Origin of the sequence: Acinetobacter sp. MF4640 (genome assembly GCF_002018895.1) — a bacterium.
Classification (GTDB): Bacteria; Pseudomonadota; Gammaproteobacteria; order Pseudomonadales; family Moraxellaceae; genus Acinetobacter; species Acinetobacter johnsonii.
This window is the reverse complement of sequence record NZ_MVOM01000006.1, coordinates 57672-106595: the sequence shown is the minus strand read 5'-3', so window position 1 is coordinate 106595 and position 48924 is coordinate 57672. Positions and strand designations below refer to the sequence as shown.

Here is a 48924-nt window from a genome sequence, read left to right as displayed (position 1 = left end):
TTCTATAAAGATTAGACGCGGCGGTCATTTTTTAGTTTTTCTAATAAAACACATCTTAAATAAAACTCATATTATTGTTTTTATTTAATTATTTATTTTAATAATAGTTAAAAAATATCAATTCACTACAATTATGATTTCCAAGAATGACATTTTTTGTTAAAAACACTAGTTCACAAATCCATTTTTTTCACTAAAATGAAACACGACCAGCATTGTTGTAAAAGTGGTCAATTACCCAAACCAAGGATGCGCGGATTGACAATCCGATCAAAGTAATCGAAGACAGGATTCATCGCTATGAACAATGAAAAAGCATTGACCTTCAATAAGACGTCAAAAATGCTTGCCAATACTAGCTATGAAGGCGCATATCTGCATTTAGACTCCTCATTTGATCAGCATCAAGTTAAAGTTGTGGTTTCGCATAATAACCAAAAGTTTGAAATGCACTTGCCTATCGTTCTACAGGACGGTGTTCCCATGGCTAAACTCTCTTTAGATTCTCACCAGAATGCTGAAGTCGAAGATGAAGTTGTACAATTTGCACAAAGCATTGTGAGCTTCCATCAAGATAAAGACGGCTATACCCTGTCTCTTCTAAACAGCCACGCTTAACTTTTCTTGATTACTGACAAAGGCTATCCTTTAACAGATTTCCTTTATGATGATAAATCCAGTAATTTTGTATTGATAAGTGTATGAGTGTTCACATAAAATGTGTTCAAATGATCTATAAAATAAAAATACGATTCACGGGGAATCCGTCACATGACCAAAAAGTACAGTAAGTTCCTACCAGGTTCTGAAGATTTTTCTTTAGAAAGTTTTCCATTTTACTGGGTAACGCAAGTACATGCACAGTATGTACTCAATGTCGATCACGCTTTAAAAAAGTATGGTTTAGATAACTCACGTCGTCGTATTTTACTAGCTCTAGATTCAAAGCCACATGCCAGTGTTTCTGATTTATCTGACATGGTGGTCTCTAAAATGTCGACAACCACCAAAATTGTCTATCGGTTAAAGGATGAAGGATTGGTTGAAACTTATTCTTGTGAAGACGATGCCCGTATTACCCGTGTCCTTCTCACCGAAAAAGGTGTTGAAATGACCAATAAGATTAATGATCTCACCAGTGTTGTGCTTGAGCAATCATTTGAAGGCTTAACACCTTTGCAAATTGAAAAAATGATGGAAAGCTTAAAACACGTGTTTAAAAATTTAGCTCGCTAAACCGTTTAAAAGTCGAAAAAGTTGAGTTGGGGACTCTCTTGTTTGACTTTTATTTTCGGAACATGTGAACATTCAAACTCTTCAACAGGAAAGCCTTGTACAAAGGATTGAATATTCGGTGATTTCCAGCTGAGCCACTCCTCTAAGCGTTCATGTGGAATCACGATCACTGAGCGTTTCACATTCCCCAGCTCATGAAACTCCCGCATCATTGGGTGGTCTATAGCATCCATTGTAAGCATGGTGGCTGAACGCACTACCTCGCCTGCTATACGACAGATTTCATAAAGTGCAGCAACAAATATCACTTGACCATCCTGTCGTCTAACACCCCATCTCTGCGGCTTTTGTTCTATATATTTTGACTCATAAAATTCAAAAACTGGGATCACCCCAAACTGATATTTGGAAGTGGCCTCAATAAAACTGGCCTTTTGCAGAAGTGTCTCACTTCGAGCATTATAGGTTTTGCTTGCAATACTCTTATCTTCTGCCCATTTTGGTATTAAGCCAAAATGTACCTTTCGCCACTCAAAACCTATATTTGATTTGAACAATAAAGGCAGCTCATAACCAGGATAGACTTCTTCGACATAATCAAACGGAATTTCAGGTAGACCAAACTGTTGTATTTGAGCAAGGGTTAGAGGTTTAAAATTAGCGCACATGGATTTTCATCCAACTTGATGGTTAACAATAGTATGACGAGCTTTATATAATGAATTGTATAAGGCTTTTATCTGCGGCGTCTAGTTGAGATACTTATTTAGCCCTACGCTTAAAACCATTCATAGCCTTGAATAAGTCCAATCTATAGATCACTGCTATTACCCAAAATTAAATCAGTCTTATTGATTTACTCTAAGGATACAGTACGACTTATTTCGTCCAATAAAAAAGCCTCCGAAGAGGCTTTTTTAGCTTTACAGATTAGTCACCTGTATAACCTTTTAACTTCAAACGTGCAGCATGCAGAAGTGGCTCTGTATAACCTGATGGCTGCTCACCGCCTTTAAACACTAGGTCATACGCTGCTTTGTATGCATAACCATCGAAGCTTGGCGCCATAGGTGTGTAAAGCGGATCGTTTGCATTTTGCTCATCAACGATTTTCGCCATACGCTGCATCACTTCTTCAACTTGCGCTGCAGATACGATGCCGTGACGCAACCAGTTTGCAACGTGTTGAGATGAAATACGTAAAGTTGCACGGTCTTCCATTAAACCCACGTTGTTGATGTCTGGAACTTTCGAACAACCTACACCCAAGTCAACCCAACGCACAACATAACCCAAGATCCCTTGAAGGTTATTTTCAAGCTCTTTGGTTTTCTCTTCTTCAGTCCAGTTGGTATCTGTCGCTAAAGGTGGTGTTAACAAATCATCTAATGATAAAGGCTCTGTATTCAATAATTCTTTTTGACGCTCAGACACGTTGCATTGGTGATAGTGAATCGCATGAATGACAGCACCAGATGGAGAAGGAACCCATGCACAGCTTGCGCCCGCTTCTGGATGTTCAATCTTGGTTTTGTACATGTCTAAAAGCATATCTGGTTTTGGCCACATGCCTTTACCAATTTGTGCTTTACCACGTAAGCCCGCTTGAAGACCGATCATCACGTTACGATTTTCATATGCTGGGAACCAAATTTGTGATTTCACTTCACCCTTACGAACAAATGGACCTGCTTCCATAAAGGTATGGATTTCATCTCCTGTACGGTCCATGAAACCAGTGTTAATGAAGATGGTACGGTCTTTTGCTTGCGCAATACAGTTTTTCAAGTTTACAGATGTACGACGTTCTTCATCCATAATACCGATTTTTAACGTTTTCTCAGGTAAACCTAATGCTTGCTCTGCACGTTCAAATAATTCAACTGCAAAAGCAACTTCTTCAGGACCATGCATTTTTGGCTTAACGATGTACATAGAACCTTTACGGGAGTTCTTGTTTTCGTTTTCACCTTTAATGTCTGCAAAAGACAAAAGCGGAGTGATTAATGCATCCATGATACCTTCGTAAATTTCAGCACCATCTACAAGAATCGCAGGGTTGGTCATGAGATGACCCACGTTACGAAGAAGCATCAATGAACGGCCATGAAGTTTCGTTTCACCACCGATCAAGTTTTTGTGCGTACGGTCTTTATTCAAAGTACGCGTAACAGTTTTACCATTTTTCTCGATAGACTCTGAAAGCGTACCCTTCATCAAACCTAACCAGTTACGGTAGCCTTCAACTTTCTCTTCTGCATCTACAGCAGCGATCGAATCTTCTAAATCCTGAATAGTCGTTACAGCAGCTTCAAGAACTAAATCTTTTACGCCAGCGGCATCTGTTTTACCAATTGGGCTGTTCGCATCAATTTCAATTACAACGTGTAGGCCGTTGTTTAAAAGTACGATTTCTGTTGGAGCCGATTCTTCGCCATTAAAACCAACAAATTGTGCTTCTTTAGCCAAAGTCGATGTCGAACCGTCTTTTAACGTCACAACTAACTTTTTGCCTTCAACTGCATATTTTGTCGCATCAGCATGCGAACCATTCGCTAATGGGAAGGTTTCATTTAAGAAGTTTTTAGCAAATGCAATAACTTTGTCGCCACGCACAGGGTTATAGCCTTTACCTTTTTCCGCGCCACCGTCTTCTGGGATCACGTCAAAACCGTAAAGTGCGTCGTATAAAGAGCCCCAACGCGCGTTTGCAGCATTTAAGCAGTAACGTGCATTACGCACAGGTACTACCAATTGCGCACCAGCCAATAATGCGATTTCTTCATCTACATTTTCTGTGCTGATTTGGAAATCTTCTACTTCTGGTACTAAGTAGCCAATTTCTGTAAGGAAAGCTTTGTAAGCTCCAAGTTCAAATTTGTTGTTGCGGTGCCATTCATCGATCTTCGCTTGAATATCGTCACGCTTAGCCAATAGTGCTTTGTTCTTTGGGCTAAGATCGACAACGACTTGTTCAAAGTTTTTCCAGTAAGTTTCACTGTCCAAACCTGAACCTGGAAGTGCTTCATTTTCGATGAAATCGTAAAGTTCTTTAGCAATCGCTAACTTGCCTTTTTGAATACGTGCAGTCATTGTCTTTCCTGATATTGCTACTTTTTATACAAGAGATTCTAGTATACCGATTTAAACTTGGCTGAATAGTAATATCACCGTGCGAAATAGTGATCATTTTTTATTTAATAAAGTATACAAACTACCAAATAAAATACTGCTCAAGGCACAAGCATTATCAATTTACAAAATGCTCTTTAGTAGTTTATTAAGTTTTTGAAATGCCGAAATTAGACTTAAGTGCAGTTTTGTATATTTTTTACACTTAAAACCAATATTCTCCCTATTTTCAATCCTGATTAAGCCATGATTATTCAAAAAAGTCGATAAATTAATCGATGAAAATGCACATAAAAAAAGCACCCTTTTGGGTGCTTATATTTTTAAATTTCTTCTTGTTGTTTACTTGCTTCAGCTTGTATTTGTCGATGCGCTTCATTCAAGTAATCATCTGATTGCATTTCCAATAAACGTGAACGCGTGCGTTCAATTTCAAAGGCTAATTTATCACCAGAGTACAAATCAATAATTGTATCTTCTGAGGTTAAAATCAGTTTTACCCCACGGTCATAAAACTCATCAACCAAATAAATAAAACGACGTGTCCCTTCAGAAAGATAATCGGTCAAATGCGGAACATTACTCACCAACACAGTATTATAAATATTTGCAATTTCGATAAAGTCAGCAGGACTACGTGGTTTTAAACACAGCTCTGAATACTCACACCATAAAACATCTTCAGTATGCCCGACCGTTTCTACAATACGATTATTAATAATAATCGGCTCATCTGAAATGCTTTGGGTCTGAGTCAATGCGCTAAAACGCTGTGCGATCCAGCGTTGGTGCTCATGTGTTAAAGGAGATTTAAAGAGTTGCGCTTGCTTTAAAACACGTAAACGATAGTCCACGCCTGCATCTACATTTAAAATCACACACTGCTGTTTCACCATTTCAATGGTTGGAATGAAACGATCGCGGTGAATGCCGTTTTTATATAAACCATCTGGCGCAATGTTTGAGGTTGCCACCAAGGTAATGCCACGTGCAAAAAGCTTTTGGAACAAATCACTAAGAATCATGGCATCCGTCACATTTGAGACGAAGAACTCATCGAAACAAATAACCACTGCTTCTTTATAAATTTGATCCGCAACCGCATCTAAAGGGTTACGCTGACCTGAAAGCTTGTTGAGCTCACGATGTACATGTTGCATAAAATGGTGAAAGTGCATCCGTGTTTTACGACGAAATGGAATTGAGTCATAAAACTGATCCATCAGCCATGTTTTACCACGGCCTACACCGCCCCACATATATACACCACGTGGAGAAGTTTGACGGCGGAAACGACGGAATGCTTTTTTAGATGCCTTAAAACGTTGAATTAATTCATGCCAAACGCGATCCAGTTCATGAACGGCCTGAGCTTGTGCCTCATCAGACATGAACTGCCCAGATGCTAAGGCTTGCGCATAGCGCTCTGCAGGAGATAAAGGACTGAATGCGGTAGGTGAATTAAAATCTGACATATCATTTAATACTGTTTTTAGGCTATATCAATTATAGCGGAGTGGAAAAGTTAATATATAACACTTTGGCATAATTATGCTTAGGCTATTTCCCATATTGTCGTGGACTGTAACCAAACCACCGTTTAAATGCATGATTAAAGGCTGCAGGCTCCGAGTAACCCAATAACTCTGCAATCATTTCAATGGAATATTCCTGATATTCCATCAAATGAAGTGCACGGTCTTTCATTAATTGCTCACGAATTTGTTTATAACTGCTATTTAACTGTTGCAACTGGTGTCTTAAGGTTCGCTCTGGCAAATTCAAAGCTTGCGCGGTTTCAGCCATGGTCGGCAGTAAACCTCGTTGCAACTCCAAATAATCCTGCACCCGCTGAATCAGACTCGGCTGTTCTGCCGTTTCTTCCAAACGCTGCAATTCCGCCTGACATTTGCCTGCATAAACGTTAAATGTCATCAAATCTGCTGAAGGAATTGGTACATTTAAAACCCATTCATCAAACCAAAATTCAGCTTGCTGCGTACCAAAACTCACTTGTTGACCATAAACCTGCTGATAGAGCGCCAGTTTTTTCGCATCTTCAGGTCGTGCAACAGGTAAAGTAATTCGAATCTCAGGCATCTCCAGCCCAATCATCTTATAAATATCTTGTAAAAACTTATAGGTTCCCGCTATTTCAGAATGTGCACGCAACTGACCCACAGGTGTTTGCAAGTCTCTCGGTAGATAACATAGTGCGACTTGATCATTTTGTTTTTTCAAACCCAATAAGCCACTCAAATGCGTCAAACTTTGATAGCGAATACCCTGTTCTAACGCGGTATGTGTCGTTGGACTGGTCATCAATAACATCAGTAAAGGGCCATATCCTGCCAAGACATAATGCTGACCAATGAACAAACCTTGCTCAGGCTCAATATCCTCTGCAATGATTTTCAAAATATCCCACTCTAGAGCAGGATGGATGATCGCATTCGGATCAAGCGACTCCACACGTAAGCCAATGCTTTGTAACTTTTGATCGACTGCGACTCCTGCTTTACGCATTCCTTGAATCAAATACATCAAGCCAAGTACAGAACGTTTCATAATCAATTAAAAGCAAAATATTGGCCTATGTTTTACTACAGCCACCTAGCGTACAACAATTGCCGAATCTATCAATTTTCTTGTCAGGGCTATCATAGACCTTCTGGATAGTTGCTCTACAATAAAGTAAAACAAAAAGGAAAAACAAATGCAGGCAGCAAATTCAACAACCCCTCAGGTAAAAATCGCCATTATTGGTGCAGGCTTTGGTGGCTTAGCGATGGCTATTCGTCTTTTACAAAACAATATTCGTGATTTTGTCATTTTGGAAAAAGCCAGTGTAATAGGTGGCACATGGCGTGAAAACCAATATCCGGGCGCTGCTTGTGATGTACAGTCACATCTCTATTCCTTGTCTTTTTCACCCAAGACCGACTGGTCTAAACGTTATGCTGAAGCACCTGAAATTTATCAATACATCCAAACACTTACCGCTGAACATCAATTGCAGCCTTATATCCGCTTTAATACTGAAGTCAGTGCTGCACATTACTTAGAAAATCTGTGTTTATGGCAACTTACTCTCAATCAAAATGAAACACTAACCGCTCAATTTGTTATTTTCGCATCTGGTCCGCTGCATGTACCACAAATTCCGCGTATTGCGGGTATCGAGAAGTTTAAAGGCAAAGTTTTCCATTCATCACAGTGGCATCATAACTATGACCTCAGCAATAAAAATGTTGCCTCTATTGGCACTGGGGGAAGCGCGATTCAATATATTCCTGAAATTGCAGAAAAAGTGAAGCAACTCTACGTACTACAAAGGACAGCTGCATGGGTTATTCCTCGGGATGAACGTCGTTACTTACCCATTGAAAAAGCACTGTTTAATCGATTTGATTGGTTTCGAAAACTTCATCGAGCTCGTCTGTATTGGACAAATGAATCTCGTGTAGTTCCCATTATGAAACCACAGGTTATGAAATACGCACAAAAACTAGCAGAAGCCTATATTCGCCATCAAGTCAAAGACCCTGTAACCGCAGATAAGTTAATTCCCAACTATATTATGGGTTGTAAACGCATCTTGGTCTCCAACAAATATTATCCAAGCTTTAACCGTAAAAATGTTGAGTTGGTTACCAATGATATTTTGGAATTAACTGAGGACAGTATCATCACCAAAGATGGGAAGAAGCGTGCAATTGACTGCCTCATCTATGGCACAGGTTTTGTGACTGACCCACGTATTTATCTTAAATCCTTTAGCTGTACAGGGCTGAATCATGTTGAGCTTACAGACGCATGGCAAGATGGGGCCGAAAGTTACTATGGAATTAGCACCAAAGGTTTCCCAAACTTATTTCAGCTTTTAGGGCCCAATACAGTCTTAGGTCATAACTCAGTTATTTTTATGATTGAGTCACAAGTAAATTACATTCTACAGCTCATCGAGATGGCAGAAAAAACCCAATCTCAAGCAATCGTTGTGAAAGCAGATATTCAAGACCAATTTAATCACCATTTACAAAGTCAATTTACAGATACCATTTGGCAATCTGGCTGCGTCAGCTGGTATCAACAAGCGGACGGGAAAAATTTCTCTTTATGGCCCAGCTATACATGGAAGTATTGGCTAAAAACACAAAAAGCCAATCCTGCAGACTATCGTTTTTTAAATTCTAAGCAAGATAGTCAAGCAATAAATTAAGATCGCGGTCATAATAAGTTAGTATTTATTCACACTTTATTTGACATGCAATCGTTTTGGTTGATTTTTCAGCTTCTTATTTGTTTAGCACTTGGATTTGTTTTGGCGCGTCGTTTACCCAAATGGCTTGAGCGACTTGCCTTTCAAATCCTGCCCTATTTTACTTATATTCTCTTAATCGCAATTGCGATTGAATTTTCAACGACTTTGCATAGCATTGCCGAACCCTGGCAGATACTCAATCATGCAGCGCTTTTAGCAGTTATGACCAGTATCGGTGCTTTCGTCTGTTGTTACATATTATTTAAACTTTTGGGCTACCAACCGAGTCATGGCAAAGTATCCATGAGCCTTGTGAGCAAATCATTAATCAATATCAGTTATGCATTTATCGCACTGGCGTTAGGTTATGGTTTGGCAGAACTATCTTCAGGTTTCGGCTATACCCTTCATATCAGTACATGGAACTTGTTACTGATTTTCATGTTCCTGATCGGGCTTGATTTAGCCTATTCGCCACTAGATCGCTCATGGTTGAACTGGCAAATACTGCTCGTTCCACTTGGTTGTATTCTGGGTTCAATTATCGGGGCGTTTGTAACGGCCTATTTTGTGCCGAGCATTCAACTAAAAGACTTGATTATGTTATCTCAAGGTTATGGTTTCTACTCCATGACTGGCATTGTGGTCACGGAGTTAAAGAATGCACATTTAGGCAGTATTGCACTGATGAACGATTTATTCAGAGAAATCTTTGCGATTGTGTTTATGTACATCATTGGCTGGCGTTACCCTCGCTCCGCAATTTCATCTGCAGGAGCTACAGCAATGGATGTCACACTACCAATGGTCAAACAAGCCTGTGGGAATGACTTTATTCCACATGCCATGGTGAGCGGCTTCATCCTGTCAGTTTTGGCACCAATTGTCGTCAGCGTATTGGCTGCACTATAAAGCGTAGCGCTCTATTCGATACCGTCTTTTTATTTTGCTATTGCCACTTCGCTCACCAACAATTCTTTTTAAAATTTAATCCATAAAAAAGCCTTTCGAATGAAAGGCTTTTTAGATTTCTAGTCGCTTAAAGCGTCGCTAAAATATCTTTGAGCATCTGACACGGGTTTGCAGACTGTGTAATTGGTCGACCAATCACTAGATGTGTTGCACCGTCTAACATTGCTTGTTTTGGCGTTACGATACGCTTTTGGTCATCCGCACTTGAGCCCTCAGGGCGAATGCCCGGTGTTACCAATGCAAACTCTGAACCCAAAGTCTCACGCAGCATTTTTGCTTCTTGCGCTGAACATACCACACCATCTAAACCACTGTCTTTAGTCAGTTTTGCTAAACGTTTGACTTGTTCAAAAGGTTCAATATCCAGACCAATATCAGCTAAGTCTTCACGTCCCATCGAGGTTAACACCGTTACTGCAATCAGTTGAGTGTTATAGTTACCCGCCTTCAAGCGCTCAACGCAGGTTTCCATCATTTTACGGCCACCTGAAGCATGGACGTTTACCATCCAAACCCCCATATCTGCAGCAGCACATACCGCTTGCGCAGTCGTATTTGGAATATCGTGAAATTTTAGATCTAGAAAGACTTCAAAGCCTTCACCATGTAAAGCTTTAACAATAGATGAGCCTTCATGGGTAAATAATTCTTTACCGACTTTTACACGGCATAATTGAGGGTCTAATTGCCCAGCAATCGTCATTGCGTCATAATGACTTTTTGCATCTAAGGCAACAATAATACTCATGGGGAGACCCTTCAAACTCACAAAATTATGGCATTATACGGATTAAGCCTAAAACGACCAAGACTATTTTTCTAAAAACTATTTAAAATTCAAACTAAGTTCTTTATTCATATACTTTTTATATAGTTATCAATATTTTAAATCACAATAAAAAACGCCTTTGGCTATATAACCAAAGGCGTTTAAATCAAACTTGCTTCAATACTTCTAAGATAGAAATCTTACTTCATATTGTGGCTTAAAGCGGTGTAGATGGACGATCATTAGGATTGATATCTAACACCGTTTTTTCATGTCTTGTATGTGCTGCAGCTTCAGCAGCAGCCAGCTGAGCGGATTGAATCTGCTCTTTACGAAGGTGATCAATGTCTTTACGTAGTCGCTTAATTTCCCAACCTTTCTGGAATACACGAAATACCTGAACACCAATTAACAAACCCAACACAATCCCTAAAGCCATTGTTAATAATAACAATAGACCTAAACGCATTGCTGGAACCTGTATAAACAACAGATCAACGGTTAGCTCAGTTCCGTTTTGTAGTACCAAAGCTAGGCTGTAGCCAAACAGTACAATTAATAATGCGAATAATACGTAACGCATAAGCACCCCAATAAATTTTATTCGCCTGCAGTCTCGTTTACTGCATCACGTAATGCTTTACCTGGTTTGAAGTGTGGAACAGCTTTAGCAGCCACTTCTACCGACTTACCCGTTTTAGGATTACGCCCAACACGAGGCTCACGGTGATGGAGTGCAAAACTACCAAAACCACGAATTTCAATACGATTATCTGAAGACAAAGATGCAATCATTTGATCAATCATAATCTTAACAGCTTCTTCCACTAATGGCTCTGCTAAGTGCGGGTTTTTAAGAGAAATACGCTCTATTAAGTCAGACTTATTAAGTGCTTCAGTAGTCATCTGCGACCTCTTTAATTATCAAGCTACCTTGTAGATAGATTGATAATAACCTGTTTAAATACAAAACGGTAGCGTAATAAGTGAATACTACGCTACCGTTTATTGTATTTGTGTAAAAAGTATTAGTTAACTTACATTAACAATACAATTCAAACATCTACTTAGTTGCCCATTTGAGCTTTGATCAAATCACCAATAGTCTTAGGACCATTGTCTTGACCAGTAGTTGCTGTCTTCAAGTTAGCAACTGCTTCTTTCTCTTCAGCTTCGTCTTTCGCTTTGATAGACAAGTTGATAGAGCGAGATTTACGATCTACGTTGATGATTTTCGCTTCAACTTCTTGACCAACTTCAAGGAACTTAGTTGCATCTTCAACGCGGTCGCGGTTGATTTCAGATGCTTTAAGAGTCGCTTCAACTTCGTCAGCTAACTTAAGTGTTGCGCCACGAGCGTCAACAGCAGTTACAGTACCTTTTACAAGCGCACCGCGTTCGTTAGCAGCTAAGAAATCGTTGAACGGATCGCTGTTCATTTGCTTGATGCCAAGGCTGATACGGTTGCCTTCAGCGTCTACAGACAAGATAACCGCTTCAACTGTGTCACCTTTCTTGTAACGACGGATAGCTTCTTCGCCTTGTTCGTTCCAAGAAATATCAGACAAGTGAACTAGACCATCGATACCGCCTGGTAAACCGATGAAGATACCGAAGTCAGTGATTGACTTGATCGTACCTGAAACTTTTTCACCTTTGTCGTGGTTCTTAGCAAACTCTTCCCATGGGTTAGCACGAGTTTGTTTGATACCAAGAGAAATACGACGACGCTCTTCGTCAACTTCAAGAACCATAACATCAACTTCATCACCAATCTGAACAACTTTAGATGGGTGGATGTTTTTGTTAGTGTGATCCATTTCAGAAACGTGTACTAAACCTTCAACGCCTTCAGCGATTTCTGCGAAACAGCCGTAGTCAGTTAAGTTAGTTACGCGAGCTTTAACGATTGAACCTTTAGGGTAACGGTTCATGATCGCTAACCATGGATCTTCGCCTAATTGCTTAAGACCTAAAGATACGCGGTTACGTTCTTTGTCAAACTTAAGTACTTTAACAGTAACTTCTTGACCAACTTCAACAACTTCTGATGGGTGCTTGATACGTTTCCAAGCCATGTCAGTGATGTGAAGAAGACCATCAATACCGCCAAGGTCAACGAATGCGCCGTAGTCAGTAAGATTTTTGATAGTACCAGTAACTGTTTGACCTTCTTCAAGCTGAGCAAGAAGAGCTTCACGGTCAGCTGAAGATTCAGCTTCCATAACAGCACGACGAGATACAACAACGTTGTTACGTTTAGCATCAAGTTTGATTACTTTAAATTCTAACTCTTTACCTTCTAAGTGAGTAGTATCACGAATAGGACGAGTATCAACTAAAGAACCTGGAAGGAACGCACGAACTGGACCGATGTCAACAGTGAAACCGCCTTTAACTTTACCAGAGATAACACCAGTAACGATTTCGCCGTCTTCAAAGATTTTTTCAAGTTTAGTCCAAGTTTCAGCACGTTTCGCTTTTTCACGTGATAAAACTGTTTGACCCATGCCGTTGTCAAGCGCTTCAACAACAACATCAACAGTGTCGCCAACTTGAACTTCAAGTTCGCGTTGTTCATTTAAGAATTCAGCGCGGTCAACAATACCTTCTGATTTAAGGCCAGTGTCAACTGTTACCCAATCAGAATCGATGTTTACTACAACGCCTTGGATGACAGCACCCTTTTCAACGTTGAGGTTTAATTCGCTTTCTTCAAAGAGGGCTGCAAAAGATTCGGTCATGATATACCTGATAAAGTCAGCGGTCTTGGATCAGACAAGGCCGGTTTAGTTAAGCGTCTACATAGTCCATTTTGAACTGATCAAGCTATGCTTCTGCTGAATATAAAAATTCGTTAGTTTGCTAATTGCTTATCGATATAAGCCGTCATAAGCTGAAATACCTCATCAATGTTCAATTCAGAACTATCAATGATGTAGGCATCAGTTGCTGGTTTGAGTGGAGCAACTTCGCGCTCCATGTCACGTTTATCACGCGCCTCAATATTAGCTAAAATATCGTTTATTTTAGCATCCAGCCCCATACCCTGCAACTGCTTTACTCTACGTTCAGCACGAGATTGGGCTGAAGCGGTTAAATAAATCTTGGCTTGAGCCTCTGGAAAGATGGATGTGGCCATGTCTCGGCCATCTGCAACCAATCCTGGTGCTTGTGCAAAAGCATGCTGGCGATCGACCAGCGCAGCTCTAAGCTCAGGAATTGTTGCAACTTTTGATGCAAACTCACCAACCCGTTCAGTTCGAATGGTTTGACTAACATCTTCACCATTAAGCAAGACTTGTGTGCCGTGTGCAGAGCTTAAAAATTGTATGTCTAAATGTTTAGCGATTTCGACACATTGACTCAGTTCGCTTGACAAAGCATCTAACAAATCCTGTTGATGCAATGACAGGCCCAACAAGCGATATAACGCTCCCGAATCAAGTAAATGAAATTGATAATGGGCTGCTATTTTTGCAGCCAGTGTGCCCTTACCCGAACCACTTGGACCATCAATTGTGATTATTTGAACTGTCATTGCTTACCCAAAGTTTGTTATACAGATTTAGCGAGTTTTGAAAAACCTAGTTTAATCGCAGATTTAAGCTGTGCAAGGATTAATTTACTTACAAAAGGTGCACGTGCCTGTAATTCAATCGTATAGGTCACTAACGTTTTATTCGAGTCAATCGGCTCAAACTCAATAATACCCAAATGATGTTTGATGAGTGGATTTTTAATAATCTTGTATTCAATACGTTCATTCACATTCATTAATGTGATTTGCTCTTGCAAAGGTTTAATTGGACCAAAACCCATACGACGCACAGAACCAAGCCCATCCGGACGTTCTGGATCTGCTGAATCTTTCACTCGCACCACTTGAACTGGTGCAAAAGCGACGTTATAGGTTGAGTGTTTAGAAAGTAGATCAAACACCTGCTCTATGGGTGCATTAAATTCTTTTTTAATCTGAATATTGTTCATGGTGGTTCCAGCGCTTTATTTGACAATAATTATTGTCATTTCATTTTACATGAAATTATTATTTTACGAATTCATTCATCCCTTTTCTTGTAGACGGGATAGTCGCTTTTGTTCGCGGCGCATTTTAAAAAAGTGACTGAGCTGCTGTGAGCATTGCTCATGTAAACAACCCGACTCAACCAAGAACTGATGATTATAATAACCCGTTTCAAATAATTTACGTGCACTTATAAGAGAACCCGCTTTCGGCTCTGTCGCACCAAATACCACTTTTGAAACGCGTGCATGCACCAAAGCACCTACACACATGGTACAAGGCTCAAGCGTCACATACATGACCGCATCATCAGGTAAACGATAATTTTGTGTATTTTGGCAAGCATCGCGAAGTGCTTGAACCTCAGCATGCGCGGTAGGGTCATTTAGCGTAATAGGCGCATTAAAGCCCGAACCAATAATTTTATTTTGACTCACAATGACTGCCCCGACCGGGACTTCACCTTTTGACGCTGCAATAGCAGCCTGCTCTAAAGCAAGCTGCATCCATTCACTATCTATTTTTAAAACATCAGTCATAAAGATTAGATTACATCGTAATGTTTAAGGAGTTCATTCCAGCTTTCAATGCTCGTTGTTGGTGGATTACCAGCGAAAATACCCTTTAAGCTATTACTAGCCCCTTGTTTCCATGCTGGTGACAAGTCTTTATCCACTAAACGCGCACGCACACCCTCAACAAAGTCTGCATGACGAATTTTCCAGTCCGAAATTTGGGTTTCAAGCTCGAACACTTCATTCCAAGAATGAACCTGCTTGCCCCACTGCCATAGCAACCATGTTAATGCAGCAGTTGTTGGTGAGCCTTTTTGTAAGTTCTCACTGGCTTGACGAAGCCAATCGCTACGCGCATCACTTAAACCAACAATAGCATCATAATCATGCTCGAAGTTCACACCACGACACACACTATGAATGACATCCAAAGAATTCTGTAATGGACCTGGGCCTACCGGACGATGCATACTGTTTAATGTATCATCAATGGCTCTAAAATCACCTGCTGGATAATGACTCCAGTCTATATTGATGACTTTCTCAAGCACCGTATTACGCTGCGCATCACAGATATGTGTTGCCCAACCAATACCATATGCGCCCGCAGCCGTCATGATCGAACCCGTTAAGCCCGTGAACAAACCAATTGCCCCACGGTCCGCCAAGAAACGCGTTGCACCCACATCTGGGTACAAACCAATATTAATTTCAGGCATCGCTAAACGTGAATGCGGTGTCACCAAACGGAATGGCGCTGCCATAAACAGACCTAAACCACCGCCCATGACATAACCTTCACCCCACACCAAGACAGGCTTAGCATAGTTGTGTAGTAACAAATCTAAAGCATATTCTTGCTCAAAGAACTGATTGGCTGTTTCAACTTCATCGTTAATCACCAATTGACGAAGTTTACGTACATCACCACCCGCACAGAATGCTTTTGGTGTGGTTGAATCCAACCAAATGGCTTTTACTGCGTCATCGCTATGAAAATCTTGAAACACTTCAAATAAAGCTGAAACAATCGTTTCATCTAAAGCGTGAAGTGATTTTGGTCTATTCAGACGAACAATGCGCCAACCATTTTTTGCTTCTTCTACAATCAAATCTGGATGGTAGTTTTTAGAAACGGGAGAATATGTCATGCGTCCAGCTGCCAATCTATAGGCTCAATGCCATGTTGTTTAAGATAATTATTGGATTTTGAAAAAACTTTACAACCGAAGAATCCACCACGGTTTGCTGCCAAAGGTGACGGATGTGCCGCCTTTAACACCAAATGCTTTTCTTGATCAATCCGTTGTCCTTTCCGCTGCGCATATGCTCCCCAAAGAATAAAAACAATATGCTCACGCTGTTCATTTAAAACATCAATCACATGATCGGTAAAGTCTTCCCAACCTTGTTTTTGATGTGATGTAGGTTGACCAGCTTCAACGGTTAATACACTGTTCAACAGCAAAACGCCTTGCTGCGCCCAACGAGTTAAATCCCCATGTTTAGGAATATCAATTCCTAAATCTTTATTTAACTCATGGAAAATATTACGTAAAGATGGTGGTAAAGCAAGCCCCTTTTGCACAGAGAAACTGAGCCCATGTGCTTGATTAGGCCCATGATATGGGTCTTGTCCGAGTATTACCACTTTTACATTCGCCAAAGGCGTCGTATTAAATGCATTAAAAATCAGCGCATTTGGCGGATAAATCACTTTATTCGCTTTTATTTCTGTAACAAGAAACTGCTTTAACGCATCCATCTTTGTACTAAGCAAAAAGTCACTTAATCCATGTTTCCAACTGGCATCCAGCTGAATTTTATCAAGCTTGGTTTGCTGTTGTTCTGTTAAAGACATACTTGCGCCTTATTCCCTTACTGTATATTCCGTGACAAATTTCACAGTTTGACTTGCAATTCTACATTCGGATTGTGAAATTGGATACCTTCTTTTAATTTGGTATACATTTCAGTGTCCGCCCATTCCGCTTGGATTTGTTCTGAAAACTCGATCTGGCTTAAATCTAAAAGCCCCATCTGTGTATTTTCAATATCTTCAATAAAACTCTGCGCATAGCCCGTATCAGTCTCATGCACAATCACCGAGTACACTTCCACATCGCCTTCACCGTTTTGAGTCACGGTAGACGCAAGTACTTGCTGTGCAAGATAAAAGAAAATACGTGAAAATTGTTCAGCCGATGGCGAAACAGGTAGCGACACCCAACGTGCACTAAATGTTTTACATGCTTGAATATATTCTGGATCATCGTTTTGCCAAAAACAAATCGCATGATCAAAAGAGTCATAAAGGTCTTTAATCACCCCTTTCAGCAAGCCAAAGTCATAAACCATTTGACCATGATCTAATTTCGATGCTTTGAGGAGTAATTCAACTTTATAACTATGACCATGAATGGAGCGTTTACAACGATCCGATGTACAGTTGCGTACAATATGGGCATTTTCAAACTTAAATAACTTACGAATTAACATATGCCGTAATGCAATCAAACTTTCTGAGAATTGACTTTAATTATAAAGCAAAAGTTAACCTATGCTCATTTATTTTATTGTTCAATCCAATTGGTAAATCATATCAGTCTTATATTTACCCCTTAAAACGGTGACATGCTCCGATAAGCCACATATACCGCTTGATCTTTTCGCACCAAATCACTACTAAACTGACGCTTACGCTCATTCAGCAACACTTCAATTCTGGCTTTAAAATAGTTCGATTGAACTCCGAGAAAATCATTAACAGCAGCCCGCTGAGCCTCGTCTACTTGTTTAAATGGATCAACCTCCCACAGTTCATTAACATTGGAAAAATGCTCCAAATTGGCCTGTCTTTGCCTTTGTAAATTTTGAATAGCAGATACATCCAACTTAGGATCAATGCTGGCCAACACCAGCGCAGGTGCAGTATTTATATTTACCCTTAATTCGTTATTCGGTAAAGCACTCACATAAGGTGCAATCAGTTGATAGTTACGCCCCTCAAACCCACGCACCAACTTCAACTGTTCAACATTATAAAAAGCACGATTTGATGTCAGATAACCCTGAGCTAAACTTTGATAATAAGCAGATTCAGCACCCATCGGCCCACTGACTTCATCATCTTCATCTTGCCAATCAATCACTGCTTCTGAAAGTTGCGCAGGCAACCCCACACGTACCAACAGCTTTTCAAACCAAAGTTTTGCAGCCTCATTCGGCTTTTTATCCGATTTAACTAAAGCATTTAAATTAAATTTTCCTGACTCATCTTCTAAACGCCCAGAAACAAAACCATCTTCCACTGGAAAAGCAGGCATGGGCTTCGCCCACGTTTCTTGTAGATGATCGACCTCTGCTGCATTTTGAGCATCATCCACCAACAACTCAGAAAAAAAAGCTTCTGCACTTTTTGCGTATAACAGAGCTTGGTTTTGTCGCATTAAATAAGCCGTACTCTCTGCGGTATTGCGCTGATGTTTCGCAATCGTAGCAGCAAGGATAGTTGCTAAAGCCACCATCACCAAAATGGTGATCAATGCAATGCCATGCTGAGAGCGCTTCAAAACATCCACCTATTTACAACGAATACATTTAAGGAAAAATGGTTTTGCATAGAGTCCGTGAGTTCCATATCCTGCAACTTAATTTTTTTGTTTTAAAAAGTCTGTATTTAATAAACTAAATACCCATACATAACTCACTTCATTGACAGTGAGGTTTATTTTTAAACCGCGCGGTAGTATTTTTGCCTGAGTCACATCATTTTCACTCAATGCCACCTCAGGCCATTGTGCCATTTCATTGGGGTTGAGTAACATAATTTGAAATTGATCAACTGAATCAAGTAAAACACTGGTTTCAGGTTGATCATTACCTGTTTGATTTAAATTTTTATATTTATAACGGTACAGTTTTTTTTCATCTGCTTTATAAATATATTCAACTCGCTCTTCAGGCGGTATGCCTTGCATTAAAGGATCAGTCACGCCAGCTTTACTAAAGGTTAACTGACCATTTTGCAACATGACTGCGGGTTGAACCTGCCCCGCAACATTGGCAGTAATTGGTACAATTTGCACCGTGTCACGTAACACTTGTTGATATGCTTCTTGTAGTTGACCTAAGCGCTGTTCATGTTGGGTATTACGCTCTTTAATCTTGATCAGATAATCAAAAACCTTCCAACCCAAAGCTGAAAGCACAGCAAAAATCGCGATTGCCACCAATAACTCAACCAAAGTAAAGCCTGAGCGTTTTGTCATGGTTGGCTTCCATCACGATGGTTAAAAAAAACTAAACTCGTAACACCCGAATCTACTTTTCCAGTTTCAGTATTCACCAAGCTCACCTGTACATTGACGCGTTGCACATTAGTACTAATCGTTGCTTGCGCTGATTTATCAATTTGCCAAGTTTCACCTTGTTGGGTGATTTGTTTAGAGGCCGTGCCTTGTAGCCAATCACGATTGATTTCCATCATCGAAATTTCATTCAAGGCAACAAATTGTGCCTTGGTACGCAAGATGGCATGGGCTGTAGACTGAGTATATTGCATACCCACTTTGGTTAAAGCGACCGCTGCCGTAGCAAAAATAGCCAGCGCCACCATCACTTCCAGTAACGTAAATCCTGAGACACGGTTAACTCGAGCAAGGCCAAAAGCTATGCTTGAGGTACGAGAATTAATGAAATAGCATTTCATTCGAGCGCAAGCCGGCAGACTATTCTTTAAATCTTTAGCTCGCATTTATTTTACCCAAATGATCAATTTCAATTTCTGCACCCACGGGCTCATTGGCATAATAAAATTGAATACGAACAGGTTTGGCTTCGCCATTCCCCAACCAAATCAGTTTAGGTGCATTCTCTTGGGTTAAATCATCGTTTTGGGCTTGGGAAACATCATAGTCTAAGGATTGCACAGCAAAAGAAACATTTTTAGCTAACATTTGCTGCGGGAACTCATTATATTTTTGCCATTTTTGATGATTCAACATTACATTATTTTGTTGTTCTGCTTGCATGATGAGTTGTGGGTTTTTATATTCAACGACAGCATAAGAAAAATCAGCCACATCAGTCGCAGGATAGATTTCTAATGCCAAAACACGTGCTTGATCATTTGCCTCACGTGCAATTTTCTGTACATCCATGATAAAAAAATCACGGGCTTGCGCAGCTTTACGTTGGTCAACTCCATTGATATTTAACATCACCAATGATGCCAGAATGGCCATAATAACAATAACCACCATCAATTCAACCAGTGTAAATCCTTGAATCCTTGAAGGTGGTTTCTGTTTCATACATCCTATCCGCTAAGCAAGATATCCCGCTGCGCCCGTTTGTTTAGGCATCGCCAGAGCTTGGTCGATGTAGGCCACGCGCAAAGTATCGCGCGACCCCAAATATCGTTGATAAAAACTAGAGTTCAAAATCGCTGCGGCACCATGCGTCAAAGACCAAATCGATGCCAAATAATCACGAACTGTCATTTGACTTTCTATCGACTCCAAATACCGCTCGGTCATACGAATAATTAAACGTAGACGTTGCTTTCGAATTTGATAAAGTTCAGTAAATAAATGATAGATCCCAACACCCGTGGTCGATAATCGCTCTTCTATTTGATGAAACAACACGGTGCGTTCAGGATGATGCAAATGATGTAACATAAAAAATGCTAGATGTTCAGGGAATTGTTTATCTGTATCTTTAATCATTTCAAGCAACATTTGCTCATTACGAATAATGAGCAACATGTAGAGTTCATCTTTACTTTGAAAATGTTTATAAAGCGTACCTTTTGCTAGATCTAATTCTGCAGCCAATGCATCAAGGGTCATCCCTGCTTCGCCATTCTCTAAAAGCAACTGTTCAGCCACTTGGAAAATTAACGCTTCTCTTGCTCGAAACTGAGCCTGACGATCCATTTTCACCCTAGTACTCTCTTATACGCTTTTATCGTTTCAATTTATTTACTTCATGTTGAGAAGGTTTTCAAAGTTCTGTGTTGTGATGAAAGCCATCTCTTCCAAGGACTTATCATATACATCTGCCAAGGCTTTGGCTACATAAGGAACGTACTTTGGCTCATTAGACTTTCCTCTATATGGCATCGGTGCCAAATAAGGACTATCTGTCTCAATTAATAGGCGATCTAAAGGAACTTGCTTCGCCACATCACGCAGGTCTTGCGCATTTTTAAAAGATACAATCCCTGAAAATGACACATAGTAACCGCAGTCTAAAACAGCTTTGGCCGTTTCCCAGTCTTCGGTAAAACAATGCAAAATCCCATGGGTCGATTTTTCGGCGCGAATAATATCGACAGTATCGTGCTTGGCAGAACGGGTATGCACAACAACTGGTTTTTTTACAGCTCGTGAAGCATGAATATGTCGTGCAAAACAGTCTTTTTGCTCAGCGATGAAATCTGTACTATGAAAATAATCGAGCCCAGTCTCACCAATTGCCCAAACTTTTTCAGGCTGCGCCAACTCAATTAAATAGTCTGTGGTCGCACGAGCCATGGTTTCAGGATCTTCACAAGGATGTACCCCGACGCTATAGCCCACATCGTCATGCCGTGACGCAATTTTTGCTAGCTCAATATAATCATCAAGATCAACCGAGATACTCATAAAGCGATGAACGCCCGCTGCACGTGCTTGCGCTAATGCTAAATCCAAATCCCCATCATAAGGGGTTAAATCTAGCATGGTTAAATGGCAATGTGTATCTACAAACACAGGCGTTTCCTACTTGATATACTTAATTACATAGTGTAACTAGTTCGCCCTTCAGACTTAAGACCTGCTAGCAACTTTTCCGCTTCTGATTTGTAATAAACCCCCTTCTCCCCAGAAAGTTGAATACCAAATCCTTGGAGTTTGATTCCATTTTGCTTTTGCGAAATCCAAATCACTTTACCGGTGAGAGGAATTTTCTGTGCTTGCTCTGGCAATGTTGCCAAAACAAAGACCTCCTCTCCCATTTTTACGGATTGTTTGGATGGAATAAATAAACCTCCACCAACCACAAAAGGCATATAGCTTGCATATAATGTTGCTTTATCTGGAATATTGGCTTGAATGATTCCGCCCATACGTGGTTGCATAAAATTCCCCCTGTTTTAAACATCCATCAACCGAATACACAATTGGTCGAGCACTAAATTAGTTTGTACGTTTTGTTCAATATATTGTTTTGACTGTTGCAACTCGGTATAAATTGAAAACAAAGTTTCAAGTGAATACCGTTCTGCCAGCACCCTGAAATCCAAATCAGTGTTTTTTAATTGCTGATTTAGCTTGACACAAATCAAATCTGACAACAAGTACTCAAACATTTGACTAAAATCACTAAATGTCAGCGCTTTATTCCACTTGGTCGCAATTGCCATCGGCATATTTTTATCCATCACCAACTTTTGCCAATCTTTTAAAAATTCAGCACGTTGAGGAATCCATTCACTCTCGAACAATGTAATTGCCTGCAGCGGCATATGATTGGACAAATTCATCAACAAATGTTGCTGTGCCAAATCGCTATGGGACAAATACTGATTTAAAAATTGCTCTGCTTGCTGTTCATTTATGCGATCCAAAGCAAAATGTTGCAAACGACTGCGAATGGTTGCAGGCAGTTTTAAATAATGATCTGCCAATAAAATGATAACAACACGATCACCGGGTTCTTCAAGCGTTTTCAATAAAGCATTGGCTGAAGCTGTATTTAAAGCTTCGGCTGGTTCAATAATGATGACGCGCCAACCATCTACCGTTTGCTGTACAAAAGGCAGCAGATCACGAATTTTCTCAATTTTGATCTTGGCATTTTGTTTCTTATTGTCTTCATCGGTAGTGATGTGCACATAATTGGGGTGTGTACCCGCCTTTAACCACTGACAACTTCCACACTCCCCACAGGCCAAATGATTTGGCTGCCGCTTCGCACATAAGACCCAAGCAAGAAACTGCTCAGCAAAAATCTCTTTACCACAACCTTTTTTGCCATAAAACAATAAGCCATGACCAATATTGGGAAAGCGTGTGGTTAAAGTTTCCCAAACATTTTGATGCCACGGATACATCTGCTCAGGCAGCGTTTGTTTCATGTAGACGACCTAAGTTCTATTATACAAAATAAGCCACATCCATGGCATTTAAACGATCTAAATCTTCTTGTGTATCCACACCCGGTGGTAAGTTTGCTTCAGCGATATCAATGGCAATACGATGTCCATTCTCCAAAACACGTAGCTGCTCTAAGCTTTCGAGCTTTTCAAGTATACCCATATCCCATGTCACATACTCTTGGAGTAATTTCACGCGGTAAGCATACAAGCCCAAATGACGGAAGGCTTGGTTATGCAACGTTTGCTCCACTTGCTTTGCAGCATCACGGTCATATGGAATAGTGGCACGACTAAAGTAAAGTGCTTGTTTGTACTTCGACATCACTACTTTAACAATACTGTCACGTTTAAATTCATCTAAATGCTGAATTGGTTCACACAAGGTCGACATTGAACAATCGGTTTGTGACTCTAAAAGTTGCGCGACTTGCTTGACCAAAGCTGCTGGCAATAAAGGCTCATCACCTTGAACATTGACAATGATATCTTCACTGGCCCAGCCCTTAATTTTTGCCACTTCACTTAGGCGGTCTGTTCCCGAAGGATGATCCGCTGAGGTCAACACCACATCCACGCCTTCAGCCATGCAAAGGTCATAAATTCGCTGATCATCCGTTGCGACGCAGAGATCATCAAAACCTTCCACTTTCTTCGCCTGATCAACGACCCGTAAAATCATTTCACGGCCATGAATTTTAAGGAGTGGTTTTCCAGATAAACGTGTGCTTGCGAAACGCGCAGGAATAACAATATGCTTCATAAAAGACCTTAAGAAATTTCAATACCTACAGCGGCGAGCTGTTGATGTAAGGTGTCATAACACGCCGTCGATAACACTGCATCGACAGGAACAACCCAAATATCACGGGCAAAACTAGGATTTTGTTTGAGCAACGCTAAAATTTTCACTGCATCTTTTTCAGTGGTAATAATGGGATTGGCATCGTCAAAAACCAAATCCTCTAACTCATATTCATAATGATCGGCAAACTCATGACACTGGAACTGCTGCACCCCCATACGCTCTAAAGTACGATAAAAGCGCTGCGGAAACCCAATCCCCACGACCGCATAAAAATCATCTTGCGGATTGAAAGCTTTTGCTTCAGTACTGTTCAACAAATAAGGCTCTGCAACTTCTAAGTGCATGTGCATAGTACGAGTAGGATGATCTGCATGCTCGATCACTATGCCTTGATCCAACCTAGACTTTGGCTCTCGTAAATAACCTTCGGGCAATAACTTTTCATTGCCTAGTCCACGATTATTATCTAGGACAATCCATTCAATTTGGCGACTCAATGCCCAATGTTGAAGCCCATCATCACTAATGATCAGATCAATGGGATAGTGAGATAAAAGCAGTTCAATACTTTCTTGGCGATTTGGACCCACCGCCATCGGCACATCAGTGGATTGCACGATGAGAGTTGGCTCATCACCTACATTTTCAGGCAATGAGTTGAGATCCACCATAGTCGGAAATGGGCCTTTGGCACCATAACCACGACTGATCACACCCACTCGAATATTCTTACTTTGCAGATAACTCACCAAGTGAATGAGCAGAGGGGTTTTACCACTCCCACCCACGGTAATATTACCAATCACCATGACAGGTACAGGAGCCGTATAGGCTTTTTTAATATTGCACCGATACAACTTACGGTTTAGAAGAAAACCGCCTCGATATAACCAAGACAACGGACGAAGCACAATTAACCACTTTGCCTGTGAGTTCCAAGCATCCTGAATAAACTGTGCACCTGACATGACTTAGTTTTCCTCAAAATTACGCTGATGGAGCTGATAGTAAGCACCCTGCTTCGCAATCAGTTCAGCGTGTGTACCTTGCTCTACTATACGCCCTTTATCCATCACCACAATACGGTCTGCATTTTCAATAGTGGATAAACGATGCGCAATGACAATCGTGGTACGATCCCGCATTGCAGCATCGAAGGCACGCTGAATAAAATACTCTGATTCATTATCAAGCGCGCTGGTGGCTTCATCTAAGATCAATACAGGCGCATTTTTCAAAATCGCACGAGCAATGGCTATACGTTGACGTTGGCCACCCGATAAATTAAGGCCTTGCGCCCCCAACTTAGTGTTGTAGCCTTGTGGTAAAGCCATAATAAAGTCATGTGCATAGGCCGCTTTTGCTGCTGCAATTACCTCTTCATCAGAGGCATTTTCAAGCTGACCATAGGCAATATTGTCACGCACAGTGCGGTTAAATAAAACCACTTGTTGATTGACCATTGCCACTTGGGTACGCAGACTATTGATTTCAATATCGTGAATATCAATACCATCAAAGAGGATTTGGCCCGAGGTCGTATCTTGGAAACGCACTAACAAGTTCACCAAAGAGGTTTTACCAGCGCCAGAACGCCCCACTAAAGCAATCGTCTCACCCTCTTTGACACTCAGATTAAAATCATGCAGCGCTTGATAACCATCCACATAAACTAAGTTCACATCTTTAAAGTCGATATTACCTTTCAGTACTGGAGTTAAAGTCCCAGTATTTTTTTCTTCAGGCAAATCTAAAATTTCAAAAACTGAATGTGCTGCAGCCATACCCCGTTGAATTTTTTCATTCACATCAGTCAATGCTTTAATTGGCCGACTCAACATACCTGCTGCAGTAATATACGCCACAAATTGACCCGCGCTGGTATCTTGTAGAATTTCTGGGCGTAGTGCGATCCACATCACAATACTCAGAGCAATTGACATAATCAACTGTACAATTGGACTATTGAGCTGTTGCACAACCACCATTTTCAAACCGCGTCGTAAATTCTCCAATGAGGTATCTTTAAAACGTTGTTGCTCATACCCTTGACCACCAAAACCTTTTACCACCAAGTGACCATTGACTGTCTCTTGTACCACGTGATTGACATCCCCCATGGTGTCTTGGACTTGAATGGAAAGCTTACGCATACGCTTTGCTGCTTTACGAATAAGCAAACCAATCAGCGGAGCAAAAATCAAAATACACAAAGTCAAACGCCAGTTGCTATAAATCAGGTAACCGAGCAATGCAAGAGTGATTAGACCTTGCTGAACAATAGTTCTTAATGACTCTGTAGATGCGGCTGTAAGCTGCTCCACGTTATACATAATTTTCGCAGTGATATGACCACTGTTATTGTCTAGATAATACTGCGAAGGAAGACGCAATAATTTGGCAAAGACTTCTTGGCGAATATTAAAGACCAAGTTTCTGGAAATGACCGCTGTAAAGTAGCCGCCCATGAACAAACCCAGCCCACGAAAGAACATTACCACAACAACCAAAATTGGGAACAATGTCGTAAAACCTTGATCACGGTGTTGAATCGCTTCAATAATTTTTTCAAGTAATTTAGCGACAGAAACTTCTGTCGCCGCATTCATAGCAAAACCAATCACCACAAGAATCGCTACGCCCCAATACGGTTTTAAATAGCTCAGTAGACGTAGATAAACTTTTAAATCGTGTTTCACTAATAACCTCGAGAAGGCACTTTGGTACTAATATTGATATTTACAAATCCCAACTGACCTGCCACATCCATCACACGGATCACATCCTGATGGGTTGCTTTTGCATCCGCAGCAATCACAAACATTAGATCACGACGGTCATTGGAAATCTGTTTAATTGCGGTATTTAATTCTGAAACATCTTTCGATGCAATAGACTGACCATTAATTGAATAATGCCCAGTGGAATCTACCACCACTTCGATTTTATGATCAAATGTTTTCGGTGGAACCCCTTGCGCATCGGGCAAGGTTAAATTCATACGACTAAATTGATTGAATGTGGTGGTCAGCAATAAAAACACCAAAATAAATAATAAGCAATCAATCATTGGTGTAAGGTTAATATGAACATCTTCAACTTGTGAACGTTTGAATTTCATACTTCACCTTAGCTCGCTTGCTTCACAACAACATCATCATGGCTTTCAAGCACAGTTTCTGTTTGCTTATAAAATAAAGCCGCATGAAACAAAGTCGATTGCTGTTCTAATTCAGCAACATATTCTTGAACCAAACGCTGAAAGTAACGATAAGCAAATAATGCGGGAATCGCAATGAACATTCCTGCTGCAGTTGTGATCAGTGCTTTAGAAATCCCTGGAATCATCAGTGTTGGATTACTACTATTACCAATATCAATCATTAAGAATGACTCGATAATCCCGAGTACAGTTCCCAACAATCCTAAAAGAGGCGCGACAGCGCTCAATGTCCCCAAAAAATTGATATTTTTTTCAAGATAACCAATTTCCTGAGAAGCCGTTGCTTCCATCTGCGCACGTGCAAACTGTTCACCTTGTGCCTCACTTTGGTAACCAGCCTCCAAAATACGACCTAATGTCGTTGCCTGTAAATCCTGATTTTGTTTAAGTTTAGGCAAAACCATTTGTACGCTTTGCGTTGGGCCTAATAGCAAATCTTTCGGTAAAATAGTGGACTTCTTCAAGCGGATAAAACGTTCTAAACTAATCGCAACAGTAAAGATCGAACAGAGCACAAGGGGCAGCATAAGCCACCCACCTGCTTTTACCAATTCCCACATAACACTTCCCCAAGTATTTAGAAATAGAAAATAAAATTATTCAGCTAAGCAAATATTCAAAATACCATCCAACTCGTCGAGTGAATGATAATGAATCGTGAGCTTGCCTTTCCCTTGTTTATTATGATCAATTTTGACATTTGCACTAAAACGATCTGTTAAGCGCTGTGTCAATTGTAGAAGATCTGGTGCAATTTCCGTTTTCGATTTTTCTTGTTTCGGCGCATTGAGATCACGAACATATTGTTCAGTTTGGCGAACAGATAAACTCTTCTCTATCACCAATTCTGCGACTTTCAGTTGATCTTTCCCTTTCAAAGTCAAAATGGCACGAGCATGCCCCATGTCCAGCAAACCTTGTTGCATAAAGTCTTTAACTTGCTCAGCTAGACTTAATAAACGCAGCAAATTACTCACTGTAGTACGCGCTTTGCCTACCGTGTCTGCAATTTCTTGATGACTTAAACCAAACTCTTCATGGAAGCGCTGTAAAGCCATCGCCTGATCAATCGGATTAAGATCTTGACGTTGAATGTTCTCAATCAACGCCAGTGCAATTGCAACTTGGTCTGTTAAATCACGAACAATGGCTGGAACTTGCGTTAAACCGGCAAGTTGAGCCGCACGCCAACGACGCTCACCCGCAATAATTTCATAGGGGTGCTTTTCATTATCAATTGGACGAATCACAATCGGCTGCATCACACCGTGTTTTTCAATCGATGCCGCTAGTTCTTGTAAGTCTTGCTCATTAATAAAACGACGTGGCTGATATTCACCACGTTGTAATAGATGCACATCGATTTGTTTTAGCTGACCGTGATCAAGAGCTTGTGCTTCAAGTTGTAATTTCTCTTTTTGAATGGAACCGAGTAAGGCATCTAAACCACGACCTTTTGCCAGTCCACGTTTTTTAACGGTCATGCGTTACTTCCTTTTTTCACTTTGCTTTTCTTAATCATTTCAGCTGCTAAATGTAAATAAGCAACTGCACCCTTCGAGCTTTTTTCAAAATAAATCACTGGCAAACCATGCGCAGGTGCTTCAGCTAGACGCACATTACGTGGAATGACCGTGTCATAGAGTTTTTTGCCAAAGTATTGTTCTAATTCTTCAGACACATCACGTGTCAACGCGTTACGTGCATCATACATGGTGCGTAGAACACCAATAATTTTTAACTCAGGATTCAATGCTTGTTGAATGCGATCAATGGTCTGTGTTAAATCTGCCAAGCCTTCCAAAGCATAGTATTCACACTGCATTGGAATCATCACACCATCCACCGCTGCCAGTGCATTAACCGTGATCAAGCTTAAGCTGGGCGCACAGTCCACAATGATGTAGTCATATGCTTGTTCAATTTCTTGCAACGCATCACGCAGAATAAACTCACGACCTTCTTGCTCGGCTATTGCTAGTTCTACACCTGCCAAGTCGCGGTTGGCACCAAGTACTTTATAACCAACTTCTGCCTTGGTAATTGCAGTCTCTATAGGTACTTCACCCAGTAAAACATCGGTCACTGAATACAGTAGGTCATTTTTTTGAATGCCTGAACCCATGGTCGCATTGCCTTGCGAGTCCATATCGACCAATAAAACACGCTTTTTAAGTACTGCTAAAGATGCAGCCAAATTTACTGCGGTTGTGGTTTTACCTACACCACCTTTTTGGTTCGCAATCGCAATAATTTGTGCCATGACCCGCCCAATCCTTTGAATTCTTTTAGATACGTTTTAATAAAAGTAAGTGTCGTTGTTCGTCCAAACGTGGAACTTTTAACGCAATAATGTCACAACTAAATTCGTTTTTGAATGCTTCAACTTCGTCATGAGGAACCAAGCCTTTCATAGACGCAATGATGCTGTCTTGGTGCATATACGGCTTCGATGCATTGATAAAATCGGTTAAAGAGGCAAATGCACGACTGGTAATCACATCAAACTGACCCAAATCATGGATGCTATCTTCATTTTCAACACGCGTTTGAACTGCAATTACATTGGTTAATTTTAAGTCTGCAATAAACTGCTTTAAAAAACGAATTTTTTTGCCATTGGAATCAAGCAAAACACATTGGCGCTCAGGTTGGCATAGAGCAATAATCATGCCCGGCATACCACCGCCTGTACCAATATCCAGCAAACGACCTTTCGGCAAATCTTTTAAAATACTTAAACTATCTAATAAATGCTTCACCAGCATTTCTTTAGGATCGCGAATCGCTGTTAAATTGTAAGCTTTGTTCCACAGCACAAGTGCGTCTTGATACTTCAGCAATAAATTTAATGCTTCTTCACTCAAATCTAAGCCAAGCTTTTGACTACCTTGCTTTAAGTCTTGAAAAAATGGATGCATAAAGAAGACATCTCAATAAAATTAAACTGAAGTATACCGATTTCTCAGCCGTGGAACAGTAGCTAACGCTTAGTGATTATGCACTTAAACGTACATACCTTGACGAATCTGTAGATCTAGATCACTTAATCGCTCAGGTGTGCCAACATCCACCCATGCGGCTTGCATTTTCTCAGCAGAAACTTTTCCAGCAGACATCGCTTCTTTTAGCAATGGAGCCAATGGACGCTTACCTGCTTCCAAGCCCTTAAACATCTGTGGATGAATAACCGCAACACCACTATAAGTCAGTGCTTCACCTGACTGCTCTTGTTCAAAGGTATAAGCACGCCCTTGGTTCAAGATAAAGTCGCCTTTGGGATGCTGTGTCGGGTTGGGTACAAATACGAGATGCGCAAAATCGGTGTCCAACTGCACATCAAGTAAAGCTTCGAAATCAAAAGTGGTCCAAACATCACCATTCACTAAAATAAACGGTTCTGTCCCCAGCAGTGGCAGAGCATTAATAATACCACCCGCTGTTTCAAGCCCCTCTTCTTCACGCGTCCAACGAATAGTCACACCAAACTGTGAACCATCCCCAAGCGCACCAATCAACACATCGGCCAACCAGGCAGAATTAATCACAATTTCTGTGACCCCAATCTGCTTAAGTTTTTCAATATGCCAAACGATCAGTGGTTTGCCACCAACTTCAAGCAAAGGTTTCGGTTTATAGAGTGTTAAAGGACGCATACGGTTTCCAAGCCCCGCGGCCAAAATCATTGCTTTCATGCTGTAACAACCTCATATTTGCCATATTTTGCTTCAAATTTCGGCATCACTTTATCGCAAATAAATTGCATGAAAGGTTGTAGTTCTGCATAAGGTTTGCTTTCTTCAAATAAATACCACATCACACGTGGTAAATCTTTCAGATAACTTGATTTTCCGTCACGTTCAAATAAACGCACAAAAATACCTAAAATTTTAATATGCCGTTGAATTGCCATCAGGTCAGCGTCTTGCTTAAACTGTTCAAAGTCACGCCCTTCTTTGGCAGAAGCTGGCAATAGATCATAAAACACTTTAAACCAATGATAAACGCGCTCAGGGTTCCATTGTACATACGCATCACGTGTAATTGAGATGAGGTCATAAGTATCCGCACCAATCACAGCATCTTGAAAATCAATTACGCCTTGCTCTTGCTCATCTACCAAAAGCATGAGATTACGACTATGGAAATCACGATGGACAATCACTTGGGGCTGAGCCAAAGCAGCATTGGCTAAAATTGCAAATGTACGTTTAATCAGCGCAGACTCATCATCAGAAGGTTGAATCTGTAAACTTGGCAATAACCAATCTGTCAACAACGACATTTCGGTGATTAACTTTTCATAAGAATAAGCTGGGAAATGACCTTCACCATCAATAGATTGCAATTGAATCAATTGCTTAAAACTTTGCTCATAATGTGCATCAACAGTCTTGTCATCGAGCTGTGTTGACAGTAGCACATCACCAAAATCTTCAAGCAATAAGAAGCCTTGCTCCAAATCTTTCGCCACAATATGTGGTACACGGACACCGTTCGTATCAAAAAATTCATCAATCGTCACAAAAGGCACACAATCTTCTTTTTCTGGTGGTGCATCCATCAGCATAAATGTTTTATTATTCAACTTGATTCGTGCATAACGACGGAAACTTGCATCGCCTGCTAAAAAGTTAATTTCAAATTGATCTGAACCAAGTACAGATGAAATCCATGTTTGTATCAATTGTTCACGTTGTGTATTCATTTGCGATAAATTCTAATACAGGCTGAGTTTTTAAAGTGCTAAGTGTAGCCACTTATCAACTTTTTCTCTATGATGCGACAATAATTAATTGCGTTTTAAGCATACTTGGTAAATGAGACACATGAAGCATCAGTTTAAATTTAATCCTTTAGCGACTGCGATATTTACCCTTCTTTGTGGTAGCTCAATCACAAGCTATGCTGCAACACCAACCACGTCTATTTCAGACGAACAACAATCGCTAAAACAAGCACTACAAGAAAACTATCCTGGGCAAAAGTTTTTCGAACAATACTATGTCGATAAGTCATCTCCTGAAGCTCAACAGCGCCAAGGTCGTTACTTAAGTTCCGCGTATTGCCAAGGCACATGGTTAACCCCTGTAAGCCCTGAAACCAAAGCTGCTGACGCAGCCAATGCGACATCCACCATTACAGCGGACTATGGTCACTACAACCCACAAGGTGACTCTGTTCTTGAAGGTAATGTCCTGATTGATCAAGAAGGTCGTCAAATCCGTGCCGATAAAATCACCATTGATCAAACCCAGACCTTTGCCAATGCTGAAGGTCGTGTGCAAATGGCGCAAAGTGGCTTATTAGCGCAAAGTGACCAAATTAATTACAACCTAAAAACTCAGCAAGGCGATCTGAAAAACAGTTTCTATATTTCAGAAGAACAACATGCGCATGGGCGGGCCGACCAAATCCTACGTGAGTCACAAACGACCACCACGCTAAAAAATGCAACTTATAGCACCTGCCCACCAGAGCAATCGCCAACGTGGAAAATCCAAGCAGACGAAATTAAGTTAAATCAAGAAACTGGACGTGGTGAAACACGCGGCACAAAACTTTATGTTAAAGATGTACCCGTTCTAGCAGTTCCTTATTTTAACTTCCCGATTGATGACCGTCGTACTACCGGTATTTTGACACCAAGTTTTGGCTTCACCAATGATGGTGGTGTCGAGCTTGCAGTACCCGTTTATCTCAACTTAGCACCTAACTACGATGCGACCGTTACGCCACGCTATATCAGCGACCGCGGCCCAATGTTTGAGGGTGAATTTCGCTATTTGACCGAAAACTTTGGTTCAGGTCAAATTTGGGGGGGGTACTTAGCTGGTGACCGAAAATATGACGATGAAGACCGTAAAGATTTGCACTTTTTACATAACTGGCAAATCAATGAACAGTTCTCAACCAATCTTGAATATAACTATGCGTCAGACAAAGACTACTTTACTGACCTAAGTAACAACCCAAACACCAAAACAGACTTAAACCTGCGTCGTGCGTGGGAGTTAAACTATAAAAATGGAATTCCTGGTCTAAAAGCCCAACTGAAAGTTGAAGATTTCCAAACACTAGACGAAACCACACCCTACGTTGACCGTCCGTATGCACGTTTACCACAGTTCTTACTCAACTATAAAGCGGGTAATGCACTGGGCTTAGAATACGAGTTCAACAACGATACGGCTTACTTTAAAAAGGACTTTGGGACTATCGACGGCGATACCAACGATAGCTTTGAGCCAAGCGGCACCCGTGTCTATAATGACTTTTCTGTACGCTATAACTACCGTACACCGTGGGCTTTCGCCATTCCTGAAGTATCTATTCGCAATGTAAACACATTCTACGATCAAGATACCATCAATGAGTTTGACAACACCAACCGCTCATCGAATGACAAATCTTATGTTGTGCCACAGGTGACTTTTGATGCAGGTTTAACTTTTGAAAAAGAAGGCACTTTCTTACAGACGTTAAGCCCACGCATGTTCTATGCCTACGCACCCTATAAAAATCAAGATGGCGCACCAAACTTTGACTCTGCAACAGCATCGATCAACTATGATCAGTTATTTAGTGCAAATCGCTTCTATGGCCATGACCGTCTAGAAGACAATAACTTCTTGTCACTGGGCTTAAGCTATAGCTTATTTGATACGGTGGGTCTAGAGCGCTTAAAAGCCAGTGTAGGCCAAAGCTATTATTTCGAAGACCGCCGCGTAACGCTTGACCAAACAGCAGACGTCTTTGACACAGAAAATCACTCTGGTCCGATTGTCAGCGTATCTAGTCAGCTCTCACAAAACTTTACCCTCGGTGCAAACTCAGCATGGATGGCAAATGGCGATAATGCGCAACGCGACTTACAACTTTACTTTACGGGTGATAAAGGCAACCTCTATAACGTTGGCTATTTCTACCGTAAAGAAATTGCAGACCGCCAAGAACATTACGACCAAGTAGTTGCATCTTTTGTACAACCGATCCATAACAACTGGCGTATTATGGGCCACGCTCAATATGACTTAGACAACAATGTCGCTCGTGAATACCTCCTTGGTGTCAATTACGAGTCTTGCTGTTGGGGGATCTCCGTTTATGGTCGTGAGTACTATAACGACTTGGATGACGTCAATGCTGCAGGTGTAGAACCTAAACGTGCAATTATGGCCGAAATTACACTTAAAGGCTTAGGCGGACTCAACAGTAAACTTTCATCATTACTAGAAAATCGTATTCTAGGCTTTAACAATATTAATCAGACTTGGACAGACCGTTAATGAAGACAAAACAGTTCAAACAATTTTTTAAAGCGAGTGCTTTGGCTTTAGCTCTCGCAACCGCTATTCCAACTTTTGTACATGCGTCGGATGAAGTTGTTGCTGTAGTCGATAACAGTGTCATTTTGAAGAGTGACTTAGAAGCAAGCATGGCTGAGCTCAAACATCAACTTGAGAGCCAAAAGAAACAAGTCCCACCAGAGCAATATTTGGCACAACAAGCATTAGAGCAACTGATTATTCGTCAGACTCAGCTTGAACAAGTGAAGCGTTACAACATTCAACCTGATGAAAAAAGCTTGAATGAAGCGGTTTTAAATGTTGCAAAACAATCTGGTAGCACAAGCCTAGAAGCATTCCAACAAAAGCTCGATAAAATGGCACCCGGAACCTATGCTTCTTTGCGTAGTCGCGTTGCTGAAGATTTAGCAATCAATCGTTTGCGCCAACAAATCGTTACCTCTCGTATCCAAATTTCAGACCAAGACGTTAAAAACTTCTTAAATACCCCACAAGGTCAAGCAGCACTTGGCAATCAAGTACATGTTCTACATGTGCGTGTTTCAGGTGACAATGCTGACGCTGTAGCGAAGCAAGTCAAAACTGTTCTAGCAAACGACAATGACGTCGCTGCAATTGCTAAAAAGTTCAGTACTGCTGGCACCAAAGTTGAAGGTGCAGATATGGGCTTTAGAGCACTTTCTGACATCCCTAGCGAGCTTGCAGCACGTGTGAGTCCACTCCAAGTGGGACAAACCACAGATTTAATTACAGTACGAGATGGTATACATCTCTTAAAATTAGTTGAACGCAAAGGGGCTGAGCAAAAAGCGATTGTACCTCAATACAAAGCACGCCATATTTTGATTCAACCGTCTGAAGTGGTTAGCCCTGAAAATGCTAAACAAATGATCGAAAGCTTGTATAACCGCGTTCAAAAAGGTGAAGACTTTGCAGTCTTAGCCTCCACCTACTCTAATGACACAGGTTCAGCACGTGATGGCGGGAGTTTGGGTTGGGTCAGCCCAGGTGTGATGGTTCCTCAGTTTGAAGAAACTATGAAAAATACGCCGGTAGGTCAAACCAGTCAACCTTTCCAAACCCAATTCGGCTGGCATATTCTTCAAGTGACTGAAACACGTCAACAAGACATGACTGCTGAATACCAAGAACGTATGGCACGTCAAATTTTAGGTGAGCGCCAATTTGATGCCGAGCTTGATAGCTGGTTACGCGAAACACGCAACAGAGCTTATGTCGAAATTAAAGATCCGAACTTAGACCGTAAGAACAACAAGTCATAATTTTGGATAAATAAAAAGACCAGCATTCATGCTGGTCTTTTTATTTATCCGCTTAGACTAAAATTAAAAATTTGGCATAAAAAAAGCCTCTCATGTGAGAGGCTTTTTTAACAATCAATTAACGATTATTTTCGTCATCTTGAGTGTCTTCAAATTTTGATTCGCCATCAAAACCAGCCGATTGACCACCAAAGCCACCTTGACCACCGAAGCCGCCTTGACTACCAAAGCCACCACCTTGACCACCGAAGCCACCTTGACCACCGAAGCTACCTTGACCACCAAAGCCACCTTGTTGACCACCAAAGCCGCCTTGTTGACCGCCAAAGCTGCCTTGTTGACCACCGAAGCCGCCTTGTTGACCGCCAAAGCTGCCTTGTTGACCGCCAAAGCTACCTTGTTGACCAGCGCCAGCAGGTGCACCAGCTGGACGTGGGTTACGTGCAGGAACAACTGTAGAAATTGCATGCTTGTAAACCATTTGGCTTACTGTATTTTTTAATAAAACAACATATTGGTCGAAAGATTCAATATGACCTTGTAACTTAATACCGTTTACAAGGAAGATAGAGACAGGAATACGTTCTTTACGGAGAGAATTTAAGAACGGATCTTGCAAAGTTTGACCTTTAGACATGTTATAACTCCAAAAAAATTTAAAAATCAGCGCAAAAAACTATCTTTATTTTTCAATTAAAAATTATAAAAAAGATAGTAGCTAAATTTTGCTTTATCCGTAGCAGTTTCGCAAGTCTTCTTGTGCCTGCGTGATAGTAGAATACGTTGTAAATTTATGTGCCTCTTGCAAAGATCTTAACCAAGTGTATTGACGTTTGGCAAGTTGTCGTGTCGCAAAAAGTGATTTATCCTCCATTTCATGTTGTTTTTCGACAGTTTTATCTCCTTTCTGTAAAAATTCGAGTGCTTGTCGATACCCAACTGAGCGCATAGAGGGTAAATTTTCATCTAAATCGTATTTTTTCATAAGTGTTTCCACTTCATTCAAAAATCCGATGTCCCACATAATTTTCAATCGTTGTGCAATTCTTTGGTGCAATTCTGCACGGTCTGGCATCAAAGCATAATTATGAAAATTATAGCGATAAGGCACATTTTTAGGCTGTTCAGCTTGAAGTTTAGTAATGGGCTGCCCTGTCAACTTGTAAACTTCTAAAGCCCGAATAATACGTTGTTTATCACTCACTTTAAATTTTTCGCCCGCCAGTGGATCCACACTGCATAATTCCGCATAGACCGCAGACCAACCCTCACTTTCACCTTTGGCTTCTATTTCAGCACGAACAGCATAATCTGCACTCGGTAAATTGCTTGAAAGGCCTTCTAAAAGTGCCTTGAAATAGAGCATGGTTCCACCCACCAAAATCGGGGTTTTACCTCGTGCATGCATGTCATCAATTAAACCACATGCATCTTCAACAAAGTTTGCTGCCGAGTAGACTTCTAATGGGCTAATAATATCGATAAGGTGATGTGGATATTGCAGCAACTCTTCTTTGGTTGGTTTAGCTGTACCAATATCCATATCCTTAAAAACCAATGCTGAATCTACAGATAGCAGTTCAAAATTCCCTTGCTCATAGAGCTGACATGCCAAAGCAGTTTTACCACTTGCAGTTGGCCCCATTAAATTGATGACCGGCAATTGAGTTGACATGTACAACTACTCTCCTCGAGCAAAAAGCTTATCTAGTTGAGCCAATGGAAACGCACGCCAAGTTGGGCGACCATGGTTACATTGGCTGGCAAATTCAGTTTGTTCCATTTGACGAAGCAAAGCATTCATTTCAGAAAGACCCAAAATGCGATGGGCGCGAACAGCACCATGACAGGCCATACCCGCTAGAATTTGATCACGCTTTTGCAGTAAGCCCTGCGCTTCATCATTTGGATCCAAATCGTTCAGTAATTCAGGTACCAGCGCCTCAAAATTGGCTTTATGTAAAATCGCAGGCACACCACGAACAATGACCTGCTCATCGCCATATTGATCAATTTCAAGACCTAAACGCGCCAATTGATCTTTGAGCTCTTCCACGCGTGTAGCTTGCATCCGCGTGATATTAATCACTTTGGGAATAAGTAACTGCTGAGAAGTCCAAAACTCTGGTTTATCCCATGCGGACTTCATTTGCTGTAGCAGAATACGCTCATGCGCTGCATGCATATCAACAATAATTAGCCCTTCTGTATTTTGAGCCAGCACATAAATACCATGCAATTGTGCAATTGCAATTCCCAACGGATGTTCATCGACTTTTGGGCTTTGCACTGTAAAATCAGCCAAAGGCTGAGCTTGATCAACAGCAGATGAGGTATCACGTAGAGGTGCTAAATAGCTTTGTAAGGCATTATTGAGCTGTTGTGAGCCCTGATAGCGTGAAGGTTGCGCCGAATAATGGACACCTTGCGGTTGATTTGAACTAAAGTCAGTGAGCACATCCGATGGGGCTTGCTCACCAGTTTGTGTAGACTCAACACGACGATGCAACTGCAAAGGCTCTTGATAACGAGGCTGCACAGACATCGAAGCTTGATTCTCTGCAATCTTCATTGCATCAGATAAATCTGCGGTTGCCGTTTGAAACTGCGATAAAGTCTCTTTGGCATAATGACGTACAAATTCATGTACTTCACGTTGATTTAAAAAGCGAATTTCATGTTTAGTCGGATGTACATTGACATCAATATTTTCGGGGTCGACTTCCAGAAAAAGTAAATAACCCGCATGCTGATGTCCATGCAAAATACCATCATAAGCCATACGCAGCGCATGAGAGATGGTTTTATCTTTAACAATTCGACCATTCACATAAACATACTGCAAGTCAGCCTGAGCCCGCGCATCGGAGGGATGTCCCAACCAACCTGTTAAACGCATGTTGATGCTATCTGCATCGATCCAATAAGCATTTTCAGTAAATGCGCGCCCTAGCAACTGCTGTACGCGCTGAAAACGTAGCTCACCACTATCTGCAATCGGCAAGTTCAGTTTGATGCTTTGATTATGTTCAAGCACAAAACGAATATCGAAATGCGTCAGCGCTAAACGCCGAACAATTTCCTCAATATGACCAAACTCTGTGCCAGGTTTTTTGAGAAATTTTCGACGCGCAGGCACATTGAAAAATAAATCTTGTACCCGAATATGCGTACCTTTCGGTGCAGCTACAGCCTGAATCTCTTGACGGTCAAATGCAGTTCCATTGACTTCAACTTGGTAGCCAATTCCATCATCCGCTTGACTACTGGTCAAGGTTAAACGCGACACCGCTGCAATAGAAGCCAAAGCCTCTCCACGAAAGCCTAAACTGACAATTGCATGTAAATCTTCAGAGGTTTGGATTTTACTGGTCGCATGTCGCATCACCGCCAAAGGGAGATCTTCAGCGTGAATCCCTCGACCATTGTCCATGATTTCAATTAAAGTACTGCCGCCTTGCTCTACCCGAATAATCAGCTCTGTCGCACCTGCATCAATCGAGTTTTCAAGTAACTCTTTGACCACAGACGCTGGACGCTCAATGACTTCACCCGCTGCAATTTGGTTGGCTAAAGCAGGATTCAAAGTATGAATACGGCGTATCTTTAAATCATCATGCATTGTTTAATTGGCTCTCTAAAGCTTGTAATAATGCTACTGAATGGAAACTTAAGGTAGCAGACCTTGTCAGTTCATCTTCCGATTTTTGAATATCAATAATTAAGTCCGCCTCAGGGATCTCATCGCTCCCTTTAGACGGCCATTCAAACAAAAACAGTGCATTGGGCGTTTCCAAATAGTCACGGATACCCATTAACTCCAGTTCATACGGATCGTTTAAACGATACAAGTCAAAATGGAAAATATCACGCCCTTGAACTTGATACGGCTCAACTAAGGTATAAGTTGGGCTTTTCACGGAACCTTGATGGCCTAAATGCTGTAAATAATGACGCGTTAAGGTGGTTTTACCTGCCCCCAAATCCCCAATTAAATACACTACACCCGTCGTAAAATGCTGTGCCAAAATTTGCGCTAAATTTTGGGTATCTTGTTCATTATTGAGCGTTAAATTAAATGAATACTGCATAATACTCACGACAAGTGACAAAAGAACAATTATGATAGCACTGGACTCACAAAATGCCCAAGCTACAAGCTTGAAATCTCGTATTTAACTGCGCCAACCGATTAGATATTGCCTGTACATCATGCTCAACATAAAAACTGCTGAATTTTGTCCACCCATGCTCAATGGCGTGAGCGCAAGCAAAGTGTTCTTGCCTAAATTAAATCCAACACCACACACCGTATTGGCTTATTTATCTGACCAATTTCCGCATATTGAAGCAACTGAGTGGCAGCAACGTTTTCATGATGGCTTGGTCTATGACGCTGTAGGTAATATCCTCCATACAGATTCGGCATATCTTGAAAATCAGCATGTGTTTTATTACCGCTTTTTAGCGCACGAAATTGAAGTGCCATCTCAGCATGAGATTTTATTTGAAAATGATCATTTCTTAGTGGTGGATAAGCCGCACTTTTTGACAATCAGTCCAACGGGGCAATATGTTCAACAAACCCTATTAGTGCGCCTGAAAAAACAAACAGGAATTGAGCATTTAACGCCCATCCACCGCCTTGACCGTGAAACCGCTGGCTTAGTGATGTTTTCCAAATGTATTCACAGTCGAGGTCTGTATCAGCAAATGTTTGCAGAGCGACAGGTTCAAAAAATCTATCATGCGATTGCACCTTTTAACCGCGAACTCAAATTTCCACGCATAGTAAAACTACATATGCAAAAAGGTGAACCGTTCTACACCATGCAGGTCTTGGACAAAGCACCGAACAGTGAAACCGAGATCATGCTTTTAGAGCATGATGAAACATGGGCAAAATATGAGCTTAAACCCGAGACAGGGAAGCAACATCAACTCCGTGTGCACCTCAACTTCTTAGGTCTTCCGATTAAAAATGATCCGTTCTATCCTAAAGTTGTACATAAAGCCGACGATGATTTTAGTCAGCCTTTACAGCTCTTAGCTAAGCATCTTTCATTTAAAGATCCAGTAACTCAACAACTTATGCAGTTTAGCTCCAATCTTGAATTGACATTGTAATCTGCTTGTCATTACAAAATAATTTAAAATTCCATTGTATGAATATTGAAATTACAATGGAATTGATTAAAATAACTTCTACCCTTAAGTCGTTCAAATTATTTAAAAAATCATGAGAAAAACAGAAGTCTATCAAATTCGACTCGATTCCCAAGAAAAGAAACAAGCTTTTGCAGTGTTTAAACAACTGGGAATTACGCCTGCGCAAGCCGTTCGTTTGTTCTTCAAACAAGTGGTTTTAACCAAATCCATCCCTTTCTCAATCGAAAACCAGAACATCAATATTGAACAACTGATTAAACTACGTAAACTCAAGCAAGAACAAAAAGCGGTTGAACACATCACCAGTGCAGACTCAACTGCAACCAATGATTTATTTGCAGATGATGAACATATTGATCTTTTTGAGGAATTAGCGGCAATTTTGGGAGAAAGTGACAAAACTTAACAGTGTTGCATTTCTAAACAAATTTTAGAAATATCCCTTTCAAAACTTAGGTATGCTTCATGTAAACATTATAAATACAGCATGGAGTAATACATGATCGTTAGACGTGCCACTTTAGAAGACTTAGAAAAACTTGCTGTATTATTTGATGAATATCGCCAATTTTATGGTGCATCATCCAATTTAGCACTTTCCCAAAAGTTCCTTAAACTTCGCCTTGAAAACGAACAAAGCGTCATCTTCATTCATGTCAAAGACGATGTGATTACAGGTTTTGTGCTGCTGTATTTAGGTTTTTCTTCTGTGGCCTGCGCAACTTACTATATTTTAGATGATGTTTATGTTTCTCCACCGCATCGTCGCCATGGCTCAGCAAAACAATTGATTGATACCGCTATTTTGTTTGCGCGACACGAAAAAGCTATTCGTATTACGCTTGAAACGCAAAAAAATAATTATCAATCCCACAGCTTATATGAAGCCATGGGCTTTGTAGCGGATAATGAGTTTAAGACCTATCATTGCTTTCTATAGCATTCAGCGTCTAAAGACCTTCACTCTCAAGATCATTGCGTGTCTTGGCTAAAGCCACTTGTTCAGCATTTAAATAGATCCAACGTCCCTCGACTAAATCTGGTATCCCCGTTAAGTCGAGCGCTCCAATTTGCTGACGATGCAAGCTCTCAACTTTATTTCCCACTGCCGCAAGCATACGTTTCACTTGATGATATACCCCTTGATGCACGGTCATTTGCAGTTCACATTCAGCTAAGCGTTTTACATCTGTTGCAGCAAAACTCCCTTTTTCATTTCGCAGCTCCACCCCTTGCTCCAGCTGTTGAACTTGTTCATCTGTAACAGGGTCGGCCGTTTTCATCCGATACACTTTTGCCACATGCTTTTTAGGGTGTGTCAGCGCTTGTAAAAACTGACCATCATCGGTGAGTAACAATAAGCCTGTGGTGTCTTGATCTAGACGACCTACACACTGAATACCACGATTCAAGAGCAAATCATCAAACAAATCAAAAACACTAAAATGATGTGTCGCCTGATGTGAACATTCATAGCCTTGAGGTTTATTTAAGGCGATATAGACTTTTTCACGGTATTCAAAGCTCTCGCCATGTACCTTGTAGTGCAGAGCATCCAATTTGAGTTTATGTTTAGGGTCAGTAATGATTTGCCCATCAATTTCAATGACTGCATTTTTAATCAACTGTTGGCAATGCTTTCGCGAACCAAATCCTTGCGACTGCAACATTTTTTCCAACAGCATCAGCACACCACATTTTTAAATAAAGGCTCATTTTATACTTAAATACAGGAACATCAATCAAAGGACTCAGCTCATTCGGCAGAGTGGCTAAAAAAACGTTACAATGCACATGTTTTTTTGACCAGTCTCCCTCTATGCCGAACTTAGATTTGAACCTGATCGTCCTCCTGATCCTACTGGCTTGCGGTATTTTTAGTCACAATTCTGCAGTAACCATTGCTGCGGCAGTACTCATTATTTTGCGGATGACACCACTGAGTGAATACTTCCCACTCATCCAACAACATGGATTGAATATCGGGATCATCATTTTAACCATTGCAGTTTTAGTGCCTATTGCAAGTGGTAGAATTAGCGGTGAAAGTATTTTTAAATCTTTTTTAAGTATCAAATCGTTACTTGCTATCGCTATTGGCGTTTTGGTAGCATGGCTAGGTGGGCGCGGCGTAAAACTGATGTCAAACCAACCCGATGTTGTTGCAGGCTTGCTGGTCGGAACCGTTGCAGGAGTGGCTTTACTACGTGGCGTTCCAGTCGGCCCACTCATTGCGGCTGGTTTACTTACCCTAATCATTGGTACAGGACAGCCCTAGCCTAGCGAATACAAAAACAAATCCAAATTCTCAAGCTAGGTTGGATTGATCTGTATTTGCTGCCTTTAAATTTGACTTCTTTTATAGAATGTCCACTCAATATAGCGCTATGAATAAATATTCATCGTGTAGAATCTTCAAGGTTCGTATGAATATTACGCTTGCTTAGTTCACTTATAACTTTTTTGAACAACCAAATTTTCATGTGATAAAGAACGTATAATACTTTTCATTTTCTCCTCTATTTATGTCCTCTCAAGAAAATAGCATCTCTCCAACAAGCCACTTATCTGTCATTATTTTAGCATTGGCACTCGGTGGTTTTTGTATTGGTACCACTGAATTCGTTGCGATGGGACTCATCCAAGAGATCTCACAAAGTTTCAATCTCAGTATTCCTGTCACAGGGCATTTTATTAGTGCTTACGCTTTAGGCGTGACTATTGGCGCACCTGTGATTGCCATTTTGGCCGCAAAGGTTCCGCGTAAAATGCTCTTAATTGGACTCATGCTATTTTATGGTATCGCCAATGCCAGTACAGCACTCGCAAACAGCTATGAGTCCATGTTGGTCTCACGTTTTATTGCAGGTTTCCCTCACGGCGCTTACTTTGGTATTGCCGCTTTGGTGGTTGCAGAGTTTGCAGGAAAGCAAAAGCGCGCTTCGGCTGTTGCAATGCTCATGATGGGGCTGAATGTCGCGACCGTGATTGGTGTGCCTTTTGCGACATGGCTGGGCCAGCTGTATGGTTGGCGTGCAGGTTTTGAATTTTCTGCATCTATCGCATTTTTGACCGTGGTCGCAATTTGTTTTGGCTTACCTAAAATGCAGCTGGATCACACAGCCAGCATTCAAAATGAACTACGTGGACTTAAAAATACACAAATGTGGATTACGCTTGCTGTCGGTGCAATTGGATTTGGTGGACTATTCTCTGTATATAGTTATGTATCGCCTATTTTGACTGAATACACGCATGCTAGCATTCAAGTCATTCCGTTTGCGCTGGCGTGTATTGGCCTCGGGTTGGTCATTGGTGGTGTTGTCGCAGGACACTTTGCCGATAAAAACTTAAACAAGGCGATTATTTGGGTCTTAGTTTCCAATGCCTGCTCTTATGTACTTTGTGCCCTGTCTATGGATCACCTTGCCACTGCTTTCATTGCACTCTTCTTGGTCAGCTTCAGTATTGCAGGCTTGGGGCCTTTACTACAAACCCGCTTAATGGATGTCGCTGGTAATGCACAAGGCTTAGCCGCTTCGCTGAATCATTCTGCATTTAATATTGCCAATGCTTTTGGTGCTTTTCTGGGCGGCTGGTTAATTAGCCAAGGTTTAGGTTGGCTAGCTCCAATCTGGGTCGGGGTTCTACTAAGTTTAGGTGGGCTGATTATTTTATTGTTGGCTTTTCAGCATGAGAAAAAGTCGATATCCGCATGTAAAAATGATGCAAATCAGACTTGTTAACCCCTTATAAATGACTTTTATCTAAAAACAATAAGCGTGCATAAAGATTCAATCGTATTGTTATGCACGCTTTTACAATCCATCATTCAGATTAATATCAGGCCGTTAAGAATCTTACTGGCATTTTTTTAAACTCTAGGTTTTATTCGATACGCGATAACGTCATCCGCATTCAGAAGTTAAATACGAAACACCTTAACTGACTGGCATAATCATTCAGGTAATTTTTTACCACAGTGTGGACAATAGGCATATTGCTCACGCTCTTGCCTTAAAGATTCTTCTTTTTGTTCACGAATGAGCTGTAAAATAATATCGTGTGTTTGCTCTTTGGTCAGCCCAACTTCTTTACGAACTTCTTCAATTTTTTCTGTTTCTAAAACAAAATCAATATCGCTATTTTGGATTAATTCTCGAAATCTAAGTTCAAGTTTTTCTTTACGCTGCTCAAGTTCATTGGCCAAACCATTCGCCAAAATACCCGCAGGTAATGCCGCTAAACCTACACCTAAGATGGTAATAATCGCTCCAAGAAAACGTCCTAACGGCGTAATAGGTGTCACATCGCCATAACCCACGGTGGTCAGTGTAACTACGGCCCACCACATTGAAGCTGGAATGGAGCTGAAAACTTCAGGTTGTGCCTGACTTTCAATCAAATACACCCCTGCAGCCGCCATAATGATCATAATCATTAAGATGAAAATAACTGCTTGAAATGAACCTTTTTCGCGCTCGATGACTCGTAATAAAATTTGTAGCGAGACAAAATAGCGGGTTAGCTTTAGAAGTCGGAGCAGACGAACAATTCTTAAGAATCGCAAATCGAATTGAACAAAGAAGTTTAAATACGCAGGCAGAATAGCCAAGAGGTCGATAATCGCCCCACCACTTTTGACCCAATTTAGGCGGTTTTTCCAATCCGACTCAAAACTATTAGATTCAGCAATTGACCAAAAACGTAAGAGATATTCGACGCTAAAAACGACAATAGAAAAGATTTCAAAATAATAGAAAAAGTCTTGATACAACACATAGTACTTTTGCACCGACTCCAGCAAGACCGCAGCAGCATTACTCATAATCAGTGCAATCAGAAAATAGTTTAACCCTCGACTTAAGGGCGTCTCATAATCCTCATTATGCAAATTGTTATAAACAAATTTGCGTAGCGTGTACCAAGCTGTCAATTTCATTACGATTCTAAGTTATTCTTATCCCTTAAAATTCAGTTTAACTGAAGTTCTGGGCAATGTAAGTAAGAAATTTCTGCACGAAACGCCCTACTTTTAAGATGTTATTCAATATATAACAGCGCTAAACGAACTTGGTCATAGCCCATACGTGGATTGGTCAGTTCCACAATAGGACGAAGCTTAATCGCACCATCTTCGCTAAAGTGTTCTGTTTGCTGACGCTTCATTAAGCGTTTATAAATTTTCCGCACTTGCTCAACTACTTCTTCTCCAGGATGTGCCACGGAAATATCCAAGCCTTGCTCTTTATGCAACTTTGCCAAATGGTTGATAATAGTTGCAGCCGTCAAACCGCGCTCTTGTGCGATATCTGCAATTTCATAACCACCTTCAAACAATTCACGTGTTTCATCGAGTGTTGCAGAGGCATAGTTGGCTTTACCTGCATTACGAGCAATTTTCTTTTCATTTCGCTCAATCTCAATTTCATTGAGCGTTCCGCCACAGTGACGGATAAAGGCCTTGTGCTGTGGCTCAAGATCAATGGCCTCGAAATGTGTTTCGGCTTCATCGGATAGTTCTTGGAAGCGGCGGTCTGCCTTAATGGCAAGACTATCTAACTCCAAGGCTTGTTCATTAAAACCCAATAACCTTAAACCGTCCAAAGTCTTTAAGCGCGACAAAGCCACATAGCCCTGTCCTTTTTCAAAAGTATGACTAAGATTAATTTCCGCTGCCGCTAAAGTCATCCCTTGTGACTTATGGATGGTGATGGCCCATGCCAAACGCAATGGAATTTGCTGAAAACTGGCAATGGTTTTACCTGCATCATTGTCCACTGACCACGTTTCAGGCTCGACCACCAGTACCGTGCCATCAGTCAGTTTGACTTTCGGCAAGATCCCAAAGTCATCATCTTCTTCAAAGCCCACCACTTCGCCTAAGCTACCGTTGATATAGCCCACATCAAAGTTGTTCTTTACAAACATTACTTTGGCATTTTTCTTGAGGGTTAAATTTTCAGGTGCACGCACAGAAGACTTTAACGTTTCAATAAGCTTGTCATTGCCATCACACACCGCCTCAAACTGTCGGCCTTCATTTTCAATTTCATTCAGATGTTTGAAGTTGATGGTGTCCACGTCCATATTATGCGTATATAGACGTGTAAAGGTTTCTCCAATATCTTGCTGACGTGTGGCTTGTAAAGCCTGCAAGTGCTCAGAGTTAATACTCTGACCACGAATGGCATTTAAAATATCATTGAGATAATCATTGCCCTGACGGTGCTGCTCGGTCAAATAGCACACACGAAACTTGGCTTCGACCCAAGCATCAGACATAAAACAGAATTTATCGCGGTTGCGCTCTTCATTTTTACCAACTGGCGGTAACTGGAAGAAGTCACCCGCAACAATCACTTGAATCCCGCCAAATGGCTCTTCACTTTCCTTAAAGAACTTAAGGACTTTATTGACCAAATTGAGTTGCTTGGCATGTAGCATCGAAATTTCATCAATGATTAAGACTTGAGCATTTTCTAAATGCTCTTTTAAGTATTTACGTTCTTTCATGCGTTTGAGTTCATCTTCCCCCAACGCATCTTTAATTCCAATGCCAGCCCAAGTATGAATAGTCATACCATTCATATGCGTCGCGGCAATACCTGTAGAAGCGGTAATCGCCACAGGCACTTTACGGGCTTTTAAATAGTTAATATATTGGTTCAGCGTATAGGTTTTTCCTGCACCAGCGGAACCGGTTAAAAAGACATTTTCGCCCGCTTTTAAGAGTTTGAGTGCAGTTTCTTGCTTCATAAGACCTATACCATTGATGAACGGCTATAGCCTACCGAGTTTTTGCAAAAAAGTTAAGCAGATCTCGTCACACAGTAAATGATGTGCGACAAATTAAGTCCATTGTTGTTTAAATTTTAAGAGCTTGTTTATTGGGTTTGATTCAGCATAGCAATGAATTGTTCAGCGACGACAACATCATCGGGTAGTGCTTTTTGGTTATTTGGATATTCAAGCTGATCAAATAACAGTTGCCCTGCAATATAATGACAACCGAGCGTCAAGTGCCGCTGTGCGTCGGTATGACTCATATGAAATGCAGCATATTCGCGTACAATGATTCGCTCAGCAAAACTGGCTGCTAAACAATGTTGAAAGCGACGTGATTCAGCAATGATGCGATCAATATCTTTGAGCTCCTCAAGCACCCAACTCTCAATAAAATAATAAGCTTCATGACTGATCGGTTGCCATGAGACACAACCAAGCTTTCGTTTCAGTTCAGCGAGTAACTCTTGGCTATGCAATTGATCATGCCACTGCACAGCCTGATGAAATAGGCTCTTCCATGTGACATTTTTTAAAACTTCCTTTTGCGTCTCAAAATGTTCAGGCAAATAATCGCGCACATAAGCATCAAACACCGAAACTCGTAAAGGCGGCCGATTTAAATAAAACAACTGTCGAAAGCTTTCAATATGCAGTTTATGTTGCTTTAACTGAAGATAAAAATCACGGTGTTGTTGCTTATCTTCGCTAAAATAAATCACTAAGTCTTCAGGAAGTTCCTGCACAATTTTATCTAAATGCTGAATATAGGCCTGCATTACACGACTCAATTTTATGTAAACCCGTTTCCCCCATTCGGGCTGTTGTTCGACCACACGGCGCAGCAGTTCGAGCCATTCATCTAAATACAAAATAGACGGACTGATCGCTATCCGCTGATCATCCATATCTTGGCGTCTATTTTTTAAAACCACATGCTGGTTGGCCTCCAGCTCAAACCAATGCTGTTGTAAGGCATGTTCATAGCAACTTTGTATAAATAAGCGCGCCGCAACATGTTGGAAGTACTTTAAGGTAGTCACAATAATCTCAGGATGATAAGACTGAGTATCAAGATAACTTAAAGCCGTGACGGCAACGCGGATACTACTGTGCTGAATATTTTGACTAACCCAGTCTGTCACCACAGCTTTTTGTTTGAATAACCAATTTACGGTACGGCTTTCATCAAAAATCGGGAGTTTGGCGACCTTCTTTTGCCATGTCTTGGTCTCAGTTTTTAAAAAATGGCGCTTTGCCAACAAATCACGCGATGTCCAAAGA

General features: G+C 40.9%; 51 protein-coding genes (1 of these 51 cut by a window edge). 11 read left to right on the top strand and 40 right to left on the bottom strand.

Annotated features, from left to right (window positions below):
• The first annotated feature begins 300 nt into the window (after window positions 1-300).
• A complete protein-coding gene (locus MF4640_RS03460; RefSeq protein WP_058869726.1) occupies window positions 301-618 on the top strand; it encodes a hypothetical protein in 318 nt (105 codons plus the stop codon).
• Between the two features lie 153 nt (window positions 619-771).
• Complete coding sequence (locus MF4640_RS03455) at window positions 772-1236, top strand: MarR family winged helix-turn-helix transcriptional regulator (RefSeq protein ID WP_004696885.1); 465 nt, start codon at window positions 772-774, stop codon at window positions 1234-1236.
• Between the two features lie 5 nt (window positions 1237-1241).
• Here MF4640_RS03455 and MF4640_RS03450 read toward each other — a convergent pair whose 3' ends face one another.
• The 4 genes from MF4640_RS03450 to MF4640_RS03435 all read right to left on the bottom strand — a co-directional run bounded on the left by MF4640_RS03450 (window position 1242) and on the right by MF4640_RS03435 (window position 6936).
• Window positions 1242-1904: an SOS response-associated peptidase family protein gene (locus tag MF4640_RS03450; RefSeq protein ID WP_078388695.1), complete on the bottom strand. Its 663-nt coding sequence runs from the start codon at window positions 1902-1904 to the stop codon at window positions 1242-1244.
• 262 nt (window positions 1905-2166) lie between these two features.
• On the bottom strand, window positions 2167-4329 hold the full coding sequence (locus MF4640_RS03445) for a malate synthase G (protein WP_078388694.1): 2163 nt from the start codon (window positions 4327-4329) through the stop codon (window positions 2167-2169).
• 362 nt (window positions 4330-4691) lie between these two features.
• Complete coding sequence (gene zapE, locus MF4640_RS03440; RefSeq protein WP_004984806.1) at window positions 4692-5843, bottom strand: cell division protein ZapE; 1152 nt, start codon at window positions 5841-5843, stop codon at window positions 4692-4694.
• 85 nt (window positions 5844-5928) lie between these two features.
• Window positions 5929-6936 (bottom strand): AraC family transcriptional regulator, encoded by a 1008-nt coding sequence (locus MF4640_RS03435; RefSeq protein ID WP_004984809.1) that lies wholly within the window; start codon window positions 6934-6936, stop codon window positions 5929-5931.
• 148 nt (window positions 6937-7084) lie between these two features.
• On the opposite strand from MF4640_RS03435, the gene MF4640_RS03430 reads away from it, so the two are divergent.
• Window positions 7085-8590, top strand: coding sequence for a flavin-containing monooxygenase (locus tag MF4640_RS03430; protein WP_078388693.1), 1506 nt, complete (start codon window positions 7085-7087; stop codon window positions 8588-8590).
• Between the two features lie 45 nt (window positions 8591-8635).
• Window positions 8636-9544 carry a lysine exporter LysO family protein gene (locus tag MF4640_RS03425; RefSeq protein ID WP_078388692.1) on the top strand — a complete coding sequence of 303 codons (909 nt, stop codon included), beginning with the start codon at window positions 8636-8638 and terminating at the stop codon, window positions 9542-9544.
• Window positions 9545-9671: 127 nt separating this feature from the next.
• Here MF4640_RS03425 and pyrF read toward each other — a convergent pair whose 3' ends face one another.
• The 28 genes from pyrF to MF4640_RS03285 form a co-directional block, all read right to left on the bottom strand.
• Window positions 9672-10352: an orotidine-5'-phosphate decarboxylase gene (gene pyrF, locus MF4640_RS03420; protein ID WP_004696869.1), complete on the bottom strand. Its 681-nt coding sequence runs from the start codon at window positions 10350-10352 to the stop codon at window positions 9672-9674.
• Between the two features lie 238 nt (window positions 10353-10590).
• A complete protein-coding gene (locus MF4640_RS03415; protein WP_078388691.1) occupies window positions 10591-10956 on the bottom strand; it encodes a lipopolysaccharide assembly protein LapA domain-containing protein in 366 nt (121 codons plus the stop codon).
• Window positions 10957-10973: 17 nt separating this feature from the next.
• Window positions 10974-11279: an integration host factor subunit beta gene (locus tag MF4640_RS03410; RefSeq protein ID WP_004696865.1), complete on the bottom strand. Its 306-nt coding sequence runs from the start codon at window positions 11277-11279 to the stop codon at window positions 10974-10976.
• A 161-nt stretch (window positions 11280-11440) separates the two neighbouring features.
• Window positions 11441-13117 carry a 30S ribosomal protein S1 gene (gene rpsA / locus MF4640_RS03405; protein ID WP_004696863.1) on the bottom strand — a complete coding sequence of 559 codons (1677 nt, stop codon included), beginning with the start codon at window positions 13115-13117 and terminating at the stop codon, window positions 11441-11443.
• A 113-nt stretch (window positions 13118-13230) separates the two neighbouring features.
• Complete coding sequence (gene cmk, locus MF4640_RS03400) at window positions 13231-13914, bottom strand: (d)CMP kinase (protein ID WP_078388690.1); 684 nt, start codon at window positions 13912-13914, stop codon at window positions 13231-13233.
• 17 nt (window positions 13915-13931) lie between these two features.
• Window positions 13932-14363: an SRPBCC family protein gene (locus tag MF4640_RS03395; protein WP_078388689.1), complete on the bottom strand. Its 432-nt coding sequence runs from the start codon at window positions 14361-14363 to the stop codon at window positions 13932-13934.
• Between the two features lie 75 nt (window positions 14364-14438).
• Window positions 14439-14939: a tRNA adenosine(34) deaminase TadA gene (gene tadA, locus MF4640_RS03390; protein WP_005401161.1), complete on the bottom strand. Its 501-nt coding sequence runs from the start codon at window positions 14937-14939 to the stop codon at window positions 14439-14441.
• Window positions 14940-14944: 5 nt separating this feature from the next.
• A complete protein-coding gene (locus MF4640_RS03385; protein ID WP_058951874.1) occupies window positions 14945-16066 on the bottom strand; it encodes an enoyl-CoA hydratase/isomerase family protein in 1122 nt (373 codons plus the stop codon).
• Complete coding sequence (gene ung, locus MF4640_RS03380) at window positions 16063-16776, bottom strand: uracil-DNA glycosylase (RefSeq protein WP_004696856.1); 714 nt, start codon at window positions 16774-16776, stop codon at window positions 16063-16065. The genes MF4640_RS03385 and ung overlap by 4 nt, the downstream gene beginning before the upstream one ends.
• Before the next feature lie 41 nt (window positions 16777-16817).
• On the bottom strand, window positions 16818-17414 hold the full coding sequence (locus MF4640_RS03375) for a 6-pyruvoyl trahydropterin synthase family protein (RefSeq protein WP_004696854.1): 597 nt from the start codon (window positions 17412-17414) through the stop codon (window positions 16818-16820).
• A 122-nt stretch (window positions 17415-17536) separates the two neighbouring features.
• Entirely contained in the window at window positions 17537-18487 is a 951-nt protein-coding gene (gene gspK, locus MF4640_RS03370) for a type II secretion system minor pseudopilin GspK (protein WP_078388688.1), read from the bottom strand.
• 78 nt (window positions 18488-18565) lie between these two features.
• Window positions 18566-19186, bottom strand: coding sequence for a type II secretion system minor pseudopilin GspJ (gspJ, locus tag MF4640_RS03365; protein ID WP_078388687.1), 621 nt, complete (start codon window positions 19184-19186; stop codon window positions 18566-18568).
• The gene (gene gspI, locus MF4640_RS03360) at window positions 19183-19626 is read right to left on the bottom strand and encodes a type II secretion system minor pseudopilin GspI (protein ID WP_373863453.1); all 444 of its coding nucleotides are present in this window, start codon (window positions 19624-19626) and stop codon (window positions 19183-19185) included. The genes gspJ and gspI overlap by 4 nt, the downstream gene beginning before the upstream one ends.
• Before the next feature lie 34 nt (window positions 19627-19660).
• Window positions 19661-20230 (bottom strand): type II secretion system protein, encoded by a 570-nt coding sequence (locus MF4640_RS03355; RefSeq protein WP_078388685.1) that lies wholly within the window; start codon window positions 20228-20230, stop codon window positions 19661-19663.
• A 12-nt stretch (window positions 20231-20242) separates the two neighbouring features.
• A complete protein-coding gene (locus MF4640_RS03350; protein WP_004696845.1) occupies window positions 20243-20857 on the bottom strand; it encodes a TetR/AcrR family transcriptional regulator in 615 nt (204 codons plus the stop codon).
• A gap of 45 nt (window positions 20858-20902) precedes the next feature.
• A complete protein-coding gene (locus MF4640_RS03345; RefSeq protein WP_078388684.1) occupies window positions 20903-21676 on the bottom strand; it encodes a TatD family hydrolase in 774 nt (257 codons plus the stop codon).
• 26 nt (window positions 21677-21702) lie between these two features.
• Entirely contained in the window at window positions 21703-22044 is a 342-nt protein-coding gene (locus MF4640_RS03340) for a PilZ domain-containing protein (RefSeq protein ID WP_078388683.1), read from the bottom strand.
• Window positions 22045-22059: 15 nt separating this feature from the next.
• Window positions 22060-23043: a DNA polymerase III subunit delta' gene (locus MF4640_RS03335; RefSeq protein ID WP_078388682.1), complete on the bottom strand. Its 984-nt coding sequence runs from the start codon at window positions 23041-23043 to the stop codon at window positions 22060-22062.
• A gap of 19 nt (window positions 23044-23062) precedes the next feature.
• Complete coding sequence (kdsB, locus tag MF4640_RS03330; protein WP_078388681.1) at window positions 23063-23824, bottom strand: 3-deoxy-manno-octulosonate cytidylyltransferase; 762 nt, start codon at window positions 23822-23824, stop codon at window positions 23063-23065.
• 8 nt (window positions 23825-23832) lie between these two features.
• The gene (gene lpxK / locus MF4640_RS03325) at window positions 23833-24837 is read right to left on the bottom strand and encodes a tetraacyldisaccharide 4'-kinase (RefSeq protein WP_078388680.1); all 1005 of its coding nucleotides are present in this window, start codon (window positions 24835-24837) and stop codon (window positions 23833-23835) included.
• A 3-nt stretch (window positions 24838-24840) separates the two neighbouring features.
• Complete coding sequence (gene msbA / locus MF4640_RS03320) at window positions 24841-26568, bottom strand: lipid A export permease/ATP-binding protein MsbA (RefSeq protein ID WP_078388679.1); 1728 nt, start codon at window positions 26566-26568, stop codon at window positions 24841-24843.
• Window positions 26568-26990 (bottom strand): ExbD/TolR family protein, encoded by a 423-nt coding sequence (locus tag MF4640_RS03315; protein WP_004696832.1) that lies wholly within the window; start codon window positions 26988-26990, stop codon window positions 26568-26570. The genes msbA and MF4640_RS03315 overlap by 1 nt, the downstream gene beginning before the upstream one ends.
• Window positions 26991-26998: 8 nt before the next feature.
• Window positions 26999-27652 (bottom strand): MotA/TolQ/ExbB proton channel family protein, encoded by a 654-nt coding sequence (locus MF4640_RS03310; protein WP_078388678.1) that lies wholly within the window; start codon window positions 27650-27652, stop codon window positions 26999-27001.
• Window positions 27653-27688: 36 nt separating this feature from the next.
• On the bottom strand, window positions 27689-28576 hold the full coding sequence (locus tag MF4640_RS03305; protein WP_078388677.1) for a ParB/RepB/Spo0J family partition protein: 888 nt from the start codon (window positions 28574-28576) through the stop codon (window positions 27689-27691).
• The gene (locus tag MF4640_RS03300; protein WP_004696827.1) at window positions 28573-29355 is read right to left on the bottom strand and encodes a ParA family protein; all 783 of its coding nucleotides are present in this window, start codon (window positions 29353-29355) and stop codon (window positions 28573-28575) included. Before MF4640_RS03300 ends, MF4640_RS03305 begins: the two co-directional genes overlap by 4 nt.
• 25 nt (window positions 29356-29380) lie before the next feature.
• Window positions 29381-30013, bottom strand: a complete 633-nt coding sequence (gene rsmG / locus MF4640_RS03295; RefSeq protein WP_004984861.1) for a 16S rRNA (guanine(527)-N(7))-methyltransferase RsmG — start codon at window positions 30011-30013, stop codon at window positions 29381-29383.
• 84 nt (window positions 30014-30097) lie between these two features.
• On the bottom strand, window positions 30098-30787 hold the full coding sequence (murU, locus tag MF4640_RS03290) for an N-acetylmuramate alpha-1-phosphate uridylyltransferase MurU (protein WP_078388676.1): 690 nt from the start codon (window positions 30785-30787) through the stop codon (window positions 30098-30100).
• Window positions 30784-31800: an aminoglycoside phosphotransferase family protein gene (locus MF4640_RS03285; protein ID WP_078388675.1), complete on the bottom strand. Its 1017-nt coding sequence runs from the start codon at window positions 31798-31800 to the stop codon at window positions 30784-30786. Before MF4640_RS03285 ends, murU begins: the two co-directional genes overlap by 4 nt.
• A gap of 121 nt (window positions 31801-31921) precedes the next feature.
• On the opposite strand from MF4640_RS03285, the gene MF4640_RS03280 reads away from it, so the two are divergent.
• Together MF4640_RS03280 and MF4640_RS03275 are read left to right on the top strand one after the other, a co-directional pair.
• Complete coding sequence (locus tag MF4640_RS03280) at window positions 31922-34381, top strand: LPS-assembly protein LptD (protein ID WP_078388674.1); 2460 nt, start codon at window positions 31922-31924, stop codon at window positions 34379-34381.
• Entirely contained in the window at window positions 34381-35685 is a 1305-nt protein-coding gene (locus MF4640_RS03275) for a peptidylprolyl isomerase (protein ID WP_078388673.1), read from the top strand. Before MF4640_RS03280 ends, MF4640_RS03275 begins: the two co-directional genes overlap by 1 nt.
• A gap of 118 nt (window positions 35686-35803) precedes the next feature.
• Here MF4640_RS03275 and hfq read toward each other — a convergent pair whose 3' ends face one another.
• The 4 genes from hfq to tsaE all read right to left on the bottom strand — a co-directional run bounded on the left by hfq (window position 35804) and on the right by tsaE (window position 39776).
• A complete protein-coding gene (gene hfq, locus MF4640_RS03270; RefSeq protein ID WP_078388672.1) occupies window positions 35804-36322 on the bottom strand; it encodes an RNA chaperone Hfq in 519 nt (172 codons plus the stop codon).
• Between the two features lie 93 nt (window positions 36323-36415).
• Window positions 36416-37360 carry a tRNA (adenosine(37)-N6)-dimethylallyltransferase MiaA gene (gene miaA, locus MF4640_RS03265; RefSeq protein WP_078388671.1) on the bottom strand — a complete coding sequence of 315 codons (945 nt, stop codon included), beginning with the start codon at window positions 37358-37360 and terminating at the stop codon, window positions 36416-36418.
• Window positions 37361-37366: 6 nt separating this feature from the next.
• Entirely contained in the window at window positions 37367-39307 is a 1941-nt protein-coding gene (gene mutL / locus MF4640_RS03260; protein WP_078388670.1) for a DNA mismatch repair endonuclease MutL, read from the bottom strand.
• Window positions 39300-39776: a tRNA (adenosine(37)-N6)-threonylcarbamoyltransferase complex ATPase subunit type 1 TsaE gene (gene tsaE, locus MF4640_RS03255; RefSeq protein ID WP_078388669.1), complete on the bottom strand. Its 477-nt coding sequence runs from the start codon at window positions 39774-39776 to the stop codon at window positions 39300-39302. Before tsaE ends, mutL begins: the two co-directional genes overlap by 8 nt.
• Before the next feature lie 121 nt (window positions 39777-39897).
• Here tsaE and MF4640_RS03250 point away from each other — a divergent pair, with 121 nt between their 5' ends.
• The 3 genes from MF4640_RS03250 (at window position 39898) to MF4640_RS03240 (ending at window position 41794) form a co-directional block, all read left to right on the top strand.
• Window positions 39898-40812 carry a pseudouridine synthase gene (locus MF4640_RS03250; RefSeq protein ID WP_078388668.1) on the top strand — a complete coding sequence of 305 codons (915 nt, stop codon included), beginning with the start codon at window positions 39898-39900 and terminating at the stop codon, window positions 40810-40812.
• Window positions 40813-40924: 112 nt separating this feature from the next.
• Entirely contained in the window at window positions 40925-41260 is a 336-nt protein-coding gene (locus tag MF4640_RS03245) for a type II toxin-antitoxin system RelB/DinJ family antitoxin (protein WP_004984882.1), read from the top strand.
• 93 nt (window positions 41261-41353) lie between these two features.
• Window positions 41354-41794, top strand: coding sequence for a GNAT family N-acetyltransferase (locus tag MF4640_RS03240; RefSeq protein WP_004696801.1), 441 nt, complete (start codon window positions 41354-41356; stop codon window positions 41792-41794).
• A gap of 10 nt (window positions 41795-41804) precedes the next feature.
• Here the strand turns inward: MF4640_RS03240 and MF4640_RS03235 are convergent, their stop codons facing one another.
• The gene (locus MF4640_RS03235; protein WP_078388667.1) at window positions 41805-42539 is read right to left on the bottom strand and encodes a pseudouridine synthase; all 735 of its coding nucleotides are present in this window, start codon (window positions 42537-42539) and stop codon (window positions 41805-41807) included.
• Window positions 42540-42673: 134 nt separating this feature from the next.
• Here MF4640_RS03235 and MF4640_RS03230 point away from each other — a divergent pair, with 134 nt between their 5' ends.
• Window positions 42674-43132 (top strand): DUF441 domain-containing protein, encoded by a 459-nt coding sequence (locus MF4640_RS03230; RefSeq protein WP_062032888.1) that lies wholly within the window; start codon window positions 42674-42676, stop codon window positions 43130-43132.
• Window positions 43133-43379: 247 nt separating this feature from the next.
• Complete coding sequence (locus MF4640_RS03225; protein ID WP_078388666.1) at window positions 43380-44600, top strand: MFS transporter; 1221 nt, start codon at window positions 43380-43382, stop codon at window positions 44598-44600.
• A 212-nt stretch (window positions 44601-44812) separates the two neighbouring features.
• Here the strand turns inward: MF4640_RS03225 and MF4640_RS03220 are convergent, their stop codons facing one another.
• The 3 genes from MF4640_RS03220 to MF4640_RS03210 form a co-directional block, all read right to left on the bottom strand.
• Window positions 44813-45796 (bottom strand): ion transporter, encoded by a 984-nt coding sequence (locus tag MF4640_RS03220; RefSeq protein WP_004696794.1) that lies wholly within the window; start codon window positions 45794-45796, stop codon window positions 44813-44815.
• A gap of 101 nt (window positions 45797-45897) precedes the next feature.
• Window positions 45898-47613, bottom strand: coding sequence for an AAA family ATPase (locus MF4640_RS03215; protein WP_004696792.1), 1716 nt, complete (start codon window positions 47611-47613; stop codon window positions 45898-45900).
• Between the two features lie 128 nt (window positions 47614-47741).
• Window positions 47742-48924: the 3' portion of a hypothetical protein gene (locus MF4640_RS03210; protein WP_078388665.1), read on the bottom strand. The gene runs 782 nt beyond the window's last position; 1183 of the gene's 1965 nt are visible here — the last part of the coding sequence; its start codon lies off the right edge, out of view; the stop codon is at window positions 47742-47744.

Excerpts from the sequence above, each read along its gene's own strand:
- zapE (WP_004984806.1), bottom strand. The coding sequence starts at position 5,843 with ATGTCAGATTTTAATTCACCTACCGCATTCAGTCCTTTATCTCCTGCA.
- MF4640_RS03445 (WP_078388694.1), bottom strand. The coding sequence starts at position 4,329 with ATGACTGCACGTATTCAAAAAGGCAAGTTAGCGATTGCTAAAGAACTT.
- pyrF (WP_004696869.1), bottom strand. The coding sequence starts at position 10,352 with ATGAGTATTATTGTTGCCTTAGATGCAAAAAGTCATTATGACGCAATG.
- MF4640_RS03410 (WP_004696865.1), bottom strand. The coding sequence starts at position 11,279 with ATGACTACTGAAGCACTTAATAAGTCTGACTTAATAGAGCGTATTTCT.
- ung (WP_004696856.1), bottom strand. The coding sequence starts at position 16,776 with ATGTCTTTAACAGAACAACAGCAAACCAAGCTTGATAAAATTCAGCTG.
- rpsA (WP_004696863.1), bottom strand. The coding sequence starts at position 13,117 with ATGACCGAATCTTTTGCAGCCCTCTTTGAAGAAAGCGAATTAAACCTC.
- rsmG (WP_004984861.1), bottom strand. The coding sequence starts at position 30,013 with ATGCATCCATTTTTTCAAGACTTAAAGCAAGGTAGTCAAAAGCTTGGC.
- MF4640_RS03280 (WP_078388674.1), top strand. The coding sequence starts at position 31,922 with ATGAAGCATCAGTTTAAATTTAATCCTTTAGCGACTGCGATATTTACC.
- MF4640_RS03245 (WP_004984882.1), top strand. The coding sequence starts at position 40,925 with ATGAGAAAAACAGAAGTCTATCAAATTCGACTCGATTCCCAAGAAAAG.
- gspJ (WP_078388687.1), bottom strand. The coding sequence starts at position 19,186 with ATGACAAAACGCTCAGGCTTTACTTTGGTTGAGTTATTGGTGGCAATC.
- MF4640_RS03310 (WP_078388678.1), bottom strand. The coding sequence starts at position 27,652 with ATGTGGGAATTGGTAAAAGCAGGTGGGTGGCTTATGCTGCCCCTTGTG.
- MF4640_RS03230 (WP_062032888.1), top strand. The coding sequence starts at position 42,674 with ATGCCGAACTTAGATTTGAACCTGATCGTCCTCCTGATCCTACTGGCT.
- MF4640_RS03315 (WP_004696832.1), bottom strand. The coding sequence starts at position 26,990 with ATGAAATTCAAACGTTCACAAGTTGAAGATGTTCATATTAACCTTACA.
- MF4640_RS03305 (WP_078388677.1), bottom strand. The coding sequence starts at position 28,576 with ATGACCGTTAAAAAACGTGGACTGGCAAAAGGTCGTGGTTTAGATGCC.
- MF4640_RS03415 (WP_078388691.1), bottom strand. The coding sequence starts at position 10,956 with ATGCGTTACGTATTATTCGCATTATTAATTGTACTGTTTGGCTACAGC.
- MF4640_RS03395 (WP_078388689.1), bottom strand. The coding sequence starts at position 14,363 with ATGAACAATATTCAGATTAAAAAAGAATTTAATGCACCCATAGAGCAG.
- MF4640_RS03430 (WP_078388693.1), top strand. The coding sequence starts at position 7,085 with ATGCAGGCAGCAAATTCAACAACCCCTCAGGTAAAAATCGCCATTATT.
- lpxK (WP_078388680.1), bottom strand. The coding sequence starts at position 24,837 with ATGTCAGGTGCACAGTTTATTCAGGATGCTTGGAACTCACAGGCAAAG.
- hfq (WP_078388672.1), bottom strand. The coding sequence starts at position 36,322 with ATGTCTAAAGGTCAAACTTTGCAAGATCCGTTCTTAAATTCTCTCCGT.
- MF4640_RS03250 (WP_078388668.1), top strand. The coding sequence starts at position 39,898 with ATGCTCAACATAAAAACTGCTGAATTTTGTCCACCCATGCTCAATGGC.
- MF4640_RS03455 (WP_004696885.1), top strand. The coding sequence starts at position 772 with ATGACCAAAAAGTACAGTAAGTTCCTACCAGGTTCTGAAGATTTTTCT.
- tadA (WP_005401161.1), bottom strand. The coding sequence starts at position 14,939 with ATGACTGATGTTTTAAAAATAGATAGTGAATGGATGCAGCTTGCTTTA.
- MF4640_RS03450 (WP_078388695.1), bottom strand. The coding sequence starts at position 1,904 with ATGTGCGCTAATTTTAAACCTCTAACCCTTGCTCAAATACAACAGTTT.
- MF4640_RS03385 (WP_058951874.1), bottom strand. The coding sequence starts at position 16,066 with ATGACATATTCTCCCGTTTCTAAAAACTACCATCCAGATTTGATTGTA.
- MF4640_RS03220 (WP_004696794.1), bottom strand. The coding sequence starts at position 45,796 with ATGAAATTGACAGCTTGGTACACGCTACGCAAATTTGTTTATAACAAT.
- MF4640_RS03435 (WP_004984809.1), bottom strand. The coding sequence starts at position 6,936 with ATGAAACGTTCTGTACTTGGCTTGATGTATTTGATTCAAGGAATGCGT.
- MF4640_RS03235 (WP_078388667.1), bottom strand. The coding sequence starts at position 42,539 with ATGCTGTTGGAAAAAATGTTGCAGTCGCAAGGATTTGGTTCGCGAAAG.
- gspI (WP_373863453.1), bottom strand. The coding sequence starts at position 19,626 with ATGAAATGCTATTTCATTAATTCTCGTACCTCAAGCATAGCTTTTGGC.
- cmk (WP_078388690.1), bottom strand. The coding sequence starts at position 13,914 with ATGACAGTTCAAATAATCACAATTGATGGTCCAAGTGGTTCGGGTAAG.
- kdsB (WP_078388681.1), bottom strand. The coding sequence starts at position 23,824 with ATGAAGCATATTGTTATTCCTGCGCGTTTCGCAAGCACACGTTTATCT.
- tsaE (WP_078388669.1), bottom strand. The coding sequence starts at position 39,776 with ATGCAGTATTCATTTAATTTAACGCTCAATAATGAACAAGATACCCAA.
- MF4640_RS03425 (WP_078388692.1), top strand. The coding sequence starts at position 8,636 with ATGCAATCGTTTTGGTTGATTTTTCAGCTTCTTATTTGTTTAGCACTT.
- MF4640_RS03275 (WP_078388673.1), top strand. The coding sequence starts at position 34,381 with ATGAAGACAAAACAGTTCAAACAATTTTTTAAAGCGAGTGCTTTGGCT.
- mutL (WP_078388670.1), bottom strand. The coding sequence starts at position 39,307 with ATGCATGATGATTTAAAGATACGCCGTATTCATACTTTGAATCCTGCT.
- murU (WP_078388676.1), bottom strand. The coding sequence starts at position 30,787 with ATGAAAGCAATGATTTTGGCCGCGGGGCTTGGAAACCGTATGCGTCCT.
- MF4640_RS03375 (WP_004696854.1), bottom strand. The coding sequence starts at position 17,414 with ATGTTAATTCGTAAGTTATTTAAGTTTGAAAATGCCCATATTGTACGC.
- MF4640_RS03340 (WP_078388683.1), bottom strand. The coding sequence starts at position 22,044 with ATGCAACCACGTATGGGCGGAATCATTCAAGCCAATATTCCAGATAAA.
- MF4640_RS03460 (WP_058869726.1), top strand. The coding sequence starts at position 301 with ATGAACAATGAAAAAGCATTGACCTTCAATAAGACGTCAAAAATGCTT.
- MF4640_RS03300 (WP_004696827.1), bottom strand. The coding sequence starts at position 29,355 with ATGGCACAAATTATTGCGATTGCGAACCAAAAAGGTGGTGTAGGTAAA.
- MF4640_RS03285 (WP_078388675.1), bottom strand. The coding sequence starts at position 31,800 with ATGAATACACAACGTGAACAATTGATACAAACATGGATTTCATCTGTA.
- MF4640_RS03335 (WP_078388682.1), bottom strand. The coding sequence starts at position 23,043 with ATGAAACAAACGCTGCCTGAGCAGATGTATCCGTGGCATCAAAATGTT.
- MF4640_RS03355 (WP_078388685.1), bottom strand. The coding sequence starts at position 20,230 with ATGAAACAGAAACCACCTTCAAGGATTCAAGGATTTACACTGGTTGAA.
- MF4640_RS03240 (WP_004696801.1), top strand. The coding sequence starts at position 41,354 with ATGATCGTTAGACGTGCCACTTTAGAAGACTTAGAAAAACTTGCTGTA.
- MF4640_RS03215 (WP_004696792.1), bottom strand. The coding sequence starts at position 47,613 with ATGAAGCAAGAAACTGCACTCAAACTCTTAAAAGCGGGCGAAAATGTC.
- MF4640_RS03225 (WP_078388666.1), top strand. The coding sequence starts at position 43,380 with ATGTCCTCTCAAGAAAATAGCATCTCTCCAACAAGCCACTTATCTGTC.
- miaA (WP_078388671.1), bottom strand. The coding sequence starts at position 37,360 with ATGTCAACTCAATTGCCGGTCATCAATTTAATGGGGCCAACTGCAAGT.
- MF4640_RS03350 (WP_004696845.1), bottom strand. The coding sequence starts at position 20,857 with ATGGATCGTCAGGCTCAGTTTCGAGCAAGAGAAGCGTTAATTTTCCAA.